Genomic DNA, 57671 nt, shown 5'->3' with positions numbered 1-57671 from the left:
TTGATGGACAGAAGATATTGGAGAATGGCACTTCCGACCCGTTTAACACCGTAGGGTGGATTAACCGTTTACTCACGTTGAGCTCAGAAAAATACGATGGAATAGCGATTGATTCGGGCTTACCACTCATCATGCAGGGCGAATCGACCGTTGCAAGTTGGTACCCAAACCGCTTAAAAACACGTGATAAACAAACGGAACTGCTGGAAGAGTTGTTTCAAAGTGACCAAATGCTGTCTTCAAACTTTGAAAGTGTCATGAAGATAGATCAACTGGTAGGCGACCAAGGTGTCGGCAAACAGTTTAAATCATTGATGGGTAAAACAGGCGACATATTGTCGGCTGATAACGGACCAAACATCGCAGCGTTAGAACTCGGTGGGTGGGACACTCACGCCAATCAAGGCAACGTAAATGGACGGTTGAGTAATCAGCTTAAAACTTTGGATGTTGGGTTAGCGGCTCTCAAAGCTTCACTAGGTGATCGTTGGCAGAAGACAGTGATCATCGCGGCCAGTGAATTTGGTCGAACAGCAAAAGAAAACGGCACCAAAGGCACCGACCATGGCACTGGCAACGTCATGTTTGTTGCGGGTGGTGCGCTGCCATCGTTGAAAGGAGCGGGTGGTAAGGTTATTACCAATTGGCCGGGCTTGAGCCAAAGCCAGCTATATGAAGGCCGAGACCTTAGTCCAACGACTGATATGCGTTCGGTTATCAAGGGTGTGCTCAACCGACATTTATCGATAGAAGTGAAACAACTCAACGCTATCTTCCCTGATAGTGCCGATATTAGACCGATGAATCTTGTTTAGAGTTTTACCAAGACCCAGTTAGATGCGATTCAGTCGTTTGAATCGCTCTCTATTTGTGACTCGCTTGTTTACGATTTAATCGCCAACAGTGCTCCGAACGTCACTAAGCCAAATCCACATGCTTGATTAAGCCTTTTCTTTGCTCTCAATAGATGCTTTTGCAATGTATTCGAAGTAAACAGCATAGCGACAACGCCAAACCATAAACCGTGAAGAACGATCATGTAAAGCCCATAGCCGAGCGCGACATGCTGGTTTTCTGCATCAGGTGAGATGACTTGGCTGAAGATGCTCAAAAAGAACAACATGGTTTTTGGGTTGAGCACGTTACATAAGAAGCCTTGGGCTAAATAGCGCCAAACACTGGTGCTTTGCTTTGCATCTTCCATCGGTGCAAGCTTGTTGTCCGCACTCAAGATACCTTTTAGCCCTAGATAAATAAGGTAGGTTGCACCTGCGTATCTAATCATGTCAAACAGCTGCTCATTCTGTGAGATTAAGTAACTGATCCCAAGCATTGAATAACTGATGTGAACACAAATCGCTAAACTCACACCGATTGCAGTCCAAATCCCTGCTTGTCTTCCTTGATTGACACTGTTTTTCAAAACTAAAACGAAATCAGCGCCTGGGCTGATAACAATCAATAGTCCCAATACTGCTAGGCTTAACCACTCCATAATGACTCCAACTCTTTATATTTGATGAGCCAGCATTGTATGGGTTTTTATTGCTGCCTATAATCGAAATGAATTCTACCTATCTGTGAGAAAAAATCACACATGAGACATTTGAAAGCATTTCATATTTTCCACGTAGCAGCGCATTCGAGTAGTTACAGTGAAGCGGCGGATAAACTCAATATCACACATGGCGCGGTGAGTAAGCAGATCAAGGTATTGGAAAATCACTTATCCCAAGTTTTGTTCTACAAACAGGGCAGGAATGTGTGTCTCACCAAAGAAGGGGAATTACTCAAAGGTTACACAGAGCAAGCGTTCCAAGCCTTGGAGACTGGAGTCCATAAGCTTAATCAGCTGAATCATCAAGCGTTGGAAGTTTCATGCGAACCCACATTGACCATGCGTTGGTTAATGCCTCGACTCGGTGATTTCTATAACGAATCCGGAATTGATGTTCGATTGTCGACTGCTGGTGGGCCTGTGAACTTGAATGCGACAGGGCTCGATATGGCGATTCGCCGAGATGACTTTAAATTAACCGAGCGTTACGAACAGATACCGCTAGTTGAAGAGTGGGTAGGCCCTGTGTGTTCCCCGGGTTATTGGCAGCAGGTAAAAGATAACTTAGATGATGTGAAATTACTGCACAGCAGTACACGGCCAGATGCTTGGAGTCATTGGGGTGCTATCACTATAGATAAAGTTAATGGTGGAGAGTGGTCAAAAGCTCGAGCGAACCAAACATTTGCACACTTCTACTTTTGCTTTCAGGCGGCTGTCGATGGGTTAGGCATAGCGCTTGGGTCTTATCCACTTGTCGCCGACGATCTTGAAAGAGGTAACTTGATCGCGCCGTTTGGCTTCGTACCTTCTGGTCACCAGTACATATTGCTCACGCAAGATAGCAACCATGAAGAGCCAGAAAGCCCGTTTGTTGTTTGGCTGAAGAATGAGTTATCGCAGTGTGTTCCAACTTTATAGGAACGACATCCGACCTAGAAGTGTGCTTGTCTTATGTCAGGCTCTAGTTCGTTGTTGTGGAAATCACTCAATAGGCAAAGACAGCACACCGCCATTGAGTTCGACTTGTTTTAGCCATTCGGTTGGAATGCCTCCATCTTCCTCGTAGAAACACGCCGCTAATACCGCGCCAATTACAATTGCACGCCCGCAGCTATCGCCCCCACATAAAATGTTGTCGCGGATACCTTGTTTAAAGCTCTGAGCGCCAGCAATGATGCGAATCAGCAGCGGGAACGCGGCACTCAATTCGCAATGCAACCCGAACTTTTTCGCGGCATCTGTTATTGAAAGCTCAGGCGCTGAGAGGGCTTCATCGATTTGATCGTGTATAAACTTGCTGCAGGTTTGTCGTACCATCTCTACTGATTGTAATGGTGAATTGCCTTGTATCGCGGCTTGAATCAGTAGGGTGATGGCTTGTGCCCATTCCACGGCTTTGTCGTTGTTGTTGGTCACTCGTACCGCACTCTCTACCATTGCTGGTAAGGTGTGAGAAGTATAAGTACATGCGATTAATGGAATGATCTTTGAGACTGTGGGGAGCTGCGTATCGTCTGCGCCACAGGCAGTAATCGGGGCGTCCTCTAGTTCTAATTGATGGATGTTCAGCAAGCTCATGCGCGTCGCTTTATCAATGTAGCCTTGCCAACTACCACCGAAATCAAACCATTTTCGGAAATGTTGAATATAGCTCGCTTCATCGTATTTTTGGTTGTCGACTAAACTATCGACCATCGCCAATAACTGAGCACCGTATTGCGATTGGTCGCCAGCGGTTTTTCCTTGGTGCGCAAAGTAGCCCTTGTCTTGATAATCGAACTGATTCGGTGAGCGAAATTCTGGCTCAAAACCCGCTACGTGTAAGATCCTCTCTTGGTCATACAGCCAGTGCAGCCCCATTGAAGCGGCGTCTCCAACCAATGCGCCAACAACGGCGTAAAAAGCTCTTTCTTTATGATTGTCCATGTTGAGTGATGTCCTTGAGAAGAATCAACGTAGTTCGATACTTTAAGTATAGTGATTAGGCGAGCATTTTGCTGTGTTTCTGAGAAGAAATATGAAGGGATAAGTCCTTATTGGTCAATAGCTTAAACCAATCAGGTGAAATGGATAAGGGCGTGAATAGCTGGGCGAGTCGGTACTTCTTATTAATGACGTTACTGATGGTTAAGGTAAGCACTAGAACGTTGCTCAATCACTTTGAACAGACGCGAAAGCACAAAGCATAAAGCAAAATATACGAAGCCTACAATCAGCCAGATCTCGAAGATCAAACCTGACGAGTTTGCCATTTCAGTACCAACGAAAGTCATCTCTTGGATAGAAATCAGAGACACAATCGACGTGTCTTTAACCAAAGAGATTGCTTGGCCAGCCAATGGCGGTGTGATGGCCGTTAATACTTGCGGGCCAACCACAAATCGATACTTAGACAATGCCGATAAGCCGAGTGAATCGGCCGCTTCCCATTGGCCTTTTGGAATACTTTCTAAGCCAGCTCGAATCACTTCTGCGATGTAAGCCGAAGAGAGCAAACCGATACAGATAACACCAGACGCCAAGTTTTCCCAAAGGTTAGCTGGGCCGAACAGGAAACCTTGAACTGCGTTAATCTCGCCATTATGTTCACGCAAGATACTTTCTAAACCAAGTAATGGAATCAGTTGGTTTGAAACGAAAAAATAGAATATGAAGACAAACACCAGCGGCGGAATATTTCGAACCAACTGGATAAAAATCAGTGCAGGGGTACGAAAGAAAGTGATTTTAGAGTGCCTTGCAACGCCAAGTAATGTACCAAAAGAGAGTGCTAACACCATACTCCAAACACTCAAGCGCAGTGTCGCGATCAAGCCTTGGAAAAAGTAAGGAATATTGCCTTGAGAAGGCGGAATGAAAATCAGGGTAAACGCATCTTCCCAGCGCCACTGGTAGTTAATACCAACAGCGGAACGATAATAAAGCCAGCCTGCAAACACACAAATGACAGCTAGTAACACGCCATCTAAAAGGTTAAGGCGTTGATACCAAGGCTTCATATGAACGTTGGGCTTAGGTGTTGTTAATGCGCTAGTACTACTCACGTCATTCCTGTTTAAACGATAATAATTGATGTGTTGTGAGAGGTGGCTATGAGGTCATAGCTATCTCGTTGTTTTTAACAAGGCAGCGCAAACAATGCACTGCCTCGATTCACTAGCAAAAGTTCTGATTACTGACCTTGAGCAATCTGGTCTTGCCAATCTAGAGTAGAGAACCAGTACTCGTAACGCTCTTTCAACCAACCGTCTTCAGTACGTGCTTTGATCCACTCGTTGAAGAATTCTGTCTTGTCAGTTTCACCTAGGCGAACTGCAAATGCTTCATTACCTTTTGATAGGCGTTCTTCGAATGGAATAAATAGCGTGTCTGCGTTTTTAATCGCTTCGTGTTCTGGTTTCGGGCTAGACGCGATAACCGCGTGTGCGTTGCCGTTTAATACTTCTTGGAATGCTTGAGCATCGTCATCGAACTGTAGAACTTTCGCTTTAGGGAAGGTTTCACGAGCTACTTGCACTGTGAATGCACCACGACGCGCTGCAATTTTTACACGGCGAGAATCAAAATCAGAGATTTGTGTAAAACCTTCTGCTAGCTCTTTATTCGCTGCCAGTTGAACGCCAGAGTGCGAGTAAGGTTCAGTGAACAATACGCTTTTAGCGCGAGCTTCAGTGATAGACATACCGCCAATGATTACATCAAACTTGTTCGAAAGTAGAGAAGGAATAATGCCATCCCATGCCGTCGGTACGAATTCAACTTTCCAGCCAGAATCTTCAGCAAGGCGTTTTGCTACATCGATTTCAAAGCCAACAAGATCGCCTTGTTTGTTACGCATCGCCCAAGGAACAAATGTCGACATACCAACGCGTAGAGAGCCACGTTCGTTTATTTTGTCTAGGTTAGGCGTTTCAGAAGCAAGTGCAGGCAAACTGACGGCAAGCGCAAGTAGGGCTGTAATTGCGGTTTTAAATAGCTTCATGCTGATAAATCCTTATTGTGTTCGCCAGTTAGCTCCGAGCTTATGCTCAAGCCAAGCTGCAACGGCAGAAAGTGAAAGTGTAAGTGCAAGGTAAATGATCGCCACAGAGAACCAAATCTCAAATGGCATCGCGGTTTCAGAAACTATGTTTCTGGCTTCGGTTGTTAGGTCAAAGATAGCCATGACACTCACAATCGAAGAGTTTTTGATAAGAGAGATCACTTCATTAGTCAAAGGTGGCAAGGTGCGTTGCACCACCTGAGGAAGAATCACATCCCAGTAAGTATAGGTCTTTGATAAACCCAAAGATTGAGCTGCTTCAAATTGTCCTCTCGCAATACCATTTAAACCAGCACGGAAGATTTCGGCGGTGTAAGCACCTTGGAAAAGTGCCAAGGCCAAAACGGCAGTACTAAAGCGATCGAGCCCTAATACGGGGCCAAATACAAAATAGAGCAAATAAATTTGTACTAATAACGGCGTGTTACGAATCAACTCAACATAGCTGGTGGCTAAGGTGCGTCCAACCACCGAATTGGAGTTTCGCAATAGGGCTGTGGTTAAGCCAATCACCAGCGTTGCAACCAAAGAAATCAAAGAGATATTGATGGTAACTAGTAGCCCTTCAACTAATTCTGCAGGCCACCATTCACCATCTTCATAGAAAGCAATATAGTCCGGCACACGCTCCCATTGCCAGCTGTATCCCATGGTTTGTGCACCAGAGTCGAGAATCCAAACAACAGCAGCCGCCAGTACAACAATCTGTACCAAAGCAGATAGGGCGGGTTTAATAATTCGAATCAACATCAATAAGTCAGGATCTGATTTAGGAACGCTTGAGTACGTTCATGTTGAGGGGTTTCAAAAAGCGATTGTGGAGTATTCGATTCCACAATTTGTCCTTCATCCATGAAGATAACGCGGTCGGCCACTTGTTTTGCAAAGCCCATTTCGTGGGTCACACACACCATAGTGATGCCTTCGCTCGCCAGTTCAACCATCACATCGAGCACTTCGTTGATCATCTCCGGATCAAGCGCTGAAGTGGGTTCGTCAAACAAGAGTAATTCCGGCTTCATACACAGGGAACGGGCGATAGCCACGCGTTGTTGCTGGCCGCCAGAAAGTTGCACTGGGTATTTGTTGGCTTGTTCTGCAATGTGCACACGCTCTAGATAGTGCATTGCTATCTTCTCGGCTTCTTGTTTGCTTTTTTTAAGCGTACGAATTGGCGACAGAGTTAGGTTCTCAAGCACGGTAAGATGGGGGAATAAATGAAAGTGCTGAAACACCATTCCGACTTGGCCCGGTGTGTTGAACTTACTCGGGAGTACTTGTTCTAGCACGGAAAGTTCGCCACTTTCGAAAGGTTCTAGCTGATTGATACAACGGATCAATGTTGATTTACCCGAACCAGACGGCCCGCAAATCACCACTATCTCTCCTTGTTCAATATTTAAATCGATATCCTTTAGGGCATGAAAATCACCATACCACTTGTTAAGTGACTTAAACTTAACCATTTCCTTGAGATTGTTCAAATCGTTGTTCATACCTAGTAAAGAGACAGGTTTACCTTAACAATATAGAAATATGATTGCACATAAAATTAGGGACTTATGAGAATTTAATAGCATCTTGTAGGGCAAATTAAAAAGCAGCGCCCAAAATGAACGCTGCTTCTGTTGTACGAAAGAAAAAAGTAATGGGTTCAGTCAGATGTGAAAATTCATCGTTGTATGACCAATATCTTTACTTTCTCTCTATTTTCCCGATTCTTAGTGAATCGCAGACTCTAGAATCTCACGTGTTTTCTCTGGCGTGATTGCTTGGTTCTCACCAAGTTGTAGGTAGCCGTGTGATTCAAGTTGAGCAACAACATTGTCAATCGCCGTTGCTTTGTTTGTTTCGTAGCCGTCGAACATGGTTGCTACGTCTAGGCTGTGGTAGAACGCTTCGATTGCAGCGATTGTGCGTTCTGCTAAATCAGCACCCGCTTCTAAGCCAAATACGTTACGACCCATTTGCTCTAGCTTGCCACGTTTCGCTTCGATTTGGTTACGAAGTAGTGAAGGTTGAACAATCGCAAGCGAACGTGCGTGGTCTACGTGCCATAGTGCAGTGAATTCGTGGCCAATCATGTGAGTTGCCCAATCTTGAGGAACACCTGTACCAATCAGGCCGTTAAGCGCTTGGTTTGCTGTCCACATTAGGTTTGCACGCCATGCATCGTTGTCACGCTCGTCGTATTGCTTACCCAGTACAAGTAGGTTCTTAAGCAGTGTTTCTGCGTAACCGTCTTGAACCATTGCGTCTGTTGGCATCGTGATGTATTGCTCACATACGTGAACCCACGCATCAACTAATCCGTTGATCAGCTGGCGCTCAGGTAGAGACTTCATTACATCTGGGTCCATAACCGCAAACTTAGGCTGTACTGCAGGGTTCATGAATGCCAGTTTCTCTTGAGTCGCTTTACGCGTGATTACCGCGCCCATGTTAGATTCAGAACCTGTCGCAGGAAGAGTCAGTACCGCGCCGATTGGCGTCGCTTCAGTTACTTGGTGTTTGCCCGTTAGGATATCCCAACCGTCGCCGTCGTATTTAGCCGCTCCAGCAACGTATTTAGAACCGTCGATTACTGAACCACCGCCAACAGCGATAATGAACTCTACGTTTTCTTCTTTAACAAGAGCGACTGCTTTGTCTAGCGTCTCTTTGGTTGGGTTTGCTTCAACGCCAGAGAACTCAATCCAAGAGTGATCTTTTAAAGACTCTACAACTTGGTCGTAAACACCGTTGCTCTTGATTGAGCCGCCACCATAGATGACTAGTACTTTCTTTGAAGTATCAACCGCTTGGCTGATAGCGTTGATTTGGCCTTGACCGAAATGGATAACAGTAGGGTTAACGTAAGTAAATTGCATCAGAGATTCCTTGTGTAAAGCGAAATTTGTTATTTTGGTTTATTGCTCAATTTCTATATTTGCATATTAGTACAGTAATCTAGGTCAATGAAGAGCTGTTCCTCCAAATAAATTGCCTATTTCTACAAACTTGATATTCTTCCTCTGCTTTAGCTTACTTACTCTTAGCACTTAGAATGGAAAGTCGCCACTTATGAAAACACTCGCTCAGTTATTACAGTCTTATGTTGAACACAAAGGTTGGGATGACCTTGAAGGGATCAGAGAAACTGAAATTAGCGGTGTGTGGTTGTATCGAAGCAGTGGCGGGAATCAGCGTCAGCCATTTACTTACCAGTCTGGCATTATCATGCTCGGACAGGGCAAAAAGAACATCTACATTGGTGAAAGGCCAGTGACTTACGCTGCAGGTGATTATCTTGTGGTGGGTGTGCCAATGCCGTTAGAGTGCGAAGCCTTGCCTGTTAATGGCGAACCATTGCTTGGTTTGTCGATAAGCATTGATTCTCAACGTTTGCATAGCTTAGTCAAAAAGCTCGAAGACCAAGGCTTTCTAGAGAGCTACTGCAACAAGCATAAACAGAACTCGAGTGGCTTAGAATCGACGCCGATGGAAGAGCAAATGCTAGAGAGCTTTACCCGGTTGGTGAAAACGCTGCATTGCGACATTGAAGCCAATATATTGGGCGATGCGATGGTGACAGAGATTGTCTACCGCGCATTAACCGGTTCAGAAGGGCGTGTGCTGTTTGATTTAGCTCATCATGATGGCCATTACGCACGTGTCGCTAAAGCGCTGTCTAAAGTGCATGAAGAATACGACCAAACCATCACTGTTCAATCGCTGGCTGACGAAGCCAACATGAGCGTGTCTGCCTTCCACTATGCATTCCGTAATGTCACTTTTGAATCACCACTGCAATATTTGAAGAAGGTTAGGCTCAACAAAGCGAAAGAGCTGATTCAACTAGAAGGCCTTCGTATTAGTGATGCTGCACGTCGAGTCGGTTACTCCAGCCCATCTCAATTTAGCCGCGAATTTAAGCGCCACTTCAATACTACTCCAAGAGCGGTTTAGTTCTTCTTTCAACGAAACTATGTGTTGAGAGCTATAATGCCAAAAGCTATGGTGACGATTGCTCATATTTGTTGAATTATATGAGTAAATGTATCTAATCATAGGCATTGTCAGATTGTAGGTATTTGATTCTCGAATATATTATTAACGTACTTATATAAAATAAGCTCTCGAAAATAATTAATTAAATAGCCTAAGAGTTTATGCACAGGTATAGGGGAGAAACTCACTAACTTAGCTATTAACGAAGTTTTAGTGTGAACAACCTATCAAATATTATCTAAAATTCTGGAATTACTCACCGTACTATCAGAGAGAGTATTCAGGATTATTGAATAGACTTAAAATTAAAGATAATTTAGCAGTTGATAAAGCCTAGCACGACGGATAATTAGTCGTTTGATGACTAATTATTCTGTAACTTGCTGATTTATAGTCACCTTAGAGTCTGACGGGTATCACGTTTACCCTAAAATAATTCACTTAACATGGCGCTACTTTAATCATTCTTCCAAATACGATTGTTAAATATAAATACGTATACCTATTTTATTAAAAGGATAATACCGATGAGTAGCGATATCATTAAAATTTCAAGAAACACTGAAAACGCGCCAATTAATTCTGTATCTACACAAACGGTCGCTTTTTCTCATTATAATAACTTTTCTGCTCAACTTCCGATTGACCCTAAAACGGGTGAAATAGTCATCGGTGATATTAAAGATCAAGCAGCACAATGTTTGAATAATATTAAAGCGATTGTTGAAAGCATCGACCATGTTATGGATGATGTCGTGAAGATTCATGTTTTCGTTAAGAATATTTCTGATATCGATGCTATTGATGAAGTTTACAAAAGCTTCTTCCACAACAGTCTGCCAACACGCACTGTCGTGGGTGTCGCTGCACTGACAAACAGCGATGCGCTGGTTCAAATGGATGCTCTCATTTCTAACGGTGAAGGCACTAAACCACAAGCACCTTGCGCTCTAATTAAGGTCTCAAGAAATACGGATAATGCACCTCAAAGTACTGTGTCCACGCAGACTGCTGCCTTTTCTCACTACAACAATCTTTCAGCTCAGTTGCCTATAGATGTAGCCACAGGTGAGTTGGTTGATGGTGGTATCGAAGCGCAAACAGCACAATGTCTATCAAACATCAAAGCTATTCTAGAAAGTATCGGTCATGTCATGAATGATGTGGTTAAAACGACTATCTACCTAAAAAATATCGCAGATGCGGAAGTGGTAAATGAAGTATGTGCTAAATTCTTCCCAAGCTACGTTCCTGCTCGTACTGTTGTTAACGCAGCTGAATTACCAATGGGTGCTTTAATTCAAATTGATACATCCATTTCACATGGCGACGGTACACCGCCGCAATTACCAGAAGACACTCGCTTACTGGTTATTGAAACCAATAATACTGTTTCTGCACCATTCATGCCTTATTCGCATACTGTTGCTTTCTCTCACTACAATCATATTTCAGCCCAATTACCTTTAGATCCGAAAACAAATGAAATCGTTGCTGGCGGGGTAAAAGAACAAGCGGAACAATGTTTAAACAATATTAAGGCGATAATTGAAAGCGTTGACCATAGCATGGACGATACGGTGAAAATTAATATTCAACTTAAGGATATTTCAGATATTGATGTGGTAAACGAAGTCTACACCACATTCTTTAATGCTGAGCTGCCTGCAAGAACGGTAGTAGGGGTTTCAGAAATCCCAATGAATGCTTTAGTACAAATTGATGCTGTCGTTTCTAACTGTGAAGGGACACCTCCACAAGACGTTGTTGCATAAATCAATTGAACCCTTCTCGATAATATCGATCAGATCTCGGTTTAGCTTCCAAATAGGGAGCAAACTCAACAGGCCGAGATCTGATCCGTTCACTTCATTACTCAAGTCCATCGAAGCGACACACCTAAGCTTATCCCGTAAACATGGTATTTATAAGGTTGAAGTGTTTTAATATGAAAAACAGACGCTTAACGTAATAAAGAAAACCAGTTTATGCAATTTCGAGCCATTTTACTGCTATGCCTTACCCTAATAGGGTGTTCGTCCAATCAAGAGTTGGTACCCGACCCAACAACCATCACGCTATTTTATGGTGATACATCCATCGCCGCAGGTGTTTTAGAGGATAAAACATTCAATTCAGTCCTTGCCGATAGGGTTGAAAGCGTTACGTTTTCGGGCTCAATATCAAAGAAAGACTCTGGCTATTTTGTCGATATGTTAGTGATTCGAGAAACAAAAGAGCCACGTTCAACACGACAGCTTAACACCTCGCTTCTAATGAAACCGGGAGAGTTAGTAGATGTTGGCGGCGTGAATAACGATGTGTTCAGGGTAATCCTCGAGTAACAAAAATAAAGTGTTCAATTAATCTGATTTTTTGCTTTACCTCAACCTAACTTCAAGTCTTAAGCTTCTCTTACTGATTAAGAAGGAGCTTATTATGCAAAATAACTACATAAAAGAACTCGCCGTTAAAACTTACCAAGAAGACCTTCAAAAAGAGTACGTTAGATCTAAAGCTCAGCCATTCCACGCCCCAAGTTTTATCGGTGGGGTGCTGTTGTCAGTTGTGCTGGTAGGACTGTTTTAATTTATGCAGAATTTCTGATCCATTGCCAACTCTCAACATATCTATTTGCTGCACTTTAATGCTTACGGCACAATCTCTTAGGTTGAATTGTGACGCTAATGTCGAGAGGAAGTGAAGTATGGCAAGTCCAAGAGTATTAAAGTCACAGATTACTGATATTACCTGTGGCGAGAATGTCACTATCATCGAGCCAAGTAACGTTTATGGCTGTGAGCTTAAAGATGATGTGTTCGTTGGCCCCTTTGTTGAGATTCAAAAGAACACCGTGATAGGTGCGAGAAGCAAGATTCAATCTCACACCTTTATCTGTGAGTATGTGACCATTGGAAGTGACTGCTTTGTTGGTCACGGAGTCATGTTTGCCAACGACTTATTCAAAGAGGGCAAACCAGATCCCAATCCTGAAAGCTGGGGTCGTACCTGGATAGCTGACAACGTCACGATTGGTTCTAACGCCACGGTTCTGTCTGTGAGCATTTGTGAAGGTGCAGTAATCGGCGCGGGCAGTGTGGTCACCAAAGACATCACTGAGAAAGGTATTTATGCAGGCAACCCTGCTAAGAAGTTAAGAGACTTACCTTAGTTTCGAGAAGACAAAGTTACCGTTTATGATTCATAATATATGGCATCAATAGTGATTGTTAGAAAGAGAGTTGTTTATGAACATTGTGACAGTCTATAGCGGTAATCAACAGGTATACGCGAATTTGTATCAGGGGTATGCGGCCGAGTTTTCAAAGATCATTGGAGATAAACCAGACGAGTACGGTTTGTTTGAGATCTACCCGACGCTTGGTGATAGCGTTACGGGTTACTTACTCTACATTGATGGAGTTCCTGCCGCGTTAACCGCCATTGAAACCAAAGCGCCAAACGAGTTTGAGATTTGCGACTTCTATGTAGTGCCTTATTTTCGAAAAAATAAAGTAGGAAAACAGTTTATTTCTGAACTGTTTGAACATCTAAAGGGCAGTTGGGAAATCAAGCAAGTACTAGGTGCAGAGCATGCTGTTAAGTTCTGGAGAGAGGTTGTTAACGACTATACCTCAGGTAACTACGTCGAAGATCAATACCACGACGAAAAATGGGGATTGGTAACGAGACAATGCTTTAATCACGATGGTATTGCCAAGTAAAACCTTATACATCAGAAGCTGGCAGCGTCCTTCTAGCCAGCTTCGAGTCTTTTTATTTAAAGGTTTAAGGTTACTTCTAGGTTTGGCCACTTCTAGATTTACGGTTACTTCTGAGGTTTGTTATGTTCGATTACGCTAATCGCGATAGCCAAAAACAGGATATCTTTCACTAGGAAGAAGTTAGTGACTAAGATGCCATCCGATACTTTCCAAGCGTTTGGCGTTGTAATCAGGAAGCTGAGTGTCACAACAAAGATAGCCGCTGCAGCAATGCCTGAGTAGAAGGCAACTGTCGGTTTCTTAAATCCAACGATCAGTCCAATCGCGACAATGATCTCCGCGCCACCCACCATGTTAGACACAGCTTGGACTGAGAACAGATTGTAAAGCCAGTTCATTGCAGGATGGTTTGCGATTAAAGGCTCGATAAGCATTGCTTCGGTTGGCGTAAACTTGTAAATACCAATCCAAGCTAACACCAACGCTACGCCAATCACGCCTAGGTTATATCCCACATTACTCTGTTTTAAATCATAGGTTTGAACATGCATAAAAGTACTCAATTTAATAAACTCCCTGAATATGACCGCAATAGCTCAGATTAAATTTCGCATTGAGAATAATAATTAATATATTTATCTAAAAACTTAATAGGTAGCGACTTATTGTCTCGATAGGAACTCAAAGGCTAGTGATGTTGAGAACCAAAGCAATGGGTAGGCGATAGTGCTGTTCAAAAGGTAACGCGAGCTTTCTAATTTTTGTTTTCAATATTCATGATTTGGATTAGATTACGCTGATGTTCACCCTAATTATAAGAAGAGTATAACCAGTGAAAATTCATAGAATTAACCCGACCAAACGTTGGTCTGATGTAACTGTTTTTAACGGTATTGCAAGCTTTGTGGAAGTGGCAGAGACGGATACAACAGCAGGAATTAAGAGTCAGGTTCAGCAAATCTTCGAACAAGCCGAAGAAATGATGAGTTTGGTAGACAGCGACAAATCTCGCGTATTGTCAGTGACTATTTATCTCACGGATTTCGCTAACTTTGATGCACTCAATGAAGTTTGGGAAGCGTGGTTCCCTGAAGGCTGCGCGCCAAGCCGTGCATGCGTGAAAGCAGAACTTGCTAATCCTGAGCTACTGGTTGAGATGTCGTTTATGGTTGCTGCGGGTGAAAAGTTTCAATAAGCCGAACTATCGATTGAAATAAGCTATCGTAGATAGAAGTAACGAACAGATAAAACAAAGCCACTCAGGTGAATCACTTGAGTGGCTTTTTAGTGTTCTACGCTACCCGAAACTAAATCGGGTCAGGTATTAAGCGATACCTTGATCTCTTGCCATCTGCTTCGCGATCTTCGGCGCGTGCCATAGACACGGGAGCAAGATAAACGATACCGGAACCGCTGTGATTACAATGAACGACTGTAGAGCGGAGATGCCGCCTGAACCCATCGAGATAAGTGTGATCGCTACCGCACCCATGATGATACCCCAGAAGGTACGTACCGCTGCGTTTGGCTCTGTCGTACCCGTCATTACCACACTGATTGTGTAAGTCATTGAGTCACCTGTTGTCACGATGAACGTGGTCGTCAGGATCAGGAACAGAATTGCAATCAAAGTCGGGAACGGCAGTTGAGCGGTAATGGCCAGTAGCACAGCAGGAAGGTTAAAGCCTTCGAATGCACTAGAGATCACACCTGGGTTCTCTAATTCAAACGCTAAACCGCTACCACCAACGATGCTGAACCAGAAACACGTTACAAGCGGTGCAACGATGCTGATAGAAACGATCATTTGGCGAATAGTACGGCCACGTGAGATGCGAGCAATGAAGATAGCCATCATTGGGCCATAACCTAAGAACCAACCCCAGAAGAATACCGTCCAACCACCTAGCCACGCTGTATCTTGGCGGTATAGCGCCATTGGGATGAAGTTATCAACCATTTCGCCCATACCTTGCAGGTAGCCATCAACGATGAAGCTCGTTGGGCCAACAAGAAGGATGTAGCCGATTAGACACACAGACAAGATGATGTTGTAACGGCTTACCAGTTGGATACCTTTGTTCACGCCGCTCAAAGCAGAAAGCGTGTACATTGCGATAGCAAAGATAATAACGACACTTTGTGTAGCAAAGCTGTCGGAAATACCAAACAGTTCGCTTAGCGCGTAGCTGATTTGTAGGCCAAGGAAGCCGATAGGGCCGATAGTACCTGCGGCTACAGCCACGATGCTGCATGCGTCGACTACGTTACCAACCCAGCTGTTAATCGCTTTGTCGCCAAGTACTGGGTAAAGCAGCGTGCGAGGCTTAAGAGGAAGGCCTTTGTCGTAATGCAAGTGCATTAACACGATGGAAGACAAACCACCTAAGATTGCCCATGCAAGGAAACCCCAGTGCATGAAAGATTGTGATAGAGCATTGAACGCCATCGCTTGAGGATCTGCGTTGCCATACAGTGGCGGAGCTGAAACAAAGTGAGCAATAGGCTCTGCGGCTGCCCAGAACACCCCACCGCCGGCTAGCAGCGTACATAGGACGATAGACATCCATTTAAAGGTGGTCATTTCAGGTAGGGCAAGCGTTCCTAAGCGAACGTGGCCAGTGCGACCTAGTGCAAGCACTAAACCGATAATGAAGTTGAGAAGTAGTAGGACTTGCCAGAAAGCACCGAACCATTTAGTTGAATAACTAAAGCCGATGTTTACAAGTTCGGACAACACGGAGGTGTTGGTGAAGGCTAGGATGACAAAGAGGGTTAAAAAACTGCCACTAAGCCAAAAGACTGGGTTTCCGAGTTCCAGCTTTTCACCCAAAGATTGAGCTTTATTGAAATCGATAGAAGTAGATTCTGCGTTGATGTTTTCGTTGGCGACTTGCGTCAAGTTGGACATTATTTCTTCGCTATATTTGGCTCTTTCAAGCCTATGTATTTCTCCCACACTTGCATTGGAAATGTGAGGTTCGTCAAAAAAATCCGCGATACTACCACAATTGTTAAGGAAAAGTGGGCAAATTTAGAAAAGAAATCAGTTCTACGGCGAAATCAATCCCTTTTGGTTAGTTTTAAAACGAAATTTCAGAACGAACAAATAAAGCAGATATGAATAGAGTTTTGTAATTAAGGATACGAATTAGGCGATATTTTTTAGCGTACCGAAATAAATTTAATATTAGTTGTTCGTGCAAAATAAGTGTCGACTCATTGCATGCTATAAACAAATTAATGCGAGTCATTTTATAAATATCGAATATTTTAGGTGTTAAATTGGCACTGTTACCTACAGTTGTTTTGCGAAGAGATTTAAGTGATGAGAAATATGACACTTAAATTAAGCATCTTGAAACAATAACTTAAGGGACAGCTAACATGCACCTAAACCAAGGAAGAGTGGCCAAGAAGGTTTTTACACTCAGTACTCTCACCGCGTCATGCTTAATGGCGTTCAACAGCTACGCGGCTGTGGATTGTTCAACGTTAGAAGCGTGGGATTCCGCCACGGTGTACACCGGTGGTGATCAGGTTTCACATGACGGCAGCGCGTACTCAGCGAATTACTGGAATCAAAATAACAACCCGAGCCAATTTGAGGGTGACTATGCACAATGGAAAAAGATTGATGTGTGTAGTGGTGGCGGAGGTGGCGGTACGCCAAATGAAGTACCAACGGCTTCATTAACGGCACCCTCTGCTTCTGACGTGATTACTGAAGGCGATAATGTTGTATTGAGTGCAACAGCACTAGATTCTGATGGCAGTGTGGCTTCGGTTGAGTTCTTTGTTGATGGCGCATCTGTTGCGGTAGTCACAGCGGCACATTTCGAAGCGACTTGGGCTGCAACGTCGGGTAATCATCAGGTTTCTGTTGTTGCAACGGATAATGAAGGCGCAGCAAGTGTTGCAAGTGCGGTTTCTGTTTCTGTTGATTCAGCACAACCAGGGAATGAAGCACCGACAGTTTCAGTTGCACTTTCAGTGACATCTGTTGATGTTGGTGGTGTAGTCACACTGACAGCAACGGCAGCAGATAGCGATGGCACGGTTGATAAGGTTGATTTCTACGTAGCGGGTGCTCTTGTGGGCACTGCTGCAACGAGCCCTTACACGTTAGATTACACAACAACTCAAGCGGGTTCTTTAGCAGTTTACGCGAAAGCAACAGACGACCAAGGTGCGACTGCAGATTCTGCGTTGGCATCTTTGACCGTGAACGGCGCTCCAACAGTGAGCACATGTCGCCCTGATGGCTTATATCAAACTCAAGGTGTCGATGTTCCTTACTGTACAATTTACGATGATGAAGGCCGTGAGAAAATGGGTGCAGACCATCCCCGTCGTGTCATTGGTTACTTCACAAGTTGGCGTGCAGGGGATGACCCACAAGCTGCTTACCTAGTAAATGATATTCCTTGGGAACAACTCACACACATTAACTACGCTTTCGTGAGCATCGGTTCAGATGGCAAAGTAAACGTCGGTGATGTAAACGATCCAAATAACGCAGCGGTTGGTAAAGAGTGGCCGGGTGTGGAAGTTGATCCGGCATTAGGCTTCAAAGGTCACTTCGGTGCATTAGCGACAGCGAAGAAAAAACACGGCGTGAAAACGTTAATCTCAATCGGTGGTTGGGCTGAAACAGGTGGTCACTTCGCGACTGATGGCAGCCGCGTGGCTGATGGTGGTTTCTACACCATGACGACCAATGCTGATGGTTCTATCAACCATCAAGGTATCGAAACATTCGCGACTTCAGCGGTCGAAATGCTGCGTAAGTACCAGTTCGATGGTCTAGATATCGATTACGAATACCCAACCTCAATGGCGGGTGCCGGTAATCCATACGACAAAGACTTCATGGAACCACGTCGTCAATACCTGTGGGCTTCGTACCAAGTGTTGATGAAAGTGCTACGTGAGAAGCTCGATGCGGCGTCTGCGCAAGATGGCAATCACTACATGTTAACGATCGCAGCGCCTTCTTCTGGTTACCTATTACGCGGTATGGAAACATTCGATGTAACCAAGTACCTCGATTACGTAAACATCATGTCTTACGACCTTCACGGTGCGTGGAACGATCACGTAGGTCATAACGCAGCCTTGTTTGATACGGGTAAAGATTCAGAGCTAGCGCAGTGGAACGTATACGACACGGCGGCTTACGGTGGTATTGGTTATCTGAACACGGATTGGGCTTACCATTACTTCCGTGGTTCTATGCCAGCAGGCCGTATTAACATCGGTGTGCCTTACTACACTCGTGGTTGGCAAGGCGTAACGGGTGGTGAGAATGGTCTTTGGGGCCGAGCAGCACTGCCAAACCAATCAGAATGTTCAGCGGGTACGGGTGAAGGCGAGAAAAACAACTGTGGCCATGGCGCTATTGGTATCGACAACATGTGGCACGATACCGATCCAAAAGGTAACGAAATGGGCGCGGGTTCTAACCCTATGTGGCACGCGAAGAACCTAGAGAAGGGTATTTGGGGCTCTTACGCTGAAGCTTACAAGCTTGATCCTGTGAATGATCCTTCAGATGTTCTAACGGGCACTTACACGAGAAACTACGACAGTGTGGCGGTTGCCCCTTGGTTGTGGAACGCAGAGAAGGGCGTATTCCTTTCAACAGAAGATAAACAGTCTATCGACGTGAAAGCGGACTACGTTATCGACAAAGAGATCGGCGGCATTATGTTCTGGGAACTAGCAGGGGATTATAACTGTTATGTTCTCGATGCGAATGGCAACCGAAGCTCTATCGATACGACTGAGCAAGCGTGTAACAGCGGTAACGGTGAGTTCCACATGGGTAACACCATGACGAAAGCTATCTACGATAAGTTTAAGTCTGCAACACCATATGGAAACAAAGTAGCGACGGGTGCTATTCCAACAGAAGCGCTAGATATCGCGGTATCGGTTGGTGGCTTCAAAGTCGGTGACCAAAACTACCCAATCAACCCTAAGATCACGTTCACGAACAACACAGGGCAAGCTCTTCCGGGTGGAACTGAGTTCCAATTCGATATCCCAGTATCTGCACCTGATAACGCGAAAGATCAATCGGGTGGTGGTTTGACCGTGATTGCTTCAGGTCATACTCGCGCGGATAACATCGGTGGACTAGATGGAACCATGCACCGAGTGGCGTTTACGTTGCCGACATGGGAAGAGCTTCCTGCTGGCGGTGTGTATGAGTTAGACATGGTGTATTATTTGCCAATTTCTGGCCCTGCTAACTACGCGGTGAATGTCGGTGGCGTTGATTACGCGTTTAGCTTCGAGCAGCCAGATCTACCATTAGGTGATATCAGTTCAGGTGGCGGTAACCCTGGCTATGGTGGCACCAATCCAGGTACATGTGATACGGCAGGTTTAGCGGTTTACCCAGACTTACCTCAGAAAGATTGGGCAGGTAACCCAAGCCATGCAAACACAGGAGACCAAGTGGTTCACAACGGTAGTGTTTACCAAGCAAACTGGTGGACAAGTTCTGAACCGGGTAGCGATGGTAGCTGGACTCAAGTTTGTTCTTAATTTAATGCTAAGCAATCTCTTATAGACAATAGATCGTAATAATAGGTAATAAATGCGAATGCTTTTAAGTCTATTTATCAGGGTATTAGTATAAATTAAGTCATTCATTTAAACGTAAAATTAAAACGCCGAACTGAATCCAGTTCGGCGTTTTTGTCATAAGTCACAGATTGCGTATAGAAACCCTTAAAAATATCGACATTCGTTCAGTAAAAAATAAAAACATGATATAAAACAGTCTGTATATAAGAGAAGTCACAGCGTTACCAGAAATTATAAATCTACGGGGTAATCTTGAAAGTCAGACGTAAATACATTCTTAGTTTCTCAATTGTGCTGGCCGTAGTTTCTCTGCTCCTCTCTGCAGTTCAATTCAACCGAACGAAAGAATCACTATTAGAATCCAACCAATTCTTCTTTCGTACTATTGTGAACGCGAGTTACGACATCGTAGACACCACCGTCAACGAAGCGATCAAAACCTATCTCAAAGGTGTTACTGATACAGTCGCCTCTCACACACTGCGTGTCACTCCAGAACAAGAAGTTGAAGAAGTCATTCGAATTGCCAACGAATTGGTGATTGGAGAGTCTGGTTATATCTATCTGATGTCACCACAAGGTATTCATCTATATCACCCGTTCTTACAAGGGAAAAATCGCGCGCATTTAACCCATATTCAACAACAACTGAGCTTACAGTCTGGAATGACCCAATACTCGCACGCCAACCCACATGAAGTTGGTAAGCGTGCGAAGGTCGCGTATTCAGTGAGGCTACCGAGTGGCAATACATTAGTGGCGACCACTTATAAAGATGAACTGATGTATCTGGTTGATCTCGAAGCACTTAAAGACAAACTGAGAAAGTACTCGTATGGCGATAGTGGCTATGTATATATCGTTGATTTACAGGGCACGTTAGTCCTTCAGCCTAACTTTGAACACGAGCACTTAAAAACCTTGATTGATGACTCTTCAGAGTTGCTTATCGATAAAGTCGTCGATGAACCTGAAGGTCACTTTAGTTACTCTATCTCTACGGCAGATGGCACGACGAGTAAAAACATCTTCTACAAGTTTTATCCGTATCTGAATTGGGTCATTTCTGCTGGTGTCTTAGAACAAGAGCTCAACAAAAACCACAGCTTGTTGTTGGCAAGTTTGATGACGTTGGTTGTTAGTCTACTGAGTATCATTGTTGTTCTGGTGCTTTATTTGCGACATCGTCACTTAAAGCTCTTAGATGTGGCTAGCCTCGATTACCTTACTGGGCTTCCTAGTCGACGGAGTTTTATCGAGCAGCTAAAACTGAAAATTACTCAGAAGTCACCTTATCCGATAACGAATGTCGGCGTCATTTTGCTTGATATTGACCATTTCAAGCGGGTGAACGATCAATATGGTCATGCTCAAGGCGATAGGGTTATCTGTGCGGTCGCAAAGTCACTTAAGAGATTTGTTAATCGTCGTCGCTTGATTGCGCGCTATGGCGGTGAAGAGTTTATTTTGGTGACGTTTGATTGTGATGAACATGAGTTATTCGAATTATCAGAGGCGTTACGGTTATGTGTTGAGCAACTTCAAGGCTTAGTGTCGCCAGTAACAATCAGCGCTGGTTGTTGCCATGCTCAAGCACTGACTGACATTGAAACCGCTATCGATAAAGCCGACAAAGCGCTTTATCAAGCAAAAGAGAGTGGACGTAACAACACTCAAGCGTATCGAGAGAACGAATATCACGTTGCTTACATATGATCGGTTGAAAGCCTCATTGAATTGAAAAGTTTTGTTCACACAAATCGAGCTCTTGAGAACGACAAACACAAAAAAGCCCAAATAGATCGCTCTATTTGGGCTTTTTCAGAATTATTTGAAAGGCTAATCGTTAATTTAAGCTTTCGCTGCTTTCATCGCTTCCGTTTTTTTTTCCTTTTGCATTTTTGCAAGGAAGTAGATGTTTACACAAGCGATAAAGCCGTTGGTGGCTGCAACTGGCCATGCGTCAATCATGATGCCGTATGCTGTGAAGAGTGCACAGCCAATAAAGTTAAGGACACGCAGACGAACGATATCTTTCATTGTTAATGAAATTGCGACCATAATAGACGCAGCGTAACCTAAAATTTCAACCATATTGAATTCCATTGTTTGACCCTCTTAAATTTGCCGATACTTTGTCGGTACCAATTCTTCTCTTCATGAGATGATTGAGGAAGCTCCGTGCCTCGAATGGTCTGGTTTTGTTTAACGGGGAGAACTATACCAACTCTGTTTTTGTGATTAAACCCCCAAAACAGACAGAGGTGAAGGTTAGCGATTACGCAAACGTTTAATGACCTTTCTATTAACATAATTACTATTTATGTTGGAGGTTGAATTGATAGTTATTCTTATATAGGTAAGGAAGCCTCGAATGATAAAACGATCCATTTGTGCAACAAAAAGCATAAAAAAAGCAGCACTATTGGCTTTGATGGCTATTGGGCTGACCGCATGCTCTACGCAAGAAATACCACCCACACACAATTATGGTGTGGTCACTAGCGGTGACTTTGGTTTCATGAAACACGGCGTGATGACGTACTCCTGGCACCCTGAGTCAGAAAAGGTTTACCTTTCTCAAAAATACGATGAAACCGTGGTAACCGATTTAGTGCGTGATTCGATTCAAGAACAGCTCTCAAGTAAAGGTTATCAGTTAAAGCAGGATGGTGTCGGTGATGTTGTTGTAGGCTTTGGATTAGCGGAAGAATCGGAACTGAACGATGAGTCTATCTTCGATGCGATTAAGCTATCTACTGGTGTGCCATTTTACGATGGTGAAGGTAAAGTCGCGGAGAAAGGGTCGTTGTACATTGCGTTTTTCGTACCTAACTCAGAGGTCGTACAATGGCAAGCATTAGCACAGTCTGGCATCCAACCTGATTTAGAGCCAAGCGAGAGCAAACAGCGTATTACTGGCTTTGTTGAAATGTTATTTAGACGCATGCCTGAGCGATAGCATTAGGCGTTGAATGCATTCGTGGAGTAAATATTAGTTGTGGAAAATATGGTCAGATCGCAGATTATACTTTTTTATTTGTAACGAATGGTACAAATACGTAAAGCAACGTAAAGTTCGCGCTTCTTTTGCTAGCATTTGTCTATACTGCTCAAAACGTTAACTTAGGTTTGATTCAATGAAACTGTTTTCCAAATACTCTCTCCCTCTATTAAGTATATTCATTGTAAGTAACGCCGCGATGGTAAGTAATGCAGCTATCGCAGCACCTTCTATAGTACCAAGCCCACCTAGCCTAGGCGCAAAAGGGTATGTGTTAATTGATTTTAATTCTGGTGATGTGCTGGTAGAAAAAAACGCACATACGAAGTTAAACCCAGCAAGCTTGACCAAACTGATGACCAGTTATGTGGCAGGTCAAGAGATGAAGCGAGGCAACATCTCTGCTGATGATCAGGTACGAATCAGTGAGAACGCGTGGGCGAAGAACTTCCCAGACTCTTCAAAAATGTTCATCGAAGTAAACACCGATGTAGCAATGATGGATCTTTATCGTGGCTTGATTATTCAATCCGGTAATGATGCTAGCGTTGCGATTGCAGAGCATGTTGCAGGCTCACAAGATGCATTCGTTGACCTGATGAACTCTTGGGCTACCTCTCTGAAGCTAGAAAACACCCATTTTGCCAATGCACATGGTTTGGATGCAGACGACCTCTATTCGACTCCTTACGATATCGCGTTACTCGGTCGTGCTATTATTCGTGATTTACCGGATGTGTATGGCTTATACAGCGAACGCTCTTTCAGTTACAACGGCATCACTCAACATAACCGTAATGGCTTGTTGCGTGATAGAAGCTTAACCGTTGATGGCATGAAAACGGGCTACACCTCTGGTGCTGGCTACAGTTTGGCGAGTTCAGCGACACAAGGTGAGATGAGACTTATCGCGGTTGTGATGGGCGCATCAAGCGTTAAGAGCCGTGAATCAGACAGCAAACAGCTGTTGAGCTACGGTTTCCGTTTCTTCGATACACTAAACCCGCATAAAGGCGGCGATCAAGTGGCTGAAGAGAAGGTATGGTTTGGTGAGCAAGACACATTGAAATTAGGTGTGGCAGAAGACACGTTCATTACGTTGCCTAAGTCAGACAGTAAAAAGCTGACTGCATCTATCGAGCTTAACTCTGAACTGAAAGCGCCAATTGCAGAAGGTCAAACTCTAGGTGTGGTTCATTACACCGTTGATGGCGAAGATGTTCAAACTCAGCCTTTGATCGCGCTTGAAGCGGTTGAACAGGGCGGTTTGTTCAAACGTTTAATAGACTACGTTAAGCTGTTCTTCGCGAGCCTGTTCTAAATAGAGCCTGTGGCGATAAGCCGCACTGAAAAGTCGAAATATTATGGGTGTTGTGAGTGAATCACAGCGCCCTTTGTTATTTCTACATCAATGAAAACGCCGCGCCGCACTATCTTTATTAGCCGTAGCGGGCGGTTTCGATTACTATACGCAAAATTTAGCAGTGTAGTCACTTATGACGATAGATATAAAGAACGTAACCGAACCCGAAGTAACCTGTGCAAATTGTCAGGCATGCTGTTGTCGTTTAGAGGTTATGATCATCACAGATACGGGCGTACCTGAAGAGCACATCGCTTATGATGAATGGGGCGGTGAAACCATGAAGCGCTTAGACGACGGCTGGTGTTCTGCGGTAGATAGAGAAACACTGATGTGTACTATCTACGAAAACCGACCATGGATCTGTCGCGAGTTCGAAATGGGCTCTTTCGAATGTGTTGACCAGCGCAAAGATGTGATGGGCTAGGCGTCTGCAGTATTGAACTCAGTAACTAAAGTACGCTAATGAACTGTGATAATCACATTAAAATTAAATATCAGGGTTCTATACCTTAAGCAGTTGTAGAACCTTGATGCGTTTTATGAGATCAAATATTGAGTGAGATAAGAGTCTTAGCTCGATAAGTTAGAGTTTAGAACTCGGAAGGCACTTCAAACTCCATCCATTCACCGGTTGTCGGGTGAATCAACTTTAAGTAGCCAGCGTGCAGGTGTAAGCGCTCGCGTTTGTATCCGTATAAGTCGTCACCACGAATAGGTACAGCAAGCCCTAATGGATGAGCACAGTGCACTCGCAGCTGGTGGGTTCGCCCTGTTTTAGGGTACAAGTGAACCTTGGTTTTGCCATTGTGAGTGCTAACCACTTGCCAATGGGTCTCTGCATTTCGGCCGTGTTGGTGACAAACCAGTTGTCTTGGTCTGTCCGTGATGTCGCCGCGCAAAGGAAGGCTGATATTGCCAGATTCGCCCGTTATCTCGCCATCTAACAAAGCGGTGTAGCGTTTCTCTACGGTTCTATTAATGAACTGCTTCTGAATATGCTTGTTTGATTCCGCCGTGAGCGCCAAGATCAACAAACCTGACGTCGACATATCCAACCTATGGATAATCAAAGGACCAGTCGCATCCGGGTAACGCGCTTTTATGCGGGTATAAACTGAATCTTCGATGAACTTACCGGGAACCGACAAGAACTCTTCAGGCTTATTGACGACTACGATTTCATCGTCTTCATAAACAATATTAAAAGACTTACCAACCGCAGGGTTCACGATAAGCGGGTTATCTTCTAGCTCTATGCCACTTAACTGGTGTTCGAGGATCTCAAAGCTTTTACTCTGACAAACAGGGTAGAGGTTTGCGTGTTGTCGAATGATGTCTGTAGGCGGTAATCCCCACCAAAACTCAGATAATGCTAACGGCTTGAACCCGTGTTCAAACGCAAAGTTAAGCAACTTAGGTAGGCAGCAGTCACCAGAGCCTTCAAGCGCGTCTTTACCATCGAGCAACTCGAGTAAATTCTTAGATTGCTTGGCTTGATTGATAAAGCGATAGTGAGAGAGGCGTTGAGTTTCCAACTGTTGTGAAACTGCTTGGTGATCTTGCTTACGGTTTTTCAGTTCGCTTTCAATCAAATCAATTTGTGATTGGCGCTCTGCGATCTTCTGTTTCCACTCAATACGAAGTGCTTTTAGGTCACGTTTCTCTTGGCTACTTTGATTGCCCAGTTGTTTGAGCAAATTCGCCGCTGACTCTAGATTCCCTAATGCTTTTTCTTGATTGGCTTGTTCTCTGAGTTCGTTACGCTGAGCTTTGTTTGCGGCCATTGCTAACTGAAAGGCTTCGATAGCTTTTGCTGATTCGATTTTTAACCCTTCAAGCTCGGCCAATAATGTGTCTAGATTGTGCGACTGTTGCAGCTTTTCAATGTCGTCCGAGAGCTGCAATTGTCGAGCAAGGTTCGCACTGTTTTGAGATTGAAACTGTTTTGAATCGAAGGCTGGTGGAACAAAGTGAATGTTGTTTAACTGAGAGACCAAAGCCGGACCTAACTGCAAGCCTGAAAACGCAGAAAGGTAACCTAACCCTTGTGTGGTTGGATTCTGAACAAGAAGCACAGCGTAGAGATTACCTTGCGAGGTTTCATTCACACCACAGTCGACAAGTGATTGCTGAAGCAGCAGCATAGCGAATTCACACACAGGGTGCGGGGTATAGTAATACGGAAACGTAAAACGAGTCGGTAGCGCTAAATCGACATTCGTGTTTGCTAGGTGCAGAGGTGTGTATTGAGCGAGGTTTGTTGGCATTAAGATCAAACTCTATGGCTGTTCAGTTAGAGTTCGGTATTGTTGTCGAAATGAAGACAAATGAGAAGCCAAAGCAGAAGATAAATCGGCTTTGGCTTCATTTAGTTTCTTGTGTTTACTCTAGCAAGCACGTGTTTGAGTGAAACTCGATCAGCTCGAGTGTTCTAGCTCTACTTGCTCAGCTTTTTGGTAAGCAGGGTGGCTCTTTAAAAGTTCACCGTATTTAGCGATGTTAGGGTAAAGCGCAGTTGCACCAAAGTTACCCACGATTTCTACGATGAACGACATCATAAAATCTGCACCTGTTAGTGTGTCTGCAACCAAGTAGGTTTTACCTTCAAGTGCATTATTCACGTAAGTGAGGATCTTTTGGTTTTCATCGTCTGCATAACCGCCTAGGAAGTTAGTTTCACAGCCGTCCTTCATTACAAAGATCTTAAGCAGCATTGGCAAAATACCTGAACTCTCAGCGAAGTGAAGCCATTGCGAATACTCAACGTAGTTTGCGGTGCCGCGTGTAGGTGCGAACTTACCCTGACCGTATTTGTCGATTAGGTATTCCGTGATAGCACCAGATTCAGTGATCACGACGCCATCGTCTTCAATGACAGGAGATTTACCCAATGGGTGAATGAATTTAAGTTCTGGCGGTGCAAGAAAAGTGACACTGTCTCGTCGGTATGGTTTGATTTGGTAATCCACCCCAAGCTCTTCCAATAGCCAGATGATGCGCTTTGAGCGCGACTTATTCAGGTGATGTAAAGTAATCATGATTCTACCTAGTTAACGGGTTCAGTTTATTGAATTTATTTAGCTTCGTTCGTTTTGATAACAAGCTTACCGAAGTTCTGACCTTCCAATAGGCCCATGAATGCTTGTGGTGCATTATCTAGACCTTCAACAAGGTGCTCACGATAGTGCATCTTGCCTTGAGATAGCCATTCTGTCATTTGAACAGCAAACTCGTTGTAACGGTGCGCGTAGTCATCAAAGATGATGAAACCTTGCATCTTAATTCGTTTAACCAGCAACATACCCATCAAGCTAGACATGCGATCTGGGCCTTCAGGCAGTGAAGTCGCATTGTATTGAGAAATAAGACCACACACAGGAATACGAGCACCTGTGTTAAGTAGAGGCATTACTGCATCGAATACTTTGCCCCCAACGTTTTCAAAGTAAACATCGATGCCGTTGTCACACGCTTTAGCCAGTTGCTCTGCGAAGTCGTCAGCTTTGTGGTCAATACATTCATCAAAGCCAAGAACCTCTTTCGCGTATTGGCACTTCTCTTGACCGCCTGCAACGCCGATAACACGACAACCTTTTAGTTTGCCGATTTGTCCAACGGTTGCGCCTACAGCACCTGTTGCTGCTGCAACGACTAGCGTGTCGCCTTCTTTAGGTTGGCCGATATCAAGCAAGCCCATGTAAGCAGTAAAACCAGGCATACCCATGATGCCAAGCGCGTAAGAAGGGTGCGTTGGTTCTTTACCTAGTTTGATAAGGCCTTCACCGTTAGACACACCAAGATCTTGCCAACCTGTGTAAGCCAGTACCCACTCGCCAATTTCGTAATCAGCGTGGTTTGATTCTTCAACCTGACATACGGTTGCGCCTACCATCACTTCATCAATCGCAACGGGATCTGCGTAGGATTTAGCATCGCTCATACGACCACGCATGTATGGGTCTAGAGAAAGGTAAACTGAGCGAAGTAACATCTCGCCGTCTTTGATGCTTGGCGCAGCTATTGTCTCTAAACGGAAGTTGTCTTGAGTCGGTGCGCCAACTGAGCGAGAAGCCAATACGATTCGGCGATTGTCTTGTTGAGTCATTGGATGTCCTTAATTGTGTATTTTATACATTTAGAATTAGACCAGTCGTCTAGTCTTGTTGTCTAAAAATCCCGCCGTCATCAAATTGATAAGAGGGCGGGTGATTTTTTTAAGTTAAAGCCAATAAAGCGCGCTGCGCGTTATTAGCTTTCACCTTTTAAAATTCGTTCGGTAAGGCTCAAAGCTGACTGTAAGCTATGTGAGCTTTGGCTCAGCTTGCTCAATAAGCTGGCGCCTAACCACATTGAGTATAGGTTCTGAGCTGCTTCTTGGCTCTCTTCAACCTTTATGGAGCCATCTTCAATACCGCCGACAATGCACTGTTCGATGGTATTCGTCACTTTTTCTGCACCCTTTAATAGCGCTTGGCGCATAGGATCAGAAAGATCAGAAACTTCCGCGCTGAGTTTAACGACCAAGCATTTATGAGCATTGCAGGTGCCGTTTTCAATCTGTGACCATCGAGTGAAATAACTGACAATTCTCTGGTAATGGTTGCCTTCACCATGAACCAAAATAGTTTCAACTCTGCTGATGTAGGTCTCAAAATAGTGCTGGATCAGAGCCTCGCCAAATTGCTCTTTCGATTTAAAGTAGTGGTAAAACGACCCTTTCGGCACGTCCGCTTCTTTAAGCAATTGCGATAAGCCAACGCCGTTAAAGCCGTTGTTCACTATTAATTGGTAGCCAACATCTAAAACATGCAGGCGTGTGTCATTCGTTTTTTCGTTCATGGGCGGTACTATAAGTTAAATTAGACCAGTCGTCTAGTGGTCGGTTTTCGAGGGTATATTTGGTCGTTGTTACAGTAGCTAAATAGCTCAATATCTAAAGAGGCTTCAAATGTTCAGATATAAAAAAGCCCCGACATAGCGCGTATGTTGGGGCCTAAATCAGTAACTTCGATTATTTGATAGAGATGAGTTCTACATCAAAAATCAGAGTCGATGATGGTGGGATAGGGCCTGAACCGCCTTTACCGTAAGCTAGAGTGCTTGGAATAAATAGACGAACTTTTTGGCCTTCAACCATGTAAGTCAAACCTTCTTGCCAGCCTTTAATTACTTGCTTAAGAGCAAATGAGATTGGCTCGCCGCGCTCAACAGAGCTGTCGAAAACAGTGCCGTCGATTAGCGTACCGTGGTAGTGAACCGTTACTTTGCTGTTCTTAGTTGGGTGCTCTGTGCCTGTACCTTCTTCAAGAACAAGGTATTGAAGACCGCTTTCAGTCGTAATCACGCCTTCTTTAGTGCCGTTTTCAATTAGAAATTGTTGGCCTTGTTCGAAGTTTTCTCCGCCAGACTTATGATTCGTCCAAGTACGGTAAATCATGAAACCCGCCAAAAGAAAGACAATGACCGGGATGACAAATTTAGACATAGTAAAACCTATTTATATTGAGTGCTGAATTTCGTAGTTAATACAAAATGTGTTAATCAGTTGACTAAAGCCGTGATTATGGTTGAGTCAAAAGGTAGTTGATCGTTTTTGCAATGCCAGCAACGTCTTGGTGACCTGCTGTTAGTACTTGGTATTTGCCGTTGATGATAAAGGTTGGTACTGAGTTGATCTGGCCTTTTACTGAAATCTCTTCAGCTTTTTTAACGTAGTCGAAAAGAGCGACTTGCTGTTCTTTGTTCAGCTGGTATGGGCTAACCAAACCACGAGAAGTAAACGCTGTCTCTAGTGCTTGTTGGCGCTGCTCAGGTGTTGCATCTGCACCCATTTGAACGGCACCAAATAGGTCGTCCATGAATGCGTGGTCAGGCGTCGCATCAAGCTGCATCACTGCTGTGTAGTAGATCATTGCGCTGATTTGAGCGCTTTCGTTGAACGTCACGTGCATCTTGCCAATAGTTTGGTCTGTTAGAGATTCAATCTCTGGAATGGCACTTTCCATTTGACGGCAGTGACCACAGTTAAGAGAGAAGATTTCAGTGATCGGAGACAAGTTAAATTCTGTTAGAGCAGTAGGAAGCGCTTCGTATTGAACGCCTTTTTGTGGCTCGTCTGTTTCACTACAACCCGCGATAATGAGTACGGCAGCGAATGCTGTGATGAATTTAGTAAATGGTTTAAACATAATGTTTGCTCTAGCGTTGAGAAGTCGTGAGATTCTAACTATTTAGTACGAATTGGAAAACAATTATAAGGTAAATAAATGCAAACAGTTCGAACTAGCGGCTGAAGACAAGCTAGTAGACGGTTAACTGTGATCAACAGCACTTTTTTGGGTTCTGCTTTCTTTTCGTCTAAAGTTTTTCCCTCGGTGCCGATATAGACATTAGTGAATGGTTTATCTGCATGAGTGGTTGGTGAAGTAATGAGATATTTAGCGATAATGTTAAGCATAGCTTTGGCTGGGTGTGAAGCCACGTCACCAACTGACTTACTTGGCGGTGACATGCTAGAGACTGCACCACAAACCGATTACGACTTGATGCATCCTGAATGGGGTGTGGTTCAAACGACTCATGTAGCAAGCAATCGTGGGTACTCTATCCAGAGTAGCACTCATCAACACAGAACCATCACGACCAACTACGGACGTGGCGTTTCGACTAACGACCCACTGGAAGTCTTTTTAAGACAAAACCGCATCGATTTTGAAGTGTTGCCGGGTAACCATGTGATGGTAAAGCTTGAGCAGCACGTGAACTTTAAAACAGGTTCAGCATTCCCTGAGCCAGCGTATAATCAATGGCTAGATACGCTAGGCAGCTACCTTGCTCAACGCCAAGATATTGATGTGGTGATTGAAGGGCACACCGATAACACGGGCACAGATCGAATCAATGATCCGCTTTCAGAGCAGCGAGCAAAAGAAGTGAAGGCTCGATTAGAGAGTAACTACGTATCAAGTCGTTCCATCTATACTCGTGGCTTCGGTGAGTATGTTCCAGCTTGTACGAACGCTTCTGCGCAAGGCAAGGCGTGTAACCGCCGTGTTGAATTGATGCTGATTGTCACGAAGTAGTCGTTTGAACTTTCGCGCCCAATTTGAAGCGATTAACGCCAAATAACAGACATAAAAAATCCCTCACATTCGAGGGATTTTTTGTATCTGACTTTTGTTGCTTTATTGCTTATGCAAACTGCTTTTCTAAGTAAGTCACGATATCTGAAGATTCGTACATCCACTCAGTTTTACCGTCTTTTTCGATACGTAGACAAGGCACTTTCACACGACCGCCGCCAGCTTCAAGCTCAGCACGGTGTTGCTCGTTGTTTTTTGCATCACGAAGTTCAAATTGAACCGACTGACGTTTCATCGCGCGGCGCACTTTCACACAAAATGGGCACGCTTCGAATTGGTATAACGTGTGCGTTTTTGCTTGCTCATTTACTTTGCTTTGTTCTTCTTGAGAACGCTTCACACCACGTGGGCTGAAAACAAAATTCAATAACAAGATGACACGACCTAAGAACCAACGGATAAACTTCATAACTCTCTCTACATATTTAAAATTAGCGTTACAATTTGCAGCATTATATACACAAGTTTTGTCAGATGCTCGCAACAAACCGCTAATATCTATTTTGTCCGTTCGATCGTATGAGACTTAGCCACATTTAGCCCTAAACGCTTAGACAGTCGAGTCAGATTTGCTCGGTCTGTTTTCAGAACTCGCCCTGCTTGTGCCCAGTTAAAGTTGGCATCTTCCAACACCTCAGTAATGATACTGCGTTGAAAATCGTCCGTTGCACCACGTAGCCCTGCAGAAAGGTCGATCGTTGGTGTCGATAATGGTGTGTTTTTCACCTGAGTCGTCGCAATTGGCTGATCTTGGTCTAGAGGACCACAATCTTCCTTGGTGATTGTCACCAGGTTTTTATTGGTGCTGCGCGCTAACGCTTTCAATGCGGAACGACTGATCACATGCTCAAGTTCACGCACGTTACCCGGCCAACCATAACGGTTTAGGAAAGAAAGAACGTCGGAGCGGAACTTAACTTGGTTGATACCAAGCTTACGACGCGCTTGTTCTAAGAAGAAACCCGCTAATAGGCTGATGTCGTCACCACGATCTTTCAGTGCTGGCACCGCGATAGGATACACACTCAATCGGTGGTACAAATCGGCTCTGAATCGACCGTCTTCAACTTCTTGTTTTAGATCTCGGTTTGTCGCTGCCAATACTCGCACATCAATGGTTTGAATGTTGTCTTGGCCAACCGGTTGGATTTCGTTGTTTTGCAGCGCACGTAGGAGCTTACTTTGAGCGGCCAAAGGCAATTCACCAATCTCATCAAGGAACAGTGTGCCACCATCGGCTAAAGCAAATTTACCTAAGCGGTTTTTGTCTGCGCCAGTGAACGCGCCACGAACGTGACCAAACAGTTCACTCTCTACTAAGTTTTCAGAAATTGCAGCACAGTTTACGTAGACGAGTGGGTTACGTTTACGTTGAGATTGGTGGTGCAGGGTGCGAGCCACAAGCTCTTTACCAACCCCGGTGTCACCATGAATCAAGATATTAAACTCAGATGGAGCTACAACAGCGATGTCGTTCTTAAGCGCGACCATGGTGTCACTGTTACCAATCAACTCACCGCCGTCACGTTCCCACGCTTCTACGTTCAATTCTTCGAGTAATTGCTTTGACTGTTTTGCTTGATGCTCAAGTTGCGAGAAGGTCAGTGCCATCTGCATGGTTGAGGCTGCAATAGCTGCCAGTACTTCAAGGTTACGCGCCGGAATATTCGCGAAGACATCAGGTTTCAAGCTGTCTAGAGTCAGAATACCTAAGAGCTTATCGCCAAATAGCAAAGGCAAGCCCATACAAGCATGCATTGGTAAATCGCCATCATGGTCAATAAGCAAACCATCGAAAGGATCGGGTAAGGAGCTGTCAGCATCGAAACGAACAGGAGAGCGAGACGCGCAGATCTCTTCAAACCGTGGGTGTTCTGAAATGATAAAGCGACGACCGAACGTATCTCGGCTGAGCCCTTGCATTGCGATAGGTACTAGCGTGTCGCCTTGAAGGCTTAAAAGCGCGACACAATCACACGTTATGGTTTTGCGAATGGCATCGATCAGGCGATTGAAACGATCTTGATCGTTGACACCACTTGCGAGGCCAATGGTCATTTCCATGAGGGTAGATGCGGAGATATCTTGCATAAAAAACTCTAACTGTGTGTGTTTATCTACATAATAGAGTCTTATTGACTTAAAAAAAAGGTCTTTTTGACATTTTTATAAGATGAGTTTTGAGAAGAAAACCAGTAATGACGGGGATTGATAAAGTTGGCACTGATTGTGCAGAAGATACAGAGAAGCCCAATTATAGCGCTGATTAAACAGACTATTCTTGATCTCAATCAATCAGGTTGCATTAATCAGGTTTCGCGATTTTTTGAAATGAAAACGAGTCAAAATAACTCAGTTTCTAAAAATAACTAAGGTTTCAGAAAATCGATAAGTCATTCTTAATTTTTAGTAGTCAAAATGACATATAGGTCATAAGGCTCAGTGTTCGGAGTAAATTTATGCTTAACAATGCACATATCGAAATCATCAAATCTACTATTCCTCTACTTGAGAGCGCAGGCCCAGCTTTAACTCAGCATTTTTATCAACGTATGTTCACGCATAACCCTGAGTTGAAAGATATCTTCAATATGACTCACCAAAGAACAGGTCGCCAAGGCGTAGCACTGTTTGAAGCTATCGCGGCATATGCAAAGAACATTGAAAATCTAGCAGCGTTAACAACTGCCGTTGAACGTATTGCTCAGAAACACACAAGCTTTAACATTCAACCAGAGCACTACCAAATTGTTGGTTTGCACCTGATTGAGACATTACGTGAACTAGCTGCTGACGCCTTTACTCCAGAAGTGGAAGAAGCATGGACAGCCGCTTACCTATTCTTGGCGCAAGTATTCATCGATCGTGAAGCTGAACTTTACCTACAGCGTAAGCAAGCTGTTGGTGGTTGGGAAGCAGCGCGTGCGTTTGTGATTGCAGACAAAATCGAAGAGTCAGCGCTAGTAACAAGCTTTATCCTTCAGCCAAAAGACGGCGGTGAAGTTCTGGATTACACACCAGGTCAATACATCGGTATCGAAGTGAAACCAGAAGGCTCTCAATACAGCGAGATTCGTCAATACTCACTGTCTGATAAGCCAAACGGCAAGCAATACCGTATTTCTGTTAAACGTGAAGGACAAGGCCAAGAGACACAAGGCGTTGTATCTAACCACCTACACGATACGGTTGCTGTTGGTGATGAGGTTAGCCTATACGCACCAGCGGGTGACTTCATGTATCAAGAGCGCAGCAAGCCAGTAACACTTATCTCTGCAGGTGTTGGTGTAACGCCAATGCAGTCTATGCTTGAGTTCCTAAACACGGTAGATAAAAACGAGCCAGTACTTTACCTTCACGCTTGTGAGAACGTAGGCCAACACTCTTTCACGACTCGTGTTAAAGATATTGTTGCCGACAAAGGTTGGGAAGCGAAAACGTGGTACATGAACAAAGACGAATCTGCATGTGAAAACACGCATCAAGGCCAAATGGATCTAGCGTCTATCTCTGATACTAAAGGCTTTGAAGAGAGCGATTTCTACATATGTGGTCCTGTTGGTTTCATGAAGAACATCGTGGAACAACTAGACGCACTCAAAGTTGATCGTTCACGCGTTCACTACGAAGTATTCGGCCCTCACGCTAACTTCTAAGAGCTCAAGGTAGTTGTGTTAACACTCGCCTGATCTATTTAAAACCTTGCCTATTCAAAGGCCTCACAGTGTGAGGCCTTTTTGGGTTTGGTTGGTTTTGTCTGACATCATCGACTACTGCAAAACACGATGGTTCAGCTAAGATCTTTTCGCTTCTATCTAAGAACGTTTCACCTTCTTAGACATGTAGTCGGAATCAAAAAATTCAGGCCAGTACATTTTCACGTAACCACCTGCGACCCAAATTACTAGGATGGTGGCGATGGTTAGCTCAAAGAATCCGAACTTGTGCAGCCAGTACCATTGTGGGTATTCCGCGCCGAAAAATGTGGTTAGACGATGCATGGCAATAGCGCTGATAACGGATGGGAAGGTGACGGCAGCAATTGAAGGTTGGAACTTCAAACGCATTAGGCGGATGTAACACAAGTAAATTAACAGAGTCATGGTGATGGCAATGCCCGACAATGCACCTGTTAGAATTGGGTCTGGGTTGTCGAAGTTAACCAAGTAAGCGGCTAAAGATAAGTTAACCGGAGCTGCCATGATAGCGAGTGTTGGTCTTGCTCGGCGAGGAAGATTGCCTTCGAACACCAAGCGGTACAACACCACTGGCAACATAAGGAAATAGATACCAATACAAGTGACAGCAAGTGTTTCTGAAAATACAGTGTGCCCGAACTGTGTGCCTGCTAAGGAGCTGCTGATCAAACCGACCGGATACAGAAACCAACTCGGTACAATGTTCGACATTTTGAAGTTGATGATCTGAAAACTAAAGAACAACACCATCATGGTAAAGTGCAGCAATAGCGCGCAGAACCAAACTGGATAGGCGATAGCTGGCGATATCTCGGCTAAATAGTCGCACAGAATCAATAAAGCCATGCTCATTGGTGCCATCAAGCTTCCACTTAACGGGTGGCGAATGTCATTAAGGAAGGTATTAAAGCTCGTTAAATAGCGCAGTAAAACAGGCAGCAATAATAGCGCGCCGAATGCAGCGAGGTAGGGACGAATTATCTCACCAATGCCCGGGATATATAACGCCCAAGCTTGTCCTAACCCAATAACGCCAAGTGCTAAAGACGCCTGAGATGGCGGCACATTTTTTACTTGGGTTAATCTTCTCCAGTTCAACGACTTACTCCGACTTAGTTAATTAAAGACTTTTAGAATATTTGCTTTAGTTAGAGTGTGTAGGCCTTTCATCAATAGATTTTGAGGGCACTCAACTAATTTTGAGTGGATGATACCAAGTTTAACGTTTGCTTTTTTGATTTTGATACGGAATCGGGAGATTAAGCACGTTGAATGTGTGCTTTTGTTTCATGAGTCATTTGTAATTAACATACTTCCTCTTGCTGAGGGAGGTCTTGTTGTCTTAGCTTCTCGTTTTTCAGCGTACGGTTAAGCAGCTGACTGTAAATTGGCTGCCCACCTAACATTTGAGCAATGATTACCGCACCTAAGCAGGTGATGATCAACGGCAGGATCAGGTAATAGTTATTGGTCATTTCAATAACCAACAGTATGCCAGTGATAGGCGCTCGAACAGTGGCAGCAAATAAGGCGCCCATGCCAGCAATGGCAAACATACCCGGTTCAATATTCAGTTCAGGAAAAAATGCCGCTGCGATAAGCCCGAACGCATAACCAAAGAGTGTTCCTAGCGCAAGCATTGGTGCAAAGATACCGCCTGGCGCACCAGAGCCGAAACAAAGCAGGGTAGTGAGGACTCGGCCTAAGAAAATCAGCAACAACACATTGGCGCTGTAGCTGCCATTAGTGATGTTAGGGATGATACCAATACCACCACCAGTTAATTCAGGTATATAGAGCAGCAACAAGCCAAAGCAACCGCCAAGTAGGGTGCCTGTCATCAAGTAGCGTTTACGGTCATTCTTGTGGATCGCCACAAACAGGTCTTGGGAAAGCGTTATCAGCTTATTGAAAATTACACCAAACAGGCCAAACAACACACCTAACAACAAGAACAACCAAAGTGCATCCAGTTCTGGCGGTTGGTATTGAGGCATTGTGATAACGGCAGACTGTCCGTTGATTGATCGAAAAACGATGTTGGCTGAAACCGCGGAGATGATGACGGCTTTGATCGATATGAGTGAGTAGCGAAACTGTGGTCTCATCTCCTCGACTACAAACATGATGCCAGCCAGTGGTGCATTGAATGCGGCGGCTAAACCACCTGCGGCACCCGAAGCTAATAGTGAGTGGCGAGTGTCGTCATCTTTGACTCGAAAGATATCGGTGACCATGCGACCAATACTGCCGCCCATTTGAACGGTTGGTCCTTCTCGACCTAAAACCATCCCAGAACCTAATGCGCCCATACCGCCAAAGAATTTTACTGGCAATACTCTCCACCATCGAACAGGGCGCATACCGTCCATCGCCCCTTCAATTTCAGGGATGCCTGAGCCTGCAGCCTCTGGAGCAAAGCGATGAACGAGGAAGTAACCAATAAAGGCAAATGCAGCACTAATAAGGAAAGCGGCGAGCCAAAGGGGTAAATAGCTGCCGATTTCATCTTTAAGCCAATCGGTACGAGTTTCTGTGATGAAATGAACCGCGACTTCGAAATAGGTACCCACCACGCCAGCAAGTACACCTACAATACAAGAAAGAAAGAGAACTGAAGCTGGGGTCTTATCCCTTGAGAGAAATTGATTCATAGCATCCCTTGGCATTTTGGCTAGCAGGGACTGCTTAATTTTCTCTCTTCTGGTCATTGAGATAAGGCTCCTGAATAGGTTGAGGCGGGCTTGCCGTAAATTATACGCTTCCTCTGCATATCCTATAGCAACAAAGATGGAAAGTTGAATTTCATTTATGGAATGTGCGTGTTACATAAATGGAATCTATGGGCAATAGTGGAATCGCCGTCACAATTTTGATCGTTTCTCTGGTGGCGGCTTGAATATCCCCAAAAATGAACCATAGTTAAATCGTAAAGCAACATAACGAACCGCAAGGAGAAGTGAGGTTTTACACACAATTTGGATGGATTCAGAAACAAAGTTTTAGTTCCTCGTTAAATGTTCAGGTCGATATTTAAGGCTTCCTGATTCGCGAACTCACGATTGAGTAACGAGGGTGAGGCGTACTGAGTAAGTACGCCTTTAGTTCGTCTGGAGCATTCATTTTTCATCGTTACCCCCTTTCTAGTGACACTCATACAACTTCTGGCTTAAATCATTCTCCGTATAAACAAGCGATTGGGGTCAATTTCTCCGTGATTGTGTATATACTCCCTTAAAAAGGAGAACTGATATGACTAAAAAAGTTCCTACAAATATTATTACGGGTTTCTTGGGTGTTGGTAAAACGACAGCCATTTTGAACCTGTTAAAAAATAAACCTGAAAATGAAAACTGGGCTGTTCTGGTTAATGAGTTCGGGGAAATTGGTATTGATGGTGCATTGATGACAGATCAAGGCGCTTTGATTAAAGAAGTACCGGGTGGCTGCATGTGTTGTACAGCAGGCGTTCCTATGTCGGTGGGCATTAATGCCTTACTTCGCCAAAAGCCAGATCGTTTATTGATTGAGCCAACAGGGCTTGGTCACCCTAAACAAGTGATTGCAACGTTAACTTCAGAGCAATACACACCTTATGTTGATTTAAAAGCGACGCTTGGTTTGGTAGACCCACGAAATCTATCTAATGAAAAGTACACGTCGAATCAGAATTTCAATGATCAACTAAACAGTGCAGATGTGATTCTTGGTACTAAGGTAGACCTTGTTCATGCTGAAGATATCGATGTGTTTAATGATTGGGTGACTGATCAAACGCCAGCAAAAGTCTTCCATAAGCTAATCCATGACGGCGAAGTGCCACTGGAAGTGTTGGACATTGAAAGAGTGTATGGCAGTGCTTCATCTCATATTGAAGCGCACCATCACGATCACGCTGAACAAGAACCTCAATTCCAACTTCCTCCCGGTGAAGCTTTCATCCGTAAAGAGAATAAAGGACAGGGTTATTTTAGTTGTGGATGGCTGTTTGGTGCAGAGCATAAGTTCGACTTTGATGCACTATTCTCAATGTTGTCTGATTTGACGGCTGAACGTGTAAAAGCCGTGGTGAATACAGACCAAGGTTGCTACGCGTTTAACGTGGCGAATCAAGTCGTGTCAGTCAATGAAATCACACTAGATGGCTTTGAATCTCGACTGGAAGTGATCGACTCACAGCTAATGCCATGGGGCGATCTCGAACAGATTCTGCTCAAGCTGTGTGGCATCAAATAGGGTTTAATCTCTGTTTGAACTGAATAATCGGGTGTTTACTTCGTCGATGGCGTGGTAAACACCGGATTAAATGAGAAAGTTTGCGTTATATCACGATAAATGTGAGATAAATCACTCTAATTACTTTATAGTGCTCGGCTGAAATAAGAATGTAGGCTGTCTGCTTAAGGAACCCGTAACAATGTCATTTTCCTCTCAAGGTTTTGCTCCTGAATTAGTCAAAGCGTTGACTGAGTGTGGTTATGAAAAACTCACTCCAATTCAACAAAAAGCGATTCCAATGGCTCGTAAAGGCCATGATATTTTTGCTACTGCTCAAACCGGTACGGGTAAAACAGCGGCATTCTCATTGCCTGTTATTCAGCACCTACTGAACAGCGGTAAAAAAGCATCTCGAGGAACGGCTCGCGGGCTTATTCTGGCTCCAACTCGTGAGCTTGCTGCGCAGATCGCTCAAAACATCAAAGACTACGTTAAATACACTGAACTAAGCGTTTCAGCGGTTTACGGTGGTAACAAGATGTCTTCACAGGTTCGTCAATTAGAGCTGGGTGTGGATATTCTGGTTGCGACTCCGGGCCGTTTAGAAGAGCACTTAGAAGCGGGTAACGTGTCTATTGCTAACCTAGAGTTCCTAGTGTTTGATGAAGCTGACCGTATCCTAGATATGGGTTTCATCAATGCTGTTCGTAAGATCATGCTGGATGTAGAAACATCGCCACAAATCATGATGTTCTCGGCGACAACATCGACTCAGTTGAATCAACTGTCAGTAGATATTTTACGTAAACCAAAACGTATTAGTGTTGAGCGTGAAAACTCAACGGCTGCTACTGTCGGCCACGTGGTTTACCCAGTGGATCAAGAACGTAAAACAGAACTGCTTTCTGAACTGATTGGTCGTAAAAACTGGCGCCAAGTGCTTGTTTTTGTGAACTACAAAGAAACAGCGAACGGTGTAGTTAAAGAGCTTAAGCTAGATGGCATTAAAGCAGTATTGTGTCACGGTGATAAAGCGCAAAGTGCTCGTCGTCGTGCTCTAGACGATTTTAAAGAAGGTAAAGCGCGTGTAATGGTAGCAACAGACGTTGCGGCTCGTGGTCTTGATATCGAAGACTTACCACACGTAATCAACTACGACATGCCTTTCCTAGCAGAAGACTATGTTCACCGTATTGGACGTACTGGTCGTGCAGGTAAGCAAGGTCATGCTGTCTCTTTCGTTAACCGCGAAGAAGAGTTAACCGTGGTTCAGGTTGAGAAATTGATTCAACAACGTATTCGTCGTGTTGAACAACCAGGTTACGAACCGAAGAAGCGCGATGCTTACATTGAAAAGCTGAACACCAAGTCGGCTTACAAAAACCGCCAAGGTCGTAAGAACAACGCGAACGAAGAGCCTCAAGATCAAGCGAGTGCAGAACGTCGTTTGACTATGATGAAGCGAATTAAAAACCGTCGTAAGTAAAATTACGGTTGGTAATGAAAAAGAGCCACTGTATTGTGGCTCTTTTTCGTTGTGTCGCTAAATACAAGGTCGCTCCTTACAAAGACAGTTCAACAAGCTAAAACACTCAAATAAAAATAAATCGATAAGGTAATAATATGGATAGCGCGCTACTTTGGGCTTTTATTCCCACGTTTTTCTTTGTGTCAATCACACCTGGCATGTGTATGACCTTGGCGTTAACGTTGGGCATGAGCATCGGTTACAAGCGTACATTATGGATGATGATCGGTGAACTGGCTGGCGTCGCGGTAGTTTCAGTGGCCGCAGTATTGGGTATAGCTTCGATCATGCTGAATTACCCATGGTTATTTACAGGCTTCAAGTTTGTGGGCGCAGGGTACTTGTTCTATTTAGGCGTTCAGATGTGGCGTTCAAGAGGCAAACTGGCGATCAGTACTGATAATCAAGAAGCTCAAGTGAACAATGATTGGGACTTGGTGGTTCAAGGCTTCGTGACTGCAATTGCGAACCCGAAGGGGTGGGCATTTATGATCTCTCTGCTTCCTCCTTTTATCAACAGCAGTAAAGATTTAGCGCCTCAACTGATGATTTTGGTGTCTATTATCTTGGCTTCTGAATTTGTTTGTATGACTCTGTACGCGACAGGCGGTAAGAGCCTTAAACACATGCTCGGCAAGGCTGACAATGTGAAGTTGATGAACCGTATTGCCGGCACGCTAATGATGGGCGTGGGTGTGTGGTTGTTCGTGAGTTAATTCTGCTTTAACGACGACGGGTAGAGAGATCCTCGACTCAGTCGTTCCTCCTTCTCGAGGATGACGCGTGCTTGGGATGATGAGTACTTAGGATTACGGTGAGTTTTGAAAATTCGGATTCTTACTTAAACCAAAGAATGAATAGAATATAAAAAGAGCGATAGGGCAATTAGCCTTATCGCTCTTTTTGATTTTACTTAGCTAGCGAACAGAAACTAGATAGCAGTAAGATTGCTGACCTTAGCTAGATTTGCTTATTAAACCGCGATTTCACCACCGTCTTCACGGCGAATGACAACTGTCGATGCTCTCGGGCGAACATTGCCTTGAGTTTGAGCCGTTGCATCTTCAGACGATGGCCAGTTTGCTGGGTGTTGAATGTTCACGAACAGTGATTTGAAGTCTGGGCTGATAGTAAAGCCAGTCACTTCACAACCGTTTGGACCCACAAAGAAGCGCTTAAGTTGTGCTTGGTTGTTAGCATCGATCACCGCGCTGTTGCCTTTATCATCCGTTAACTGAGACGGAACCACAGCCAGCATTTGGTCGTTGGTGTAGCCCGTTACTTCGTCTGCGCCGTTATCAGTTTGAATCCACAGGATGCCACGAGCATCAAACGCTAAGCCGTCAGGACTAGCGAATTGGTTCATGTCTGTTAGACCAGAGCGGTTGATAGATTTGTCTTCCACGGCTGGAGAGCCGAATACAAAGATATCCCAATCAAATTCGCCTGCCGTTTTGCCTTCGTCCCAACGGATAACATGACCAAACTTATTGTTTACGCGAGGGTTCGCTGAATTGGCTTCTTTACGCTTGTTGTTATTAGTTAGCGTTAGGTAAGCGGTACCTGTCATTGGGTCAACAGAGCACCATTCAGGACGGTCCATAGGGGTTGCGCCTACAAGGTCGGCTGCACCTGCGGTATTAACGATAAGTGCTGCTTGAGAGTCAAACGTATCACCTAGCTTGCCACCGTTGGTGGTTTTGCTGTTTAGTGTTAGCGGTAACCATGTGCCCGAACCATCATCGTTGAACTTAGCTACGTAAAGCGTGCCTTTGTCCATGTATTTGTCGCCCGCACTTAGTCGGTTGCTTGGCTCAGCGTCACGCGGGTCCCATTTCGCTTCAGAAACAAATTTGTATAGGTATTCGAAACGAGAATCGTGGCCAGAGTAGAATACGATCGGCTCGCCTTCGGTTAGCTTACCAAACGTACAACCTTCATGACGGAAACAACCCAGAGCAGATCGCTTCTTAGCACGTGAGTTTGCTGTGTATGGGTCGATCTCAACAATGTAGCCGTGACCGTGTGCTTCGTTACGGTAATCGTCCATTGGAGAATCAGCGGTTGGTGTCACGTCAAAACGTGCAAACTCATCCAAGCGTTCTTGTTTGTCACCAGAAAGCGTGTCCCAACCGTAGCGAGTTTTGTCCGTCGCGATGCCGATACGTTCTTGAGCCGGTGTAGTTGCACCTTTATTGACAAAGTAACCCGGCCAGTTCTCTTCACAAGTTAGGTAAGTGCCCCAAGGTGTGTAGCCGTTGCCACAGTTATTTAATGTGCCGCGAGCTTGGCTGCCGTCTTGTGAGAATCTGGTTTTGGTAAACTCACTGTGAGCGACAGGGCCAGATAGATCCATGACTGTCGCGCCTGTGTAGCGGCGGTTAAGCGGATCGTCGTCGACCATTACCCATTGGTTGCCTTCAAGCTTAACGCGAACAACACTCACGCCGTGTGCGTTAATCTCTTTGCGTACTTCATCAATGTTAGGACGAGCGCCTTCATTGTATGTCGGGCCGTTAGCGTGCAGGGCTTTTTGGTCAATGTATTCGTGGTTGATCACCAACAAACCATCATTGCTGTTGCCATCAAGCGGGAAGAAGTGCATGCCATCGTGGTGCATTCCCAGTGCATTAGCTTGGTCTTGTGCGTTGTTTGTACCGTCTTTTAACCAAGCATTACCTTGCTTGTTAAGTGGCGTGCCCCAAGGAACGAGCACTTGTGCTGTGTAGCCTTTCGGTACGACAACACTGTCAGTCAATGAGCCTTTAACCGATTCAAACGCTAGAGTCGCGGCGCTTTTCTGCGCGCCTTTTGCTTGCATTGTTGCGGCGTTAGCTGTGCTGTGACCCGCTAAACCAAACGCGCCAAAAGCGGTCATTGCACTGATGCCTAATCCGCCTTTTAACACGTTTCTTCTTGAAAGGTTTGCATCTAGAACTTCTTCGAAGGGTTTGTTTTTACTCTTGTTAAAACGAGTGCTATCAAATGTTTCCTTGCTCATTGCGACTGCTTCCTATTGGCTGGCTTTATTATTCGTTATTTATGACTTACCCGCGTACTAATGAATTGGTTAATAACTTGGGTAAAGTGTGTGACCAATCGTGAAGCAGTTAAGTGACAGATTTTTATAGATTTGATTAAGGTTTTGTTTCTGTAGCACGATTTTTGCCATTAACACCCTTGTGTAATACAAAACTCTTGGGGATTGATGTGGAACTGTGTATAAATGCTTTATCAAACGAAAAGAGAGGCAGTTATGAAATTAGATAAAATCGAAAACAAAAATCGTCGCCTACGCAAAAAGCTATACCTAGGTGAATTCGCGATTCTGGGTTTTGAAGTAAGCTGCAAGACATCGATTACTGATTTTGATCAATACGATGTGTTCATTGATGAGTTCATTGATTTCATCGACAGCATCGGTCTGTGCTTTGGTGGCGGCGGCCTTGAGCTGTTTGAAGGTTTCTTATGCTCAATTGAGCGCTACCGTTCAGTAACAGAAGCAGAACAACTGCAAGTTGCTCAATGGCTTGAAGCTCGTGCTGAAGTAAGCAAAGTGGAAGTTAGCGAACTGATTGACGCAAACTACGCGTTCTAATTTGATGTTGTGTTGTTAGCTCGATTGAAAGGCCAAATACGGCTTAGGAAAGAGTAACAACAGTACGCTAGAATAAAGGCCGAATCGTTAAATCGATTCGGCCTTTTTGCGTTTTATTCGTTCCATTTCTATTCTTTATCTTCTTTTCTATCCCTTCTGACGTAAATGATAAATTGATATTTTTCGATTAAATATTAGTACTTTATCGCTATTTTTATTTGCAGTAATAAGTTTGGATAAACTTGTGAGAGTTTTATGAGAATTCAATGAAGTTGCTGATAGATTTGATCGTCATTCTTAGAGTCAACAACACCACAGTTCGTTCTGGCAAAGGTAACGGTATATCGCTGTTATTCGTTTTGTTGGCAACGATAGGACTCGATAAAGGATGGAATCAAAATGAATAAACGTACTCAAATCAGCTTAGTGATCAGCTCGGCTATGTTGGCCTTCGGAGCGGCTCAAGTTCAGGCTGCTGAGCTTGAAGTCACTGTCACTAATGCAACGAAAGGGATCTACTTTACGCCTATCTTAGCGGCGGCTCATGACTCAAGCTTGTTCATGTTTAGAACGGGTGAAACGGCTTCTTCGGAACTAGAGTCCATGGCCGAAGGTGGCGATATTTCAGGTTTATCTGGTGTCATTGCCAACGCGGGAGGCGTGGTGGTTGAGAACCCAGCGGCCGGCATCCTCAATCCAGGCGTCGCAACTACGTTTGATATCAGTACTGGTGATTTAGAGTACCTATCATTGGGTGCAATGTTGCTGCCGACAAACGACGGCTTTGTTGGTCTAGATAGCTGGAAGATCCCAACTCAAGCGGGCACCTACAAAGCGACTCTAAATGGTTATGACGCAGGCACAGAAGCGAATGATGAGCTGGCGGGCAGTATGCCGAACCCTCCATTCATTACCTTTGGCGTTGGTGGCACAGGTGTAGAAACGGCAGTATCAAACGCTAAGGTTCATATTCATCCAGGTAACATTGGTGATGGTGATGCGGCGGGCGGCATCAGTGACCTCGATAGCAGTAGCCATCGATGGTTAAACCCTGTTGCAACTATCACCATTGTTGTGAAGTAAGGGGGATGTATGAAAGCTAGAATTCTATTTATCGCTGCATCAGTAGCTGTGTTAGCGGGTTGTCCGGACGATGACGACGATTACTATCGCTATGATGTGAGTGTTACTAACCTCACCCACAATCAACCAATGTCACCACTCGCGGTGTTGACTCACAATACGAATTTTGATCTGTTTGAAGTTGGGCAAAGTGCCTCTGTCGATCTGGAATACTTGGCGGAAGGGGGTAGTAATGCACAATTGCTTGCGCTCAGTGACAGTGACGCCAATGTTTATCAAGGCATCTCAGGCAATGGACTGATTCTTTCAGGTGAGCAAGACACGGTGTCGATTCGTGTCGACCCAAATCAAGAAGGGTATATCTCAGTTGCTTCCATGTTGGTGAACACCAATGATGCGTTTGTCGGCGAATCCGGATTATCGCTCAAGTCATTAGCGGTGGGTGATACCTTTACCATGAACATGAATGTTTGGGATTCGGGAACTGAGCTGAACGATGAGCTTGCTGCAACCATTCCGGGACCAGCAGGCGGTGGTGAAGGTTTTAATACCACACGAGACGACACCGATATAGTGAGTTTTCACTCTGGCGTAATCAGCCAAGATGATGGCCTTACGACTTCTACTTTAAGTGCAAATCATCGTTTCCTTAACCCCGGTGCAAGAATCACCATTACTCGAACTCAGTAACAGGTTGAAAGCACGATGAAAGAATTCCTGCTCTGTTCCGGTCAATTGAAAGGTGGGCGGACTCAGAATAGAGCAGGGATCATGAATAGTGCTGCGGTAAATTTGATGGCAAACATATTGTTAGTCGAAGACGATGACGACTTGGCTGAGCTGGTGCAGATGCATCTCAAGTTCCAAGGACATGATGTTGTAAGGACCAACTTAATTGAAATGGCTCAAGCGCTATATCAGGGAAGCCAGTTTGATTTGATCGTGCTTGATCGAGGCTTACCTGACGGCGATGGTCTCGATTTTTGTCGATTGTTACGCCAGCAAGAAGACTGGACGCCTGTGCTAATGCTTACAGCAAGAGACACTGAGCTAGATAAGGTGTCGGGCTTAGAAGCTGGGGTTGATGACTATATTACCAAGCCTTTCAGCGTGCTCGAGTTTCAAGCTCGCGTGAGGAACGTATTGCGTCGCTTAAGTCACTCTGAAGCAACAGTGAAAGATTTGCAATCAATCGAATCTATAATGAGTTTTGGCGGGCTTACCATCCAACCTGAGCGTCATCAGGTTTCATTGAATAATCAAGATGTCCCACTGACAGCAACCGAGTTTACGTTACTTCACTTTTTAGCCACCCGACCGGGGCGCGTCTATAGCAAAGATGAGCTACTCAATCACGTTTGGAATACCGATCATTCTGGTTATCACCACACGGTGTGTAGCACGGTTAACCGCTTGAGAACAAAGTTGGCCATGCCGAATAGCGACGATGACTTCATCAAAACCGTTTGGGGTGTGGGCTATAAGTTCGAATCGAAAGTTTAGGCCTATGTGTCGCGTCCTAAGCTTAAGAGCCATCGAGGAAAGAACATGAGTTTCAAATCGCGTTTAGTGTTGTTTACCAGTTTGTGGTTTCTGCTCGTGAGTGTGGTGATTGCCTACACGTATCATTGGCAAAAAGAGACCATAGAACAAAGAACTAAGCAGAGCTTACACAAAGAGCTCGCGGTTCATATGCGCGATGATAACCCTCTGATGATAGGGACTGACTACAACCCCAAAGCCCTTAAATCCATATTTCATACCTTGATGTTGATTGGTCCCGATTTCGACATTTATTTTCTCGACAGCCAAGGAAATATCACGACGCACGCTGCGCCAGAAGGCACTGTGTTGGCAAGCCAGATAGACTTAGCACCCATTAGACAATTTTTAAATGACGAGCCTTATCCGATTCTTGGCGAAGACCCTATCAATCCTGATTCTCGTAAGGTGTTTTCCGTTGCTGCGATTGAAGAGTTGGGTTCAACAGTTGGGTATCTGTATGTGTTGATTGGCAGTAATCGCCATACCGTGATTGCTAATTCGCAAGTCGACACACCTTATATGGCGCTAGCAGGACTTATGCTGATCTCTATCTTAGGTTTTGCGATTGGGGCTTACCTGCTCGTGAAGCGCAGCCTCTTAAACCCTATCGAAGAAGTTACAAACAAGCTGCAACAACAAGCAGAGCAAGATTTTCGATTGGACCCGAACTTCATTCATCAAGTACCAGAATTGGTGCCGATTGCACGCTCGTATCAGTTGATGGCGAAGCACATTCAACAGCAATTTTTGCAACTTGAATATCAGTCGTCACATCGAAGACAAAGCTTATTACAGCTCAGTCATGATTTGAAAACGCCATTGTCGAGTGTATTGGGGTATCTAGAAACGTGGAGGATTCAAAACCCACATTCGGATCCACTCATAGATGTGGCATATCGCAATGGCAACAAGTTATCTGAACAGCTCCATTCGCTGTTAGATAGCGCCAAGAAAGATAACCCGGTACCCACATATCAATACGCTTCAATCGATTTCAATGGGCTGATGAGCGAATGCTTAGAAACGATACAAAGCAAATATCGCCATAAAAATGTTGAGTTGAACATTAATATGCCTATTGGAATCAAGGCTGTGGGTGACAGTGATCTGCTTGAGAGGTTGATTTTGAATCTGTTAGATAATGCATTGAGGCATAGCCCAAGTGGCACTGTGGTGTCGTTAGATGTTGGTTTTGAAGCGGATTCCAAACGGGTGAAGGTGGTGATTCATAATGAGGTTGAACTGGAAGCGCCGAATGGTTCTTTGGGAATAGGAACCAAGATCGCGCAGTCGATACTGATGTTACATCACAGCGTGCTAGAAACAACAAAGGCAGAGAACTCCTTTCAGCAAAGCTTTTATTTGCCTTCGGTATAGCTCTGTCTGCCTTCGTTTAGCTCGATGTATACTTACGTAGAACTAACGTTAAGCGTCTTTACTGTCTTCGTTGCCTTCGTTCACTTTCGCGTAGAAGTGAAGTAGCTCAGTTAATTCTTTAACCCAGCCAAACGCATCTTTAGGTGCGTTCTTTAAGATCTTTTCTACTTTCTCACAGTGCACTTCGATTGCGATTGCTTCTTCAAGGTTGAAAGAAATTGAGTAGAAGTGCCAAAGCAGTAGGCGAGTCATTCGCTCGATGTTCTGTTGCGAGTTATCCGACTCTGAGAAGGCTAGGTTTACTTCACCAAGCGCGATAGCTGTCATTCGAAGCATTGCGTCAAATTTCGCTGATTGCATGCGTTCTTCGCTGGTGACTTCTTCTTGCTCGAACGTAAACAATTCCGTCATTGCATCTTCAGGTACAAGGCGATGAATCATTCTTAAACTAAATTCTTCTAGTTCATGGCGAGGCATGGTGATTAAGCAATTTAAGGTGTAGTCGCGTTGCATGGTGTTCTCTTGGATCTGCAAAAAGGTCGGACAGTTTAATGGAGAAGCGAGTTTAGAAAAAGCAGATTTTAGATAAGCCTGCGTTGGCAGGCTTATCTGTGTACTACAAGCCCTAAAATCGATGCTTAGGGGAACTGTATTTAGGTTTGAACGCAGTATCAGGCCTTGCTATGGCTTGGCGGTTGGTACTGCATCGACTGGTCGTTTCTCATGAATATGTTGCTCGCGACCAAACTGCCGATGCAAATAGAACCAAGGGCGAGCCAAGTCATCGCATCAGGAATCTCGTTGAATAGTGGGATCGCCAACAAGGTCGCCACTGCGGGTGTTGCACTGCCAAAAGCGGCAGAGCGTTCAGCCCCTAAGGTATTAACCGCATAAAGGTAAGTGAACGCAGCGATTAAACCCGCCCCAACGCCTTGCACTGTTGAATGAACGGCAAGCTCCGTGAAGGGCCAATTAGCGATTGGTGTGTCCATTAGGTGGCTTGGGAGGGTTCCAGTCAGGATTAGGACGAGTAAAAGCAAAGTAGAACAGAGAGAAATAAAACCGGCACTGACTAACGCATTAAGATTAGCGACACGGGCTGAGATGGTGAACATCGCCCACATTAAGCTTCCGCATAAAAACAACAAATGACCTTTGGTGTATTCGAAGTTGAAGCTGCTTAAGCTACTCCCTAAAAACAACAGTATGCCGAGCAAAACCAAACCTAAACCAACAACACGATGTCGGCTGAGTGGCTGCTTAAAAAAGAGTACCGCAATTCCTGTAACGAACAGAGGAAGCGTGCCCGGAACAAGAGCACTGCCATGAGATACCGGAACAAACTGCATGGCCGTTCCGGCAACAAGCAGATAAGGTAATCCGCTACCTACGAACATACCCGTTAGATACCGTTTAGGGACGACGGCAATTGCGCTGCGTGCTTTCCACATCAAAGGCAATAACACCAAAGCCGGTATGAGAAATCTTGTGAGAGCGATATCGGCAGGTGTTAAATCTGAATTTGCGCCGCCTTTAAGAGAAAGAAAAAAGCTCGCCCAAATGAGTAGGGTGACAGTAATAGATAAGTAGCCAAGATTCATAATATAGAAGGAGAGTGGGTGATGACTCATTATGGAACAGTTGGTGTGCCACAGGTTGGCAAGTTTTGGCTAAACTTGAACTATCGTTGATGATTTCTGCTAATATTCACCAAATAATTAACGGATTTAACTAATGTTTGGCATTTACTATGGATAGAATTGATAGGCATCTTCTCGAACTGCTACAAAAAGATGGCAGGTTAACCACGGCTGAACTTGCTGATGAAGTGGGTTTATCACCTTCGCCTTGTGCAAGACGAGTCAAAAGGCTAGAAGAAAAGGGCATTATTGACGGTTATCGTGTGAGCTTGTCACGAGAACAAGTCGGCATCGCAATGAGTGTGTTTGTTGAGGTGAGCCTAAACAACCACCAAGAAGTGTCGATAGATAAGTTTGAGGCGGCTGTTGTAGAGATGGAAGAGGTGATCAGTTGCCACGTTGTATCTGGGGCTTATGACTATTTGCTAGAAGTGGTTAGCCCGAACTTGATGGCCTACGAGGCATTTACAAGAAAACTTCAAAGGCTCTCTAACGTGAAAGATATTCATACCCACCTTGCGATAAGACAAGTAAAAGGCAATGCACCACTGCCAATTTATACCGATTAAGCCAAACTCTGAGCAGTAACACGAAGGCAGAATGAGCTGAAAACGAAATGGTTTACTCCTGAAGTAGAAGCGCGGTCAATATCAAAAATCATCCATTAAGTGTCAGGCTTCAGGCAATAAAAAACGGAGCACCTCGTGAAAGGTACTCCGTATATGATAGGTGCAAAACTTAGTGATACTTAAAGTTAGAGATTGAACAATCCCCAGTTTGTGCATTAATTCTGAATGAAAAAGCATGTGAATGATAATCCACGCCGTCATTCCAAATTGTCTCTCCAAATATCTTACATAGCTCTAGCTCACTTACTGAACCGAACTCTTCCATGTGTTTAGCTACAGATAAAAGTTTACCTCTTATCTCTGCAGTCCATTCCGTGTTACTCAAGCAGTTGAAAGCCATAGTCTTTTGCATATTACCTAGCCAAAATGTTTCTTGTTATTAAGTTATATGAAGATTCATGATAACAATTTTCTGGCGTTTGTAAATCTATTTTGTGATGAATATCTCACATACTCGCTTGCATTGGTCGGAAATTGAACTTCATTGTTGATAGATAGCACATTACTTTTACAACCTATTGATAAAGCTTTGATTAACGAGTTCTTAGAATATTATGAATGGGATTGAGCATATTTATCGGAAAAGTCCAGTCGAACGAGTGAGAGAATCTAATGGTGATTTCAGTTTGATGCATCGTTTGCTGGTTGGTTTATGTGGCGCGCTTCATCAATCATCGTCGCTTCTCTGCGGTATTTTGAAGACAGCTGACGGAATTTTTCACTGAGTGTATGGAGATCTCGGGAGAGTGATTGTGAGCTTTGTACGTGCACCTTTGCGCTTTCTGCCTGGCGCGGGAGTCTTGCTTTGGTGCAGTGTTTGGCGACGGCTTGCCATGAATACGCTAGAGAGTCAGCGCCTTCAAGTTCACTAGACACAACATACGCCTGTTGTAGCAAAACCTCGGAGACGTCATACGCGGTATTCATATGACTATTGAGCTGCACATTAAACCTTTCTTCATACTTTGCCCAAAGCTCAATGATCTGCTTTTCATTAAAGTGTTTAGATAACAATGTCTGTGACTCATAGGTTGAAAGAACTTGGTTGAACTCTTTGGTGTACTGATTATAGCGACCTTCAAAAGAGAGCTGACGATCCAACAGTGTTTGCCAGTTTTCACGGTCACAATGATTCGCTAGAGCGACATTGGCACTAAAAGTTGCGCTTACAATGATAACTTTCCCCCAAAAACTCATGACTTTCCTCTACTTACCGTGCGCTCTATTGAGAGTATAGATGAGCAGCAGCATGAGTTGATGTACACTTGAGACATACCTATAACGGAAGAGCTGGTGGATTTGATGAAAAAAGCGCTGATCGCTTTACTTGTGTTGTTGATATTGGGCGGAGGGGGAGGAGCGGCATACTACTTCTTGGTCATGAATAAAGACCCAATCCCACAAGAGAAAACGGAAGAGCCGGCGTTAGAAGCTACCGAGCAATCTGAATCTGAGCTTGTACCCATCATGGATCTTCAGCCTGAACCCGAGCAGACGGAATTTTACGTTTTGGAGAGAAAGCTTGAAGTGGTCGAGCAACCTGAAATTGATGGCTTGATAACAGATTACCTCTATAAAGGGGAAAAGGTGGTGGTACTCGAGAAACAAGGCGAATGGGCACGTATCTCAGACTATATAGTCCTTAAAGAAGGCGGCCCACAGACGGCGGAATGGGTCTCTATGTCAGGCTTATCGAATGATGAAGTCATTATTTCGGAAAAAGAAAGCAAAGAGATATTGGATTCCTATTTGGTTAAGTCTGATGACCTCAAGATCCATCAAGAAAAATTCCGTAATTCGGTGGCTAAACTGATCTCTGAGGGGGAGTGTGCCCCAAGTGATTTTGAAGAATTAGGCGGATGGGTGAAATCTGTTAAGTACAGCAATCGAGATGTCTATTTTATTTATTGTGGTGGGTTGTCCCTTGAAAACAAAATTTATCTTGATGTAAATACAAATGAAATATTTACGAAGTAAGATCCCACGCTCAATTTATTAATGCTATTTACTTAAGCCCACTCATAGATTGAGTGGGCTTTTTTGTTTATTCATAATGCTCATCTTCCCCATTTAGAACGTTAATTATATTGAAGCTCATATAGAATCATTAGGAACCATTTGTTAATTTCTAATAAGAGTTTTGTTATTATTCTCGTGATCAATCATTTCAAATTCCCACATTGCATTATTCTTGAAACAAGCTGGGAGATATAGATTTATCTCTTATTAACAAAGGCTTATCTGCTTGTTGATAAAAGTAAAATTAAATAAACCTTATTAATATCAGAGCTTTGCGTTAATTTACATGTTCGTAACATTTCATTAATTTTGGGATGCAAGTCTAGTTTTTAATCATAATACGAAAATATTTTATATTTGTAATAATACTTTTTGATTTTGAGTTGTAGGGTTTAATTAAAGCAAAACGTAAAGTTTAATTATCAGCTAAGACATTATCTTATTAACATCATTGTTATTTAATTGCTTGTAAGGGATGGAACCATTAATGAAAAAGCTTGCTTTAATTACAGGGTCAAAAGGCGGTATCGGCTCAGCAATTTCCTCTAAATTAGTTGCAGACGGCTATCGTGTTATCGCGACTTATTTTACTGGAAATTACCAATGTGCCTTGGATTGGTTTAACGAAAAACAATTCACCGAAGATCAAGTGAGATTGTTTGAATTAGATGTTACCAATACTGCGGAATGTGCGCTGAGCTTAAGCAAGTTGTTAGAAGAAGAAGGCACGGTGGATGTACTAGTCAATAACGCAGGTATTACACGTGATAGCGTCTTTAAAAAGATGGATGCCGAAGCGTGGAAAGACGTGATTGAAACAAACCTAAACAGTCTGTTCAACGTGACTCAACCTTTGTTCGCTCCTATGTGTGAGAAAGGTAACTGCCGTGTCATCAACATCTCTTCCGTCAATGGTCTTAAAGGTCAATTTGGACAGACTAACTACTCAGCAGCGAAAGCTGGAATGATTGGTTTTTCTAAAGCTTTGGCTGCAGAAGGCGCTCGTAGCGGCGTAACCGTGAACGTGATTGCCCCTGGCTACACAGCAACTCCTATGGTTGAGCAAATGAAGCCTGAAGTACTGGATTCAATCAAGAACCAAATTCCGATGAAACGCTTAGCAACACCTGTTGAAATTGCAGACGCAGTGGGCTTTTTAGCGAGTGAATCTGGCGCGTACATTACAGGCGAAACATTGTCTGTGAATGGCGGCTTGTACATGCAGTAATTGGCGAAACTGAAGGGGTTGGAATGATGGAAAAAGTATTTATTGTTGCGGCTAAGCGCACTCCTATTGGTGCATTTACCGGGTCGCTAAAAAACGTATCTGCGGGTGAACTGGCTGGCGTTGCGATCAAAGGTGCACTTGAGTCTGTCGATCTTTCGTTAGATGCGATTGATGAAGTAATCGTCGGCAACGTGATTTCGGCAGGTCAAGGCATGGGGGTTGCTCGTCAGGCTTCCATCTATGCAGGGCTTCCTGAGGAAACACCAGCATACGGCGTGAACATGATTTGCGGCAGCGGAATGAAATCAGTGATGGACGCAGCGGCGCACATCAAAGCACAAGATGCTGAAGTGGTTATTGCTGCTGGCGTTGAAGTGATGTCACAAATTCCTTTTGTGGTACCAGCGAGCGTTCGTAATGGTCACAAAATGGGTGACATCTCAATGAAAGACTTACTGGTTGGTGATGGCTTAACCGATGCGTTTAATCATTACCACATGGGCATGACCGCTGAAAATATCGCGAACACGTTGAATATTTCGCGCCTAGCTCAAGATAACTATGCCTTAGAAAGCCAACAAAAAGCCGTTGCTGCGATTGAGGCGGGTAAGTTTAACGAGCAAATCGTGCCTGTAGAAGTTAAGCAGCGCAGACAAACCGTCACTTTTGATACCGATGAGTATCCGAAGTCAGACGCGACATTCGAAGGTCTGCAAAAGCTTCGTCCAGCTTTTGACCGTGAAGGGTCTGTTACGGCAGGTAACGCTTCGGGCATCAATGATGGCGCGAGTGCAATCATCTTAGCCTCAGAGAGTGCAGTAGCGAAATACGGACTGACACCACTGGTAGAGCTAACGAGCTACGCACAGTCTGGATTAGATCCAAAGATTATGGGTTTAGGCCCAGTAGAAGCCGTTTCTAAAACGCTTGATAAGGCGAATCTCACTCTAGAAGAAGTAGATTTGTTTGAATTGAATGAAGCGTTTGCAGCACAAGCTCTTGGCGTAATGTACCAATTGTCAGAGCAGCATGACTTACCGCTTGATGAGTTCAAGCCAAAGGTCAATGTGAATGGTGGTGCAATCGCGCTTGGCCATCCTTTAGGTGCTTCAGGCAATCGAATTATTGTTGCACTCATCCATGAAATGCTTGAACAGAAAACGACTTATGGCGTTGCTTCACTCTGTGTGGGTGGGGGAATGGGAACCGCTGTTTTGCTAAAAGGTATTGAAGGTTAGAGCCTGATATATCGGTAGCAAGCTTAAATATCGGATCAGCTTTTCAAAGCATCGCGAGTTAATCGATGAGCGTTGGCTGAAACGATAGTGACACAAATTTATTAAACTATGTATTCATCAGGAGTTACTTATGTACACGGATATTTTCAAAACAATTACTGACCAAACTGAAAAGCAATTTGAACCGTACTTAAAGTTCAACAAGTTGGTTGCAAAGAACGTCCAAACGATGACAGAACTGCAAATGAATGCAATGCAGACTTACACGAACATGGGTCTTGCGCAAATGAAAGCAGTGACTGAAATCAAAGACGTGACTAGCCTAACGGCGTTCAACAGCCAGCAACTAGCAGCGCTAACTCAATTGTCTCAACAGATGATGAGTGATAGCTCAAAAATGCAAGCTGCTGCAAAAGAGTTCAAAGAAGATGTTGAAACACTAACAACTGAAAACTTGAAAACAGTTACACCTGCATAAATAAAATCGCCATCGAGTCAGCACAGTGTTTACTGTGAGGCTCGGTGGCGATTTTCCGATTATTGGAGTCATGTTATGTTTCAACACTTCTTTTCGGACTACCTTGTTAAACTTCAACAAACAAACCAGCAATGGTGGGAAAACTTTGAACAAAACAAGGAAGCCGCGCAATCTCCCCTAAATCAAGCGATGCAAGAGTTGAATTTTGATGATGCGTCAAAAATCTTCGAGCAAGCCGCTAACCAACCCGCCGTTCTCCTTCAGTTACAATCCCAGTGGTGGGAACAGCAACTTAAGATTTGGCAAAATGCCGCACTGATGGGTAATACCGAAAGCGTCATTACTGAAGAGCGCAGTGATAAACGCTTTATTGATGAAGCGTGGAAAAATGACCCGTTTTACAGCTTTATCAAGCAGTCTTATTTGTTATTCAGCAAAAGCTATATAGACACCATTAATTCAATCGAAGGCATAGACGAGAAAACCAAGGAACGTGTGGCGTTCTTTTCACGTCAGGCTATCAATGCTCTTTCTCCTAGTAACTTCATTGCGACTAACCCAGAGTTGATGAAGCTAACGCTTGAGCGCAATGGTGAGAACTTGCTAGATGGGCTAGAGCAGCTACAAGCTGACGTTGAAGCGAGCGCGGATATCCTCAAGATCCGTATGACCAACAATAATGCCTTCCGATTAGGTGTTGATGTTGCGAACACGGAAGGTGATGTCGTTTTTCAAAATGATCTGTTCGAGCTTATTCAATACTACCCAAAAACACCTCAGGTGAACGCCACGCCTTTGTTGATCGTTCCTCCATTCATCAATAAGTACTACATTCTCGACCTTCGTGAAAAGAACTCAATGGTTCGTTGGTTGCTTGAGCAAGGGCACAGCGTCTTCATGATGTCTTGGCGCAACCCAGGTGAAGCGCAAAAAGACTTAGAGTTCGGTGACTATGTCACGGAAGGCGTAGCGAAAGCCGTGACGGTAATTGAAGATATCACGGGTAAAGAGCAAATCAATGCTGCAGGTTACTGCATTGGTGGTACTGTTCTCGCTTCAACGGTCGCTTACTATGCTGCTAAAAGAATGAAGAAACGCATTAAAACTGCGACCTTTTTTACGACTCTATTAGACTTCTCTCAGCCGGGAGAGGTTGGCGCATATATCAATGAAACGATCATTAACGCCATTGAGAAACAGAACGATGCTAAAGGATTCATGGATGGTCGTTCATTAAGCGTGACATTCAGTTTGCTTCGTGAAAACAGCCTGTACTGGAACTACTACATTGATAACTACCTAAAAGGCAGCAGCCCAATGGAGTTTGATCTGTTGTACTGGAACAGTGACAGCACTAACGTTGCAGCTAAATGCCATAATTTCTTGCTGCGTGAGCTTTACCTTGAGAATAAACTTGTTCAAGACAAAGGCGTGAAAGTAGGCGGTGTCTGGATTGATCTCAATAAGATAAAAATACCAAGCTACTTCATTTCAGCGAAAGAAGATCATATCGCGCTTTGGCAGGGGACTTACCGTGGTGCCTTGAATACCGGTGGCAACAAGACGTTCGTGCTTGGTGAATCTGGTCATATCGCGGGTATTGTTAACCATCCAGATAAGAAGAAGTACGGGTTCTGGCTGAATGACAACCTAGACGACTCGGCGGATGAGTGGCTAACTAATGCGACTCATAATGAGGGGTCTTGGTGGACACACTGGAATCAGTGGCTACAAGGTTTTGAAACTGACGAAAAAATCGAACCTTTCAATCAAGGCTCAGAGCTTAATCCTGTGATTGGCAAAGCGCCAGGCAACTATGTAAAACAGGTGCTGCCGATTGTCGATCAAGAGCAGGTTGATAAAGAGACCGCAGAGAAAGAAGCACCAGAAAACGAAGCTTAGGGCGTTAAGTCACATTCAATTATAAAGATACACAACGTCAGATAATAAAAAAGGTTCATCGCG

Annotated in this window: 56 protein-coding genes (1 of these 56 running past the window's edge); 31 read left to right on the top strand and 25 right to left on the bottom strand. The window is 44.2% G+C overall.

Translation table 11 applies throughout. The features are described 5' to 3' along the window. Positions 1-815: the 3' portion of a DUF1501 domain-containing protein gene (locus AB4274_RS18495; RefSeq protein WP_102333476.1), read on the top strand. 373 nt of this gene lie to the left of the window's left edge; only the last 815 of its 1188 coding nucleotides appear in the window; its start codon lies off the left edge, out of view; its stop codon occupies positions 813-815. A gap of 68 nt (positions 816-883) precedes the next feature. Here AB4274_RS18495 and AB4274_RS18490 read toward each other — a convergent pair whose 3' ends face one another. Beyond that, complete coding sequence (locus AB4274_RS18490; RefSeq protein ID WP_102333477.1) at positions 884-1495, bottom strand: LysE family translocator; 612 nt, start codon at positions 1493-1495, stop codon at positions 884-886. A 102-nt stretch (positions 1496-1597) separates the two neighbouring features. Between AB4274_RS18490 and AB4274_RS18485 the strand changes: the two genes are divergently transcribed. Further along, positions 1598-2479, top strand: coding sequence for a LysR family transcriptional regulator (locus AB4274_RS18485; RefSeq protein WP_017064462.1), 882 nt, complete (start codon positions 1598-1600; stop codon positions 2477-2479). Between the two features lie 63 nt (positions 2480-2542). Here the strand turns inward: AB4274_RS18485 and AB4274_RS18480 are convergent, their stop codons facing one another. The 6 genes from AB4274_RS18480 to AB4274_RS18455 form a co-directional block, all read right to left on the bottom strand. After that, positions 2543-3487 (bottom strand): ADP-ribosylglycohydrolase family protein, encoded by a 945-nt coding sequence (locus AB4274_RS18480; protein ID WP_372112875.1) that lies wholly within the window; start codon positions 3485-3487, stop codon positions 2543-2545. 191 nt (positions 3488-3678) lie between these two features. After that, a complete protein-coding gene (locus tag AB4274_RS18475; protein ID WP_372112873.1) occupies positions 3679-4605 on the bottom strand; it encodes an amino acid ABC transporter permease in 927 nt (308 codons plus the stop codon). Positions 4606-4733: 128 nt separating this feature from the next. Continuing rightward, the gene (locus tag AB4274_RS18470; RefSeq protein WP_017067595.1) at positions 4734-5543 is read right to left on the bottom strand and encodes a transporter substrate-binding domain-containing protein; all 810 of its coding nucleotides are present in this window, start codon (positions 5541-5543) and stop codon (positions 4734-4736) included. A 12-nt stretch (positions 5544-5555) separates the two neighbouring features. Next, the gene (locus tag AB4274_RS18465; protein WP_372102936.1) at positions 5556-6353 is read right to left on the bottom strand and encodes an amino acid ABC transporter permease; all 798 of its coding nucleotides are present in this window, start codon (positions 6351-6353) and stop codon (positions 5556-5558) included. Then, on the bottom strand, positions 6353-7099 hold the full coding sequence (locus AB4274_RS18460; protein ID WP_102333483.1) for an amino acid ABC transporter ATP-binding protein: 747 nt from the start codon (positions 7097-7099) through the stop codon (positions 6353-6355). The genes AB4274_RS18465 and AB4274_RS18460 overlap by 1 nt, the downstream gene beginning before the upstream one ends. A 225-nt stretch (positions 7100-7324) precedes the next feature. Beyond that, positions 7325-8473: an iron-containing alcohol dehydrogenase gene (locus AB4274_RS18455; protein WP_372103299.1), complete on the bottom strand. Its 1149-nt coding sequence runs from the start codon at positions 8471-8473 to the stop codon at positions 7325-7327. A gap of 193 nt (positions 8474-8666) precedes the next feature. Between AB4274_RS18455 and AB4274_RS18450 the strand changes: the two genes are divergently transcribed. The 6 genes from AB4274_RS18450 to AB4274_RS18425 all read left to right on the top strand — a co-directional run bounded on the left by AB4274_RS18450 (position 8667) and on the right by AB4274_RS18425 (position 13318). Further along, a complete protein-coding gene (locus AB4274_RS18450; protein WP_017062661.1) occupies positions 8667-9551 on the top strand; it encodes an AraC family transcriptional regulator in 885 nt (294 codons plus the stop codon). A gap of 569 nt (positions 9552-10120) precedes the next feature. Next, on the top strand, positions 10121-11368 hold the full coding sequence (locus AB4274_RS18445) for a RidA family protein (RefSeq protein ID WP_065583922.1): 1248 nt from the start codon (positions 10121-10123) through the stop codon (positions 11366-11368). Positions 11369-11581: 213 nt separating this feature from the next. Next, a complete protein-coding gene (locus AB4274_RS18440) occupies positions 11582-11938 on the top strand; it encodes a hypothetical protein (protein ID WP_017062659.1) in 357 nt (118 codons plus the stop codon). Positions 11939-12032: 94 nt separating this feature from the next. Next, positions 12033-12182, top strand: coding sequence for a hypothetical protein (locus tag AB4274_RS18435; RefSeq protein WP_017067591.1), 150 nt, complete (start codon positions 12033-12035; stop codon positions 12180-12182). A gap of 118 nt (positions 12183-12300) precedes the next feature. Next, positions 12301-12765 (top strand): acyltransferase, encoded by a 465-nt coding sequence (locus AB4274_RS18430; protein WP_372112871.1) that lies wholly within the window; start codon positions 12301-12303, stop codon positions 12763-12765. A 76-nt stretch (positions 12766-12841) separates the two neighbouring features. After that, complete coding sequence (locus AB4274_RS18425) at positions 12842-13318, top strand: GNAT family N-acetyltransferase (RefSeq protein ID WP_371714599.1); 477 nt, start codon at positions 12842-12844, stop codon at positions 13316-13318. Between the two features lie 104 nt (positions 13319-13422). On the opposite strand, the gene AB4274_RS18420 is transcribed toward AB4274_RS18425, so the two are convergent. After that, complete coding sequence (locus AB4274_RS18420) at positions 13423-13869, bottom strand: DUF417 family protein (RefSeq protein ID WP_372112888.1); 447 nt, start codon at positions 13867-13869, stop codon at positions 13423-13425. A 281-nt stretch (positions 13870-14150) separates the two neighbouring features. Here AB4274_RS18420 and AB4274_RS18415 point away from each other — a divergent pair, with 281 nt between their 5' ends. Then, positions 14151-14513, top strand: a complete 363-nt coding sequence (locus AB4274_RS18415) for a RidA family protein (protein ID WP_017062654.1) — start codon at positions 14151-14153, stop codon at positions 14511-14513. Between the two features lie 129 nt (positions 14514-14642). Here the strand turns inward: AB4274_RS18415 and AB4274_RS18410 are convergent, their stop codons facing one another. Then, a complete protein-coding gene (locus tag AB4274_RS18410) occupies positions 14643-16229 on the bottom strand; it encodes a BCCT family transporter (RefSeq protein ID WP_017062653.1) in 1587 nt (528 codons plus the stop codon). 476 nt (positions 16230-16705) lie between these two features. Here AB4274_RS18410 and AB4274_RS18405 point away from each other — a divergent pair, with 476 nt between their 5' ends. Then, entirely contained in the window at positions 16706-19873 is a 3168-nt protein-coding gene (locus AB4274_RS18405) for a chitinase C-terminal domain-containing protein (RefSeq protein ID WP_372112869.1), read from the top strand. 294 nt (positions 19874-20167) lie between these two features. Then, positions 20168-21631, top strand: coding sequence for a diguanylate cyclase domain-containing protein (locus tag AB4274_RS18400; RefSeq protein WP_372112867.1), 1464 nt, complete (start codon positions 20168-20170; stop codon positions 21629-21631). 135 nt (positions 21632-21766) lie between these two features. Here the strand turns inward: AB4274_RS18400 and AB4274_RS18395 are convergent, their stop codons facing one another. Then, positions 21767-22021: a YgjV family protein gene (locus AB4274_RS18395; RefSeq protein WP_017068159.1), complete on the bottom strand. Its 255-nt coding sequence runs from the start codon at positions 22019-22021 to the stop codon at positions 21767-21769. 268 nt (positions 22022-22289) lie between these two features. Between AB4274_RS18395 and AB4274_RS18390 the strand changes: the two genes are divergently transcribed. The 3 genes from AB4274_RS18390 (at position 22290) to AB4274_RS18380 (ending at position 24709) form a co-directional block, all read left to right on the top strand. Continuing rightward, entirely contained in the window at positions 22290-22877 is a 588-nt protein-coding gene (locus AB4274_RS18390) for a DUF4136 domain-containing protein (RefSeq protein WP_017064475.1), read from the top strand. Positions 22878-23055: 178 nt separating this feature from the next. Beyond that, the gene (locus tag AB4274_RS18385; protein ID WP_017064476.1) at positions 23056-24240 is read left to right on the top strand and encodes a D-alanyl-D-alanine carboxypeptidase family protein; all 1185 of its coding nucleotides are present in this window, start codon (positions 23056-23058) and stop codon (positions 24238-24240) included. A gap of 175 nt (positions 24241-24415) precedes the next feature. Beyond that, a complete protein-coding gene (locus AB4274_RS18380) occupies positions 24416-24709 on the top strand; it encodes a YkgJ family cysteine cluster protein (protein ID WP_080582263.1) in 294 nt (97 codons plus the stop codon). A gap of 166 nt (positions 24710-24875) precedes the next feature. On the opposite strand, the gene AB4274_RS18375 is transcribed toward AB4274_RS18380, so the two are convergent. From AB4274_RS18375 to AB4274_RS18350, 6 genes are all read right to left on the bottom strand, one after another. After that, positions 24876-26552, bottom strand: coding sequence for a pseudouridine synthase (locus tag AB4274_RS18375; protein ID WP_372112865.1), 1677 nt, complete (start codon positions 26550-26552; stop codon positions 24876-24878). 150 nt (positions 26553-26702) lie between these two features. After that, positions 26703-27323 (bottom strand): glutathione S-transferase family protein, encoded by a 621-nt coding sequence (locus AB4274_RS18370; protein ID WP_372112863.1) that lies wholly within the window; start codon positions 27321-27323, stop codon positions 26703-26705. 35 nt (positions 27324-27358) lie between these two features. Further along, complete coding sequence (locus tag AB4274_RS18365; RefSeq protein WP_136981892.1) at positions 27359-28390, bottom strand: NADP-dependent oxidoreductase; 1032 nt, start codon at positions 28388-28390, stop codon at positions 27359-27361. A 143-nt stretch (positions 28391-28533) separates the two neighbouring features. After that, positions 28534-29124, bottom strand: a complete 591-nt coding sequence (locus tag AB4274_RS18360) for a TetR/AcrR family transcriptional regulator (RefSeq protein ID WP_017062643.1) — start codon at positions 29122-29124, stop codon at positions 28534-28536. A 172-nt stretch (positions 29125-29296) separates the two neighbouring features. Then, the gene (locus AB4274_RS18355) at positions 29297-29770 is read right to left on the bottom strand and encodes an FKBP-type peptidyl-prolyl cis-trans isomerase (RefSeq protein WP_017062642.1); all 474 of its coding nucleotides are present in this window, start codon (positions 29768-29770) and stop codon (positions 29297-29299) included. 76 nt (positions 29771-29846) lie between these two features. Next, a complete protein-coding gene (locus tag AB4274_RS18350) occupies positions 29847-30473 on the bottom strand; it encodes a thioredoxin domain-containing protein (RefSeq protein WP_372112861.1) in 627 nt (208 codons plus the stop codon). A 258-nt stretch (positions 30474-30731) separates the two neighbouring features. On the opposite strand from AB4274_RS18350, the gene AB4274_RS18345 reads away from it, so the two are divergent. Next, a complete protein-coding gene (locus AB4274_RS18345) occupies positions 30732-31367 on the top strand; it encodes an OmpA family protein (protein ID WP_029235219.1) in 636 nt (211 codons plus the stop codon). A gap of 109 nt (positions 31368-31476) precedes the next feature. On the opposite strand, the gene AB4274_RS18340 is transcribed toward AB4274_RS18345, so the two are convergent. Beyond that, entirely contained in the window at positions 31477-31836 is a 360-nt protein-coding gene (locus AB4274_RS18340) for a glutaredoxin (RefSeq protein ID WP_017062638.1), read from the bottom strand. A gap of 89 nt (positions 31837-31925) precedes the next feature. Further along, complete coding sequence (norR, locus tag AB4274_RS18335) at positions 31926-33518, bottom strand: nitric oxide reductase transcriptional regulator NorR (RefSeq protein ID WP_017062637.1); 1593 nt, start codon at positions 33516-33518, stop codon at positions 31926-31928. A 368-nt stretch (positions 33519-33886) separates the two neighbouring features. Here norR and hmpA point away from each other — a divergent pair, with 368 nt between their 5' ends. Then, positions 33887-35083: an NO-inducible flavohemoprotein gene (gene hmpA, locus AB4274_RS18330; RefSeq protein ID WP_372112859.1), complete on the top strand. Its 1197-nt coding sequence runs from the start codon at positions 33887-33889 to the stop codon at positions 35081-35083. A gap of 159 nt (positions 35084-35242) precedes the next feature. On the opposite strand, the gene AB4274_RS18325 is transcribed toward hmpA, so the two are convergent. Together AB4274_RS18325 and clcA are read right to left on the bottom strand one after the other, a co-directional pair. After that, a complete protein-coding gene (locus AB4274_RS18325; RefSeq protein ID WP_050634251.1) occupies positions 35243-36190 on the bottom strand; it encodes a TDT family transporter in 948 nt (315 codons plus the stop codon). A gap of 239 nt (positions 36191-36429) precedes the next feature. Further along, entirely contained in the window at positions 36430-37836 is a 1407-nt protein-coding gene (gene clcA, locus AB4274_RS18320; RefSeq protein WP_372112857.1) for a H(+)/Cl(-) exchange transporter ClcA, read from the bottom strand. Positions 37837-38377: 541 nt separating this feature from the next. On the opposite strand from clcA, the gene AB4274_RS18315 reads away from it, so the two are divergent. From AB4274_RS18315 to AB4274_RS18305, 3 genes are all read left to right on the top strand, one after another. Continuing rightward, positions 38378-39361: a GTP-binding protein gene (locus tag AB4274_RS18315; RefSeq protein WP_285953580.1), complete on the top strand. Its 984-nt coding sequence runs from the start codon at positions 38378-38380 to the stop codon at positions 39359-39361. Positions 39362-39542: 181 nt separating this feature from the next. Next, positions 39543-40829: a DEAD/DEAH box helicase gene (locus tag AB4274_RS18310; RefSeq protein ID WP_371714614.1), complete on the top strand. Its 1287-nt coding sequence runs from the start codon at positions 39543-39545 to the stop codon at positions 40827-40829. A 137-nt stretch (positions 40830-40966) separates the two neighbouring features. After that, positions 40967-41587, top strand: coding sequence for a LysE family translocator (locus AB4274_RS18305; protein WP_146490734.1), 621 nt, complete (start codon positions 40967-40969; stop codon positions 41585-41587). A 257-nt stretch (positions 41588-41844) separates the two neighbouring features. Here AB4274_RS18305 and AB4274_RS18300 read toward each other — a convergent pair whose 3' ends face one another. Beyond that, complete coding sequence (locus tag AB4274_RS18300; RefSeq protein ID WP_372112855.1) at positions 41845-43872, bottom strand: PhoX family phosphatase; 2028 nt, start codon at positions 43870-43872, stop codon at positions 41845-41847. Positions 43873-44127: 255 nt separating this feature from the next. On the opposite strand from AB4274_RS18300, the gene AB4274_RS18295 reads away from it, so the two are divergent. From AB4274_RS18295 to AB4274_RS18270, 6 genes are all read left to right on the top strand, one after another. After that, entirely contained in the window at positions 44128-44469 is a 342-nt protein-coding gene (locus AB4274_RS18295; protein ID WP_017062629.1) for a YggL family protein, read from the top strand. A 266-nt stretch (positions 44470-44735) separates the two neighbouring features. After that, complete coding sequence (locus tag AB4274_RS18290) at positions 44736-44876, top strand: hypothetical protein (RefSeq protein WP_017067451.1); 141 nt, start codon at positions 44736-44738, stop codon at positions 44874-44876. After that, on the top strand, positions 44869-45552 hold the full coding sequence (locus AB4274_RS18285) for a spondin domain-containing protein (protein WP_372112853.1): 684 nt from the start codon (positions 44869-44871) through the stop codon (positions 45550-45552). The genes AB4274_RS18290 and AB4274_RS18285 overlap by 8 nt, the downstream gene beginning before the upstream one ends. A gap of 9 nt (positions 45553-45561) precedes the next feature. Then, positions 45562-46242 (top strand): spondin domain-containing protein, encoded by a 681-nt coding sequence (locus AB4274_RS18280; RefSeq protein ID WP_372112852.1) that lies wholly within the window; start codon positions 45562-45564, stop codon positions 46240-46242. Positions 46243-46323: 81 nt separating this feature from the next. Next, positions 46324-47055, top strand: coding sequence for a response regulator transcription factor (locus AB4274_RS18275; RefSeq protein WP_372112850.1), 732 nt, complete (start codon positions 46324-46326; stop codon positions 47053-47055). A 45-nt stretch (positions 47056-47100) separates the two neighbouring features. Continuing rightward, complete coding sequence (locus tag AB4274_RS18270; protein WP_372112848.1) at positions 47101-48474, top strand: sensor histidine kinase; 1374 nt, start codon at positions 47101-47103, stop codon at positions 48472-48474. A 48-nt stretch (positions 48475-48522) separates the two neighbouring features. Here the strand turns inward: AB4274_RS18270 and AB4274_RS18265 are convergent, their stop codons facing one another. Continuing rightward, positions 48523-48987, bottom strand: coding sequence for a hypothetical protein (locus AB4274_RS18265; RefSeq protein ID WP_017062624.1), 465 nt, complete (start codon positions 48985-48987; stop codon positions 48523-48525). 158 nt (positions 48988-49145) lie between these two features. After that, entirely contained in the window at positions 49146-50075 is a 930-nt protein-coding gene (locus AB4274_RS18260) for a DMT family transporter (RefSeq protein WP_017064490.1), read from the bottom strand. Between the two features lie 149 nt (positions 50076-50224). Here AB4274_RS18260 and AB4274_RS18255 point away from each other — a divergent pair, with 149 nt between their 5' ends. Next, the gene (locus tag AB4274_RS18255; RefSeq protein WP_017062622.1) at positions 50225-50683 is read left to right on the top strand and encodes an Lrp/AsnC family transcriptional regulator; all 459 of its coding nucleotides are present in this window, start codon (positions 50225-50227) and stop codon (positions 50681-50683) included. Between the two features lie 169 nt (positions 50684-50852). Here the strand turns inward: AB4274_RS18255 and AB4274_RS18250 are convergent, their stop codons facing one another. Then, complete coding sequence (locus AB4274_RS18250; protein WP_017062621.1) at positions 50853-51095, bottom strand: hypothetical protein; 243 nt, start codon at positions 51093-51095, stop codon at positions 50853-50855. Positions 51096-51364: 269 nt separating this feature from the next. After that, positions 51365-51940, bottom strand: coding sequence for a hypothetical protein (locus tag AB4274_RS18245; RefSeq protein ID WP_136979883.1), 576 nt, complete (start codon positions 51938-51940; stop codon positions 51365-51367). 96 nt (positions 51941-52036) lie between these two features. Here AB4274_RS18245 and AB4274_RS18240 point away from each other — a divergent pair, with 96 nt between their 5' ends. The 5 genes from AB4274_RS18240 (at position 52037) to phaC (ending at position 57608) form a co-directional block, all read left to right on the top strand. After that, complete coding sequence (locus tag AB4274_RS18240; RefSeq protein ID WP_017064492.1) at positions 52037-52720, top strand: SH3 domain-containing protein; 684 nt, start codon at positions 52037-52039, stop codon at positions 52718-52720. A 529-nt stretch (positions 52721-53249) separates the two neighbouring features. Continuing rightward, positions 53250-53990, top strand: a complete 741-nt coding sequence (locus tag AB4274_RS18235) for an SDR family oxidoreductase (protein ID WP_017062618.1) — start codon at positions 53250-53252, stop codon at positions 53988-53990. Between the two features lie 26 nt (positions 53991-54016). Beyond that, the gene (locus AB4274_RS18230) at positions 54017-55228 is read left to right on the top strand and encodes an acetyl-CoA C-acetyltransferase (RefSeq protein WP_102320772.1); all 1212 of its coding nucleotides are present in this window, start codon (positions 54017-54019) and stop codon (positions 55226-55228) included. 130 nt (positions 55229-55358) lie between these two features. Further along, positions 55359-55706: a phasin family protein gene (locus AB4274_RS18225; protein WP_017062616.1), complete on the top strand. Its 348-nt coding sequence runs from the start codon at positions 55359-55361 to the stop codon at positions 55704-55706. Positions 55707-55781: 75 nt separating this feature from the next. Next, positions 55782-57608 carry a class I poly(R)-hydroxyalkanoic acid synthase gene (gene phaC / locus AB4274_RS18220; protein ID WP_372112847.1) on the top strand — a complete coding sequence of 609 codons (1827 nt, stop codon included), beginning with the start codon at positions 55782-55784 and terminating at the stop codon, positions 57606-57608. Positions 57609-57671 lie beyond the last annotated feature (63 nt).

This window comes from Vibrio sp. 10N.261.55.A10 (assembly GCF_041470825.1).
Lineage (GTDB): Bacteria > Pseudomonadota > Gammaproteobacteria > Enterobacterales > Vibrionaceae > Vibrio > Vibrio crassostreae_C.
The sequence above is the reverse complement of the archived record's forward strand: the minus strand, read 5'-3'. Positions and strand labels throughout refer to the sequence as shown.

What these genes read in the sequence shown, in the direction of transcription:
- AB4274_RS18490 (WP_102333477.1), bottom strand. Translation starts at nt 1,495, where the DNA reads ATGGAGTGGTTAAGCCTAGCAGTATTGGGACTATTGATTGTTATCAGC.
- AB4274_RS18485 (WP_017064462.1), top strand. Translation starts at nt 1,598, where the DNA reads ATGAGACATTTGAAAGCATTTCATATTTTCCACGTAGCAGCGCATTCG.
- AB4274_RS18480 (WP_372112875.1), bottom strand. Translation starts at nt 3,487, where the DNA reads ATGGACAATCATAAAGAAAGAGCTTTTTACGCCGTTGTTGGCGCATTG.
- AB4274_RS18470 (WP_017067595.1), bottom strand. Translation starts at nt 5,543, where the DNA reads ATGAAGCTATTTAAAACCGCAATTACAGCCCTACTTGCGCTTGCCGTC.
- AB4274_RS18465 (WP_372102936.1), bottom strand. Translation starts at nt 6,353, where the DNA reads ATGTTGATTCGAATTATTAAACCCGCCCTATCTGCTTTGGTACAGATT.
- AB4274_RS18460 (WP_102333483.1), bottom strand. Translation starts at nt 7,099, where the DNA reads ATGAACAACGATTTGAACAATCTCAAGGAAATGGTTAAGTTTAAGTCA.
- AB4274_RS18455 (WP_372103299.1), bottom strand. Translation starts at nt 8,473, where the DNA reads ATGCAATTTACTTACGTTAACCCTACTGTTATCCATTTCGGTCAAGGC.
- AB4274_RS18450 (WP_017062661.1), top strand. Translation starts at nt 8,667, where the DNA reads ATGAAAACACTCGCTCAGTTATTACAGTCTTATGTTGAACACAAAGGT.
- AB4274_RS18445 (WP_065583922.1), top strand. Translation starts at nt 10,121, where the DNA reads ATGAGTAGCGATATCATTAAAATTTCAAGAAACACTGAAAACGCGCCA.
- AB4274_RS18440 (WP_017062659.1), top strand. Translation starts at nt 11,582, where the DNA reads ATGCAATTTCGAGCCATTTTACTGCTATGCCTTACCCTAATAGGGTGT.
- AB4274_RS18435 (WP_017067591.1), top strand. Translation starts at nt 12,033, where the DNA reads ATGCAAAATAACTACATAAAAGAACTCGCCGTTAAAACTTACCAAGAA.
- AB4274_RS18430 (WP_372112871.1), top strand. Translation starts at nt 12,301, where the DNA reads ATGGCAAGTCCAAGAGTATTAAAGTCACAGATTACTGATATTACCTGT.
- AB4274_RS18425 (WP_371714599.1), top strand. Translation starts at nt 12,842, where the DNA reads ATGAACATTGTGACAGTCTATAGCGGTAATCAACAGGTATACGCGAAT.
- AB4274_RS18420 (WP_372112888.1), bottom strand. Translation starts at nt 13,869, where the DNA reads ATGCATGTTCAAACCTATGATTTAAAACAGAGTAATGTGGGATATAAC.
- AB4274_RS18410 (WP_017062653.1), bottom strand. Translation starts at nt 16,229, where the DNA reads ATGTCCAACTTGACGCAAGTCGCCAACGAAAACATCAACGCAGAATCT.
- AB4274_RS18405 (WP_372112869.1), top strand. Translation starts at nt 16,706, where the DNA reads ATGCACCTAAACCAAGGAAGAGTGGCCAAGAAGGTTTTTACACTCAGT.
- AB4274_RS18395 (WP_017068159.1), bottom strand. Translation starts at nt 22,021, where the DNA reads ATGGAATTCAATATGGTTGAAATTTTAGGTTACGCTGCGTCTATTATG.
- AB4274_RS18390 (WP_017064475.1), top strand. Translation starts at nt 22,290, where the DNA reads ATGATAAAACGATCCATTTGTGCAACAAAAAGCATAAAAAAAGCAGCA.
- AB4274_RS18385 (WP_017064476.1), top strand. Translation starts at nt 23,056, where the DNA reads ATGAAACTGTTTTCCAAATACTCTCTCCCTCTATTAAGTATATTCATT.
- AB4274_RS18380 (WP_080582263.1), top strand. Translation starts at nt 24,416, where the DNA reads ATGACGATAGATATAAAGAACGTAACCGAACCCGAAGTAACCTGTGCA.
- AB4274_RS18375 (WP_372112865.1), bottom strand. Translation starts at nt 26,552, where the DNA reads ATGCCAACAAACCTCGCTCAATACACACCTCTGCACCTAGCAAACACG.
- AB4274_RS18370 (WP_372112863.1), bottom strand. Translation starts at nt 27,323, where the DNA reads ATGATTACTTTACATCACCTGAATAAGTCGCGCTCAAAGCGCATCATC.
- AB4274_RS18365 (WP_136981892.1), bottom strand. Translation starts at nt 28,390, where the DNA reads ATGACTCAACAAGACAATCGCCGAATCGTATTGGCTTCTCGCTCAGTT.
- AB4274_RS18360 (WP_017062643.1), bottom strand. Translation starts at nt 29,124, where the DNA reads ATGAACGAAAAAACGAATGACACACGCCTGCATGTTTTAGATGTTGGC.
- AB4274_RS18355 (WP_017062642.1), bottom strand. Translation starts at nt 29,770, where the DNA reads ATGTCTAAATTTGTCATCCCGGTCATTGTCTTTCTTTTGGCGGGTTTC.
- AB4274_RS18350 (WP_372112861.1), bottom strand. Translation starts at nt 30,473, where the DNA reads ATGTTTAAACCATTTACTAAATTCATCACAGCATTCGCTGCCGTACTC.
- AB4274_RS18345 (WP_029235219.1), top strand. Translation starts at nt 30,732, where the DNA reads ATGTTAAGCATAGCTTTGGCTGGGTGTGAAGCCACGTCACCAACTGAC.
- AB4274_RS18340 (WP_017062638.1), bottom strand. Translation starts at nt 31,836, where the DNA reads ATGAAGTTTATCCGTTGGTTCTTAGGTCGTGTCATCTTGTTATTGAAT.
- norR (WP_017062637.1), bottom strand. Translation starts at nt 33,518, where the DNA reads ATGCAAGATATCTCCGCATCTACCCTCATGGAAATGACCATTGGCCTC.
- hmpA (WP_372112859.1), top strand. Translation starts at nt 33,887, where the DNA reads ATGCTTAACAATGCACATATCGAAATCATCAAATCTACTATTCCTCTA.
- clcA (WP_372112857.1), bottom strand. Translation starts at nt 37,836, where the DNA reads ATGACCAGAAGAGAGAAAATTAAGCAGTCCCTGCTAGCCAAAATGCCA.
- AB4274_RS18315 (WP_285953580.1), top strand. Translation starts at nt 38,378, where the DNA reads ATGACTAAAAAAGTTCCTACAAATATTATTACGGGTTTCTTGGGTGTT.
- AB4274_RS18310 (WP_371714614.1), top strand. Translation starts at nt 39,543, where the DNA reads ATGTCATTTTCCTCTCAAGGTTTTGCTCCTGAATTAGTCAAAGCGTTG.
- AB4274_RS18305 (WP_146490734.1), top strand. Translation starts at nt 40,967, where the DNA reads ATGGATAGCGCGCTACTTTGGGCTTTTATTCCCACGTTTTTCTTTGTG.
- AB4274_RS18300 (WP_372112855.1), bottom strand. Translation starts at nt 43,872, where the DNA reads ATGAGCAAGGAAACATTTGATAGCACTCGTTTTAACAAGAGTAAAAAC.
- AB4274_RS18295 (WP_017062629.1), top strand. Translation starts at nt 44,128, where the DNA reads ATGAAATTAGATAAAATCGAAAACAAAAATCGTCGCCTACGCAAAAAG.
- AB4274_RS18290 (WP_017067451.1), top strand. Translation starts at nt 44,736, where the DNA reads ATGAAGTTGCTGATAGATTTGATCGTCATTCTTAGAGTCAACAACACC.
- AB4274_RS18285 (WP_372112853.1), top strand. Translation starts at nt 44,869, where the DNA reads ATGAATAAACGTACTCAAATCAGCTTAGTGATCAGCTCGGCTATGTTG.
- AB4274_RS18280 (WP_372112852.1), top strand. Translation starts at nt 45,562, where the DNA reads ATGAAAGCTAGAATTCTATTTATCGCTGCATCAGTAGCTGTGTTAGCG.
- AB4274_RS18275 (WP_372112850.1), top strand. Translation starts at nt 46,324, where the DNA reads ATGAATAGTGCTGCGGTAAATTTGATGGCAAACATATTGTTAGTCGAA.
- AB4274_RS18270 (WP_372112848.1), top strand. Translation starts at nt 47,101, where the DNA reads ATGAGTTTCAAATCGCGTTTAGTGTTGTTTACCAGTTTGTGGTTTCTG.
- AB4274_RS18265 (WP_017062624.1), bottom strand. Translation starts at nt 48,987, where the DNA reads ATGCAACGCGACTACACCTTAAATTGCTTAATCACCATGCCTCGCCAT.
- AB4274_RS18260 (WP_017064490.1), bottom strand. Translation starts at nt 50,075, where the DNA reads ATGAATCTTGGCTACTTATCTATTACTGTCACCCTACTCATTTGGGCG.
- AB4274_RS18255 (WP_017062622.1), top strand. Translation starts at nt 50,225, where the DNA reads ATGGATAGAATTGATAGGCATCTTCTCGAACTGCTACAAAAAGATGGC.
- AB4274_RS18250 (WP_017062621.1), bottom strand. Translation starts at nt 51,095, where the DNA reads ATGCAAAAGACTATGGCTTTCAACTGCTTGAGTAACACGGAATGGACT.
- AB4274_RS18245 (WP_136979883.1), bottom strand. Translation starts at nt 51,940, where the DNA reads ATGAGTTTTTGGGGGAAAGTTATCATTGTAAGCGCAACTTTTAGTGCC.
- AB4274_RS18235 (WP_017062618.1), top strand. Translation starts at nt 53,250, where the DNA reads ATGAAAAAGCTTGCTTTAATTACAGGGTCAAAAGGCGGTATCGGCTCA.
- AB4274_RS18230 (WP_102320772.1), top strand. Translation starts at nt 54,017, where the DNA reads ATGGAAAAAGTATTTATTGTTGCGGCTAAGCGCACTCCTATTGGTGCA.
- AB4274_RS18225 (WP_017062616.1), top strand. Translation starts at nt 55,359, where the DNA reads ATGTACACGGATATTTTCAAAACAATTACTGACCAAACTGAAAAGCAA.
- phaC (WP_372112847.1), top strand. Translation starts at nt 55,782, where the DNA reads ATGTTTCAACACTTCTTTTCGGACTACCTTGTTAAACTTCAACAAACA.